Genomic DNA, 56,806 nt, shown 5'->3' with positions numbered 1-56,806 from the left:
CGACCAGCGAGATGGTCGGGATGATGGCGATCCGCAACGCGTATTTGGAAACGATCTTCCACTCCGGCAGTCCGAACGATCGTGCGGTGCGGATATGTGGCTCGTTCATGACCTCCATCATGGAAGCGCGAACCATGCGCGAGATGTAGCCGATCCAGCCCAGCGCAATCGCCAGCGCCGGCAGGATCAGCGCGCGCACCTGGCTGCCTATGTCGCCAGCTTCCCCCGCGCCGATTGCCGGGAGCCAGCGCAGTGTCACGGAAAACAGCAGCAGCGAATAGATCGCGACCACGAAAGAGGGGACGGCGATCACCGCGACCGAAAGCACGCCTATCAGATGGTCTGAGATTGTGCCGCGCTTCACGACGGCTAGGCAACCTAGAGGCACGCCGATGATGAGGGCGGTCATCAAGGCCGTCGTTCCGAGGATCAACGTGTTGGGCAGGGCCTCCAGCACCAACGTCGCGACCGGGCGGTTTGACCAGACGTCGTAGCCAAGATTGCCGGTCAGCGCGTTGCGGAAGAACTCGATGATCTGCCACCACACGGGTTGGTCGAGACCCATCCGCTCGGTCAGCAGGCGTTTCAGTTCGGGCGTTGCGCGGGGACCGAGCGCCACCGTTGCAGGGTCCCCGGGTACCAGAAACACCGCCGCATACATGGTGACCATGACGAAGACGAGGATGAGGAGACCGAGACCGATGCGCTTGACCGCGTATGTCAGCATGGTCCCCGGTCCTCCTCAGGCGAAATCGCGCCTGATGCGTCGCGGGACAGCGATCGTAATTCGCCAGGGCGTGGCGGCGATACACATGCCGCAGCTCGACATCATCCAGCCGGGATCAATCGCTCCAATCACGTCTGGGCACTTGGTTTTTATCACCTGTGCCGGCTCCCCTGTTCTTGTTGAACAAAGGTATAACAAGACCACAAGGGCGACAAGCCGCACTTCGAAAAAAGATTCCCGAAATCGATCAATGACGGCAGGAGAGAGCGTCGGGCGACCTTGGTGGCCGACGTCCCTAGCTCCTCAATGTTTCAAGGGTGCGCATTATCCCGCGCAATTCCGCCAGCCCTTTCAGCCTGCCGATACAGGAATAGCCGGGATTCACCTTCTTGCCGATGTCGTCGACGATCGCGTGGCCGTGATCGGGCCGCATCGGAATTTCCCAGTCTTCAGTCCCCGCTGCCTTGCGGCGCTTCTCTTCGGCGAGCAAGGCATCGACGACGGCAACCATGTCCGTGTCGCCTTCCAAATGTTCGGCTTCGTGGAACGAGCCGTCTGGTTCTTTCGTGACATTGCGCAGATGGGCAAAATGGATTTGCGGGCCGAAGCGCCGTGCCATTTCGGGCAGGTCGTTTCGCGGATTCGCGCCGTAGGACCCGGTGCAGAGCGTCAGTCCGTTCGAGGGCGACGGACAGGCTGCCAGAATGGCCGCGGCGTCATCCGCGTCCTTCACGATTCGCGGCAGTCCGAAAAGCGGGAAGGGCGGATCGTCCGGGTGGATCGCCATCTTCACACCAGCTTCCTCGGCCACAGGAATGATCTCGCGCAGCAAGGTGAACAGGTTTTCGCGAAAACCTTCCGGCGTCACGTCGCGATAGACGTCGAGCACGCGGCGGAACCCTTCGCGGTCGTGGACGAACTCGCGTGCAGGCACCCAGCCGATCAGGTTTGCTTCAAGCTTCGCAACGGCGCTCTCGCTCATCGCAGCGTGTCGCGTCCTGGCCGCTGCGATGCGCTCCGCCGGATGGTCAGCCTCCGCGCCTTCTCGTTTTAGAACCAGAACATCATAAGCACAAAAATCAACGATATCGAACCGCAGAGCGGTACCGCCGTGCCACATGGGATAATCGAGGTCGGTTCGCGTCCAATCGGTGATCGCCATGAAATTGTAGCAGATCGTCCGGATGCCAGCCTTCGACAGGTTGCGGATTGAGGCCTTGTAGTTGTCGATCAACTCGCGGTAACGCCCGGTTCGCGTCTTGACGTCCTCGTGGACGATCACGCTCTCGACCACGGACCAGGTCAGGCCCGCCTCCTCGACGAGCGCCTTGCGTGTGGCGATCTCTTCCGCTGGCCAGATGCGCCCGTCATTAAGGTGGTGCAGAGCTGTTACGACGCCTGTCGCTCCGGCCTGACGCACATGCGACAGGAGGACCGAATCGTCTGGGCCGAACCAGCGCCATGTCTGTTTCAATGGGATGTCCTTCCTGCTTCGAATTGGGCGAGGGTCGCTTCAACGCCTATGATGCGGAGCAGGTCGAGATGACCGGCCACCATCGCTTCAAGTGCCGGGCGGTGGAAGCTACCATCAGACAATCCGGCGAGATCGAATATAGCTTCTACGGTTTCGACGGCACTGCCGCCTGTGCGCGCGACGTCTGCGAGCTTGCTGTCGAGCGGGTCGGTGAAGTGGCCTGCCGGCAACTCCGTGCCTCGCAATTCGGCGGCGCGGATCCAGGCGGCCACGGTCAACATCAGGTGTTCGGCGCTATTTCCCGTCTCAAGTCGATCAATCGCTGAGCCAATTATGCGCTGCGGCAGTTTCTGGCTTCCGTCGTTTGCGATCTGGGCGGTACGATGCGCCAGCGCCGTGTTGTCGAAACGCTTGGTCAGCGCCGTGACGTAGCTTTCTGTGTCGAGGCCCGCATCGGCAGGCAAGGTCGTTTTCGCTTCCGACCATAGCGCCTGGACGAAGCTGCGGATCCGTGGATCGCCGAATGATTTCGCTACCGTCTCGTGGCCGGCGAGAAGCCCAAGATAGGCGATCGATGAGTGCGCGCCGTTCAGGAGGCGTAGCTTCATCTCCTCGAAAGGACCCACATCGCGCACCATCTCGACGCCGAACTTTTCCCACTGCGGCCGGCCTGCAGGGAAATTGTCCTCTATCACCCATTGGGAGAATGGTTCGGTCATGATCGGCCAAGCGTCCTCCACCCCCAGAATTGCCGAGACGCGCTGCCGGTCGGCGTCAGTGGTTGCCGGCACGATCCGATCAACCATGCTCGACGGACAGGCTACGCCTGCGACATGCTTTGCCAGCTCACGGTCGCGTATCTCTGCAAACTGCACCAGCAGCCGGTGCAGCGTCGCGCCGTTCGACGGGAGATTATCGCAGGAGAGGATCGTGAAGGGTTGCGTACCGGCGTCGCGTCGCCGCGCCAGCGCCTCGACCAGAAATCCGTGTGCGGTCTGAGGGTGTGAGGGGGCTGCCAGATCGGCCAGAATGCCGGGATGGTCGGCGTCTAGACCTCCAGCGGCATTCCGCAAATAAGCCTTCTCGGTGATCGTCAGCGTGACTATGCGGACGCGTGGGTCGGTCAGGGCGTCGAGCAATTTCGCGGGATGATGCGGCGCGACCAGCATCTGCTGGATAGAACCGATGGCCCTCAATCGCTCGCCGCCGCTGCCGCGTTCTGCCAGCGTGTAGAGGCCGTCCTGCGGATCCAGCGCATCGTAGGTCGAGGCGCTTTGCAGCGACGCACCAATGATACCCCAACTGGTTTCGCCGGCGGCAATGCAATCGTCGACATAAGCCGCCTGATGAGCCCGATGAAATGCGCCAACGCCGAGATGCACGAGGCCCGGCGTGACCGTCGTTCGGTCATAGCGGGGAACATCCACTGAGGACGGCAGCGTTCCGAGCGTCTTGTTCGATAGCCGGTCCGTCATCGCAACGTGTCCAGCGTCACCGGGTCGATGTCGGCGTAGTCGACATTGTCGCCGGCCATGGCCCAGATGAAGGCATAGTTCGACGTTCCCGCACCGGAGTGGATCGACCATGGCGGCGAGAGCGCCGCCTCCTCGTTCTTCATCACGAGGTGCCGCGTCTCGTCGGGCTCGCCGATGAAATGGAAGACGCAGGCCGTGTCGGCGAGATCGAAGTATAGATAGACCTCCATGCGGCGATCATGGGTATGAACGGGCATGGTGTTCCACACGGAGCCCTCGGCAAGCTGCGTCATGCCGACGACTAGCTGGCAGGTCTGAACGCCTTCCGGATGAATGAACTTGAACACCGAGCGTTCGTTCGACGTATTTCGGCTTCCGATATCCATGCGCTGGGCGTCGCCGATGCGGATCAGCTTTGTCGGATAGGTCTTGTGGGCCGGTGCGCTGAGCAGATAGAACTTTGCCGGCAAAGCGGCATTGCTCGACGTGAAACGGATCGATTTTGTCCCCATGCCGATATAGATCATGTCGCGCGCTTCAAGGACGTACGTCTCGCCATCGGCCTCGACCGCGCCAGGTCCACCGATGTTCACCGCAATGAGTTCGCGGCGGTCGAGGAAGTTTTTCGTGCCGGTCGGCTTGATGGCCGTCAGGTCGAGTGCGGTGTCTTCCGGCACGATGCCGCCCACGATCATGCGATCATAGTGCGTGTAGATCAGATTGACGCGTCCCGGAATGAACAGGTCACTGATATGGAAATGGCTGCGCAGCTCGTCCGTCGCCATGGCTGCGGCCGCTTGCGGGTCGACGGCATAACGGATCGTGAAATCGGTGTTCATATGGACCTCCACTAGCGTCTCCCGGGTTCGGTGCAATAGCATGCTTTTTGCACTTGGGGAGAGGCGATGTCCGGGAGGCTGCCGTGCCGGGACGTACCCGGCACTGCAGACGGGATGTTTGTCAGGCGGGGTGGAAATCGAGCGCCACACCGTTGATGCAGTAGCGCAGCCCGGTGGGCGGAGGGCCGTCCGGAAACACATGGCCCAGATGGCTGCCGCAGCGCGCACAATGCACTTCAACGCGCACCATTCCATAGCTCCGGTCCTCGGTCGTCTCGACCGATCCCGGGACAGGGTCGTTGAAGCTCGGCCAGCCGGTGCCGCTCTCGAATTTCAGCGTGGATTCGAACAACGGCTGGTCACAGCCGGCGCAACTGAAGGTACCGGCGCGCTTCTCGTACAACAATGCGCAGCTTCCTGGCCGCTCCGTGCCGTGGTTGCGCATGACCTGATATTGTTCTGGCGTCAGCCTGGCGCGCCACTCGGCGTCGGTATGGGTGACGGGATATGTCTTTGCATCCATCGGGCTTCCTCTTGGGCAGGAGTTTGCCCTGATATAGTGCCGCGCGCCGGCTGTCGCAAAGAAACGCGGCGTCGTCAGGCCGCGCTGCGTGTCTCGGCAATGACGCCGACAATGTCGTCCACGACCTTGCGGACTAGGCCCGGGTCATCGCCTTCCGCCATGACGCGGATCAGGGGTTCGGTTCCCGAGGGTCGAATGACCAGCCGGCCAGACTTGCCGAGCAGGTTCTGCGCCTCCTCTATGGCGGCCTTAACCGGCGCCTCCTCGAGCGGCTTGCCGCCGGAGAAGCGGACGTTCTTGAGAAGCTGCGGCACGGGCTCGAACTTCTTTGCCACTTCGCTCACCGGCTTGCCCTGCCTCTTCACGCAGGCAAGCACCTGCAGCGCCGAGACGAGGCCGTCGCCCGTGGTGGAGAAATCCGACAGCACGATGTGACCCGACTGTTCGCCGCCGACGTTCAGGCCGTGCGCACGCATGTGCTCGACGACATAGCGATCGCCGACTTTCGTGCGGTGCAGTTGCAGGCCGATGCCGGTGAGGAACCGTTCCAGGCCGAGGTTGGACATCACGGTCGCCACGACGCCGTCGCCGGCGAGCTTGCCCGATTGCATCCAGGCCTCGGCCACCAGGGCCATGATCTGGTCGCCGTCGATGATCGTGCCGTTCTCGTCGACGATCACGACGCGGTCTGCGTCGCCATCCAGCGCGATGCCGATGTCGGCACGCACCTCGTGCACCTTTTTCGACAGGCCGGCCGGGTGCGTCGAGCCGCACTCGTCGTTGATATTGAAGCCGTTCGGCTCGACATTGATCGGGAAGACTTCCGCGCCGAGTTCCCATAGCGCGGCGGGTGCCACCTTGTAGGCTGCGCCATTGGCGCAGTCGACGACGACCCGCAGGCCCGCGAGCGACATGGATTTCGGCAACGTGCGCTTGGCGGCTTCGATGTAGCGGTCATCACCGCCATCAATGCGCTTGGCGCGGCCGAGCGCTTCAGAATCCGCCAGCGCCATCTCGATGTTGCCGTCGAGCATGGCTTCGATGTTATTTTCGATCTCGTCCGACAACTTGAAGCCATCGGGGCCGAACAGCTTGATGCCGTTGTCATGGTAGGGGTTGTGCGAGGCGGAGATCATCACGCCCATGTCCGCGCGCAGCGAGCGGGCAAGCATTGCGACCGCAGGCGTCGGGATCGGGCCAAGAAGGAAGACATCCATGCCTGCAGCGGTCAGGCCAGCCACCATGGCGTTCTCGATCATATAGCCGGAAAGCCGCGTGTCCTTGCCGAGCACGACGCGATGGCGGTGGTTGCCGCGCTGGAACGAGAGGCCAGCGGCCATGCCGACCTTCATCGCCACTTCCGCAGTCATTGGAAATGTGTTGGCCTTCCCGCGGATGCCGTCGGTACCGAAATATTTGCCAGCCATCGTCGTCGTCCCCAAACAGCCTAGATTTCCGCGCCCTCAAAACGCGGTCTTCTGCCACAAAACAGGTCCTGCTTTGCATCACATTTGGTGAGTTTATGTTACGAAACCTTCGAAATCATTGTCGATCCAGATTGATCGCGGATTTCGAGCCGGCTTTCGGAAGGCTCTGCTGGTCTTGACGCGGTCCAGATGGCGTTTTCTACAGGCTGCCGGAGAATCAGGAGAATGCCATGCTGAAGAGTATCCCGCTGATGATCGTACCCTTCATCCTCTACAATCTGGGACTGGCGGGCTTTTTCGGCGATGGTCCCAACGGCGATCCCTGGCAGACCGAGCTGTTTTCCTTCCGCATGATGTCGGGCGGCACCTTCTCGATGACGTTAGGTATCCTCATGATCGTCATCGCGCTCTTGTTTTTCTTCGTGGAGATCGTGAAGGCGACCCGCACCTCTAATGCGTCGGTGATCGATCACCTGCTGTCGACGTTCGTCTTCGTCGCGTTCCTAGTCCAGTTCCTGTTGGTGCAGGGCGCAGCCCACCCCGTCTTCTTCGTACTGATGGTGATCGCGCTGATCGACGTCTTGGCCGGATTTTCGGTATCGCTGCGCGCCGCAGGCCGCGACATCAGCTTCAACTAAGCGGAGGTCTCCCGACGAGCGGTCAGCCCATCGAGTCGATCTTGCGCTGCATCGCTGCGATCTGCTGCTTGAGATCGGAGAGTTCGTCGGACTTTTCCGCGTCCTTGCGCACAGGTTCGGGAGACGCTGCTGTTCCTCCATTCGGGAATGGCGTGAACATGCGCATGGCGTTCTGGAACAGCTCGATGTTGCGGCGGGTCTGATCCTCCAGCGCTTTCATCGGCGTAGCCATCTGCATCATGTCCATCGGTCCCTTGCCCATGGCCGACTTCATCTGCTCGCGAAAACGTTCCTGCTCCTTGGCAAAGGCAATCATCGATTGTTCGAGGAAGCTTGGGACCACCATCTGCATCTGGTCGCCGTAGAAGGCGATCAACTGGCGCAGGAAAGGGATGGGCAGCATGTTCTGCCCGTCCTTGTTTTCCAGCTCAAAGATGATCTGGGTCAGGACCGGATGCGTGATGTCTTCACCAGACTTGGCGTCCTGGACCGTAAACTCTTCGCCGCGCTTGACCATGCCGGCGAGGTCTTCCAGCGTCACGTAGGTGCTGGTGCCCGTATTGTACAGTCGGCGGTTTGCATACTTCTTCATTACAACCGGTTCGTCCTTGGCGGGCATCGACATCCTCCCAGAAGACCGGCAGCCCCTTGCCCCCGGTAACGATTGCGCCTGAAAGATCAGGATAGGCCTAAAAGCGTCGCGATTCCAAGCGCTTTGTGCAGTGCGGAAGAGGTCTTATGCTGCGGCGCAGCCAAATCATGCTGCGCAGCATTGCTGCAGCAAAGCGCGATACTTTAGATGGGGCGTCGTATCTGATTTGACTTGGGCCATGGAAACGCGGAAGAAAGGTGCATAAATCCAGCCCTTCCTCAGCTGTTTTTCCTCTGGAGAATGCCATGTCCGCTTCCATTGTTGTCGCCGGTGCCGCCCGCACCCCGGTCGGTTCCTTCAACGGAGCTTTCGCGAACGTGCCCGCGCATGAACTCGGGGCCGTCGCCGTCAAGGAAGCGCTGGTCCGGTCAAAGGTCGAGGCGGCGGAGGTTGACGAGGTCATCCTCGGCCAAATCCTGACCGCAGCGCAGGGGCAGAACCCGGCCCGGCAGGCAGCCATGGCAGCCGGTATCCCGCAGGAGGCCACTGCCTGGGGCCTGAACCAACTCTGCGGCTCGGGCCTGAGGGCCATCGCGATCGGCATGCAGCAGATCACGTCAGGCGATGCAAAGATCATCGTCGCGGGCGGACAGGAATCCATGTCGATGGCCCCCCATGCCCAGTATCTGCGCGCCGGCGTCAAAATGGGCGACCTCAAGCTTGTCGACACCATGATCAAGGACGGCCTGACCGACGCCTTCCATGGCTATCACATGGGCATCACCGCCGAGAACGTCGCGCGCAAATGGCAACTGACCCGCGACGATCAGGACCGCTTCGCGGTCGCCTCCCAGAACAAGGCGGAAGCAGCCCAGAACGCCGGACGCTTCAAGGACGAGATCGTCCCCGTGACGATCAAGGGCCGCAAGGGCGACACGATCGTGGATCAGGATGAGTACATCAGGGCGGGCACGACGCTGGAGACCGTCGCCAAGCTGAAGCCGGCTTTCGACAAGGAAGGCACGGTCACCGCCGCCAATGCTTCCGGCATCAATGACGGCGCTGCCGCCGTCGTCCTGATGACTGAGGAAGAAGCGGCCCGTCGTGGGCTCACCCCACTGGTGCGCATCGTGTCCTGGGCAACCGCCGGCGTCGATCCGGCGATCATGGGCACCGGCCCGATCCCGGCCTCGCGCAAGGCACTGGAGAAGGCGGGCTGGTCTGTCGGCGACCTCGACCTCGTAGAGGCCAACGAGGCTTTCGCGGCGCAGGCCTGCGCCGTCAACAAGGACATGGGTTGGAACCCGGAGATCGTGAACGTCAATGGCGGCGCCATTGCCATCGGTCATCCGGTGGGCGCGTCGGGCGCGCGCGTCTTCAACACGCTGGTCTATGAGTTGAAGCGTCGCGGCGGAAAAAAGGGCTTGGCCACGCTCTGCATCGGCGGCGGTATGGGTGTCGCCATGTGCGTCGAGGCGCTGTAAGGCTAGGCAGTCAATTGTGGATGGAATAGTGGCGGCGACAACTTTTCAGCCGCTTTCCATTCACGATTTTTCCATTCACAATTGACCCCACCTAAGGGGAGGAAAACATGACACGGGTCGCACTCGTTACAGGAGGCTCGCGCGGAATTGGCGCGGCCATCTCGATCGCCTTGAAGACAGCCGGATATAAGGTCGCGGCCAATTATGCCGGCAATGAAGAGGCCGCTGCCAAGTTCAAGGCCGAGACCGGAATCCCGGTCTACAAATGGTCGGTGGCCGACTACGACGCGTGTGCGGCTGGCATCAAGCAGGTCGAAGCCGATCTCGGCCCGGTCGACGTTCTCGTCAACAATGCCGGTATCACGCGTGATGCCATGTTCCATCGGATGACGCCCCAGCAGTGGAAGGAAGTCATCGACACCAACCTTTCCGGTGTCTTCAACATGACGCATCCGTTGTGGAGCGGCATGCGCGACCGGAAGTTCGGCCGCGTGATCACGATCTCGTCGATCAACGGCCAGAAGGGCCAAGCGGGTCAGGCGAACTATTCGGCAGCCAAGGCCGGCGATATCGGCTTCACCAAGGCGCTGGCGCAGGAAGGCGCGCGCGCCGGAATCACCGTCAATGTCATCGCGCCGGGCTACATAGCGACTGAAATGGTGAAGGCCATCGACGAGAAGGTTCTGGCCGAGCGGATCATTCCTCAGATACCGGTTGGTCGGCTGGGCGAACCGGAAGAGATCGCGCGCTGTGTGGTCTTCCTCGCTTCGGACGAAGCGGGCTTCATCACAGGTTCGACGATTACGGCCAATGGCGGGCAGTATTTCGCCTGACGGGTGGTTGTCAGATGAAATAAAAAACGGCGCCTCTCGGGCGCCGTTTTTGTTTGCAGGGGTAGCCGGCATCAGTCCTTTTCGAGCACAGCCTTGTGGACGAAGCCGGCAAGCGCGGCACCGACGATTGGTGCGACCCAGAACAGCCAGAGCTGCTGCAATGCCACGCCGCCGACGAAGAGCGCCGGGCCAGTGGACCGCGCCGGATTGACCGAGGTGTTGGTCACCGGGATCGAGATCAGGTGGATGAGTGTCAGGGCGAGGCCGATGGCGATCGGCGCGAAGCCTGCCGGGACGCGTCCATGGGTCGATCCCAGAATAACGATCAGGAAGCCGAATGTAAGGACGACCTCGATCAGCAGGGCTGACCCGAGTCCGAACTTGCCGGGTGAGGCCTCGTCGTAGCCATTCGTGGCAAAACCGCCGATGCCGGCAAAATCAGCCTTGCCGCTAACGATCACATAGAGCACGGCGGATGCAGCGATGGCTGCGACGACCTGCGTTATGACGTATGGGATCAGATCCTTGGCGTCGAAGCGTCCAGCAACCATCATGCCGACCGACACGGCTGGATTGAAATGTCCGCCCGAAATGCCGCCGACCGCGTAGGCCATGGTCAACACCGTTAACCCGAAGGCCAGCGCCACGCCGGTGAAGCCGATCCCCAATTCGGGAAAGCCGGCCGCGAGGACGGCGCTGCCGCAACCGCCGAAAACGAGCCAGAATGTACCGAGAAACTCCGCTAGAAGCTTTTTAGACATCATAGTCCCTCCTGAATGTCCCGGTTTCGACGTGAACACCCGGCAAGACGCACTGGCAATCAGTAAGGCGTAGGCAAATCCGTTCCTCCTCCATTAGTCACAACTATTTTTTGAAGAAGCGGCTTGTGAGCGCCGATCCGGACATTCCGTAACTCCAGACTTACTGGAATGGCGCGGTCGAAGACATGATCAGAATTACTTCTTTTCCAGATGTCCGCCGAAGGCAAAGCGCATTGCGGAAAGCAGTTTGTCGGCGAACTCGGATTCGCCACGCGACGAGAAGCGATCGAACAGCGCGGTCGAGAGCACAGGTGCCGGAACGCCGGTGTCGATCGCAGCTTTCAGTGTCCAACGGCCTTCGCCGGAATCCGAGACCCGGCCGCCAAAATTCTTGAGCTGCGGATCCGCTGCCAATGCCCCCGCCGTGAGATCGAGCAGCCAGGAGCCGACTACCGATCCATGCCGCCAGACCTCGGCGACCGCAGGCAGGTCGATATCGAACTGATAGTATTGCGGCTGGTCGAGCGGTGTCGTCTCGGCATCGGCCGTGCGGGCCTTTTTGCCGGAGTCTGCAGCCTGGAGAATATTGAATCCCTCGGCATAAGCCGCCATCAAGCCATATTCGATGCCGTTGTGCACCATCTTGACGAAGTGGCCAGCGCCGCTCGGCCCGCAATGCAGGTAACCATATGGCGCGGTCCCGGCTGCCGCGGCTGGCTCAGTGCCCTTGTCCGCCCCCGGCGCCAGCGAAGCAAAGATCGGGTCGAGACGTTTCACGGCCTCGTCCGGGCCGCCGATCATCAGGCAGTAGCCGCGATCCAGTCCCCAGACCCCGCCTGAGGTGCCGACGTCGACGAAACTGATGCCGACCTTGGCCAGTTCAGCGCCGAGATCGACAGCGTCGCGATAGTTGGAGTTGCCGCCGTCGATGATCGTATCGCCGGATTCGAGAAGCGCCGCGACCTGATGCACGACCTTGCCGGTGATGGCCGCCGGCAGCATCAGCCAGACTGCCCTTGGTTTTGCCAGCTTGCCGACGAAATCCTCAAGCGAGGACGCACCGATGCCGCCCTCCTTCGCAAGATCGGCGACCGCGCCTGCGTTGATGTCGAAGACGACGCATTCGTGGCCATCCTTCATCAGGCGCCGCACCATGTTGGCGCCCATCCTGCCGAGTCCCATCATGCCGAGCTGCATTTTTCATGACCTCTTTTTGAGTTCCGTCTGTCGGACTCTAGTCGAAACCAGATTCTGCAGTTTGACAATGCGACCGTACGACAGGTTTTTCAGACAGAAACCGATGCAGGCTGCCCCGTCCAGCTTCGTTCGATGTCCTCGAGCGTCCGCCCTCTGGTCTCCGGGACCGTGCGATACACCCATATCCAGCCGGCCGCGCAGAAGAAGGCGAACAGCCAGAAGGTGGTCGACTTCCCAATGGCGTCGATCAGGGTCAGGAAGAACTGGCTGACGAGGAAGGCCGAGCCCCAGTTGACGGCGGTGGCGACAGCAACAGCGCGGCCGCGCACCTTGCCCGGGAAAATCTCGTTGATGACTGTCCACACCACGGGCCCGAGCGAGAAGGCGAACGAGACGATAAAGACGACGAGCGCGACGAGCGTCACAATGCCGGCGGTTCTCGGGCCATTTCCCGCGAGTTGGCCGTCGATCGACAGAAAGGCGAAGCCGACCACCAGCAACGCGAGCCCCATGCCGATCAGACCTGCGAGTAACAGCGGCCGGCGTCCGAGCTTGTCGATGAAGGCAATCGCAATAAAGGTCGCGGCGACATTGACGCCGCCGACCGCCCAGGTGGTGGCGGTCGTCTGCTGTGCCGCCGTGGAGAAACCGGCAGCCGCGAAAATCTGATTGGCGTAGTAGATGATCGCGTTGATGCCCGTGATCTGCTGGAAGATCGCAAGTCCAAGCGCGATCATCAGCGGCTTGCGCCACGCCGGGTCGAAGACCTCGCGCCATGACGCCTTGCCAGCTTCCTCGTCCAGCGTATGCTCGATCGCCTTCAGCCGTGCCGCGTTGTCCTCTTCCGGCCAGACTTTGCCCAAGACGGCGCGGGCTTCGTCACGCCGGCCCATCTTGACCAGCCAGCGTGGCGATTCCACGCCGAGCGCGCCGACCAGAACGAGCAAAACGCCGGGAACTAGCGATATGCCGAGCATCCAGCGCCAGTCGCCATCGGCAGCGAGCCCGGCGTTCACCAGATAGGCGAGGAAGATGCCGATGGTGATGGCGAGCTGATAGGCTGCCACAAAGCGTCCACGGTGTGCCGCGGGCGCGAGCTCCGATCCGTAGAGCGGTGCGGCTACTGCCGCAACACCGACACCAAAGCCGACGACAAGGCGGCCGAACACGAGGAGCGGCACATCTGGGGCCGTAGCCTGTAGCAGCGCGCCGACGACGAAAAGGGCACCTGCGATGAGCACCGCGCGGCGACGTCCGTAGTGGTCAGCAAGCCAGCCGCCGGCCAGAGATCCAACAAGCGCGCCGAGCGTTACCCAGCTCGTCACCACTTCGACCAGGATGGCGCTCAGCATGAACTGCTGCTTTATGCCGTCCAGTGCTCCGGAAATAACGCCCTGATCGTAGCCGAACAACAGTCCGGCCACCACGACGACGGCCAACACGACCAGCAACGGTCCCGTCAACGTCTCGCTTGCGGTCGACTTCGTGCTGGTGGTTTGCTGTGTGACGGACATGTCGAATACCCCCCGCTTGCCCGGCGTTCGTGCCATGGCCGGTGAGGCTTGTCCATGCCGACTCGCTAGTCAGTCGATATCGCCGAGCATGGAAAGGATTCCGGTCGTCGCCCGTCGCCCAGCGACGATCGCGCCTTCGATGTAGCCGGGAAAGGACGGCGACAGTTCCGACGAGGCGAAGAAAAGCGGGGGAGCGCCTGCGCGGATGACGCTTTCGGCGTCGCGTGCCGCCATGTCGATGATCACGTCACTATAGGCACCGCCGCTCCAGCGGTCGTCGGTCCAGTTGCGGATGGTCATGTCGAGCGGCTCGCCGGCCTCAGGTCCGAGCGCGATCACAAGCTTCGCTTTCGCGGCATCGCGGATGGCCTGCTCGCCGTACCGGCTCCACGCGACCGCAAGCGGGCCCCCGATGAAGAAGGCGAGCTGCGCATGATTGCTATCCCTGCTGCTGTCGAAGGCGAACAGTCCCGACGGCTCGCGCCACGTGACCATGCCGCTCAGGCCCTTTTCGCGCCAGAACGGCCTTGCATAGCGCGCCAGTACCTTGATCACGGCGCCGCTTTGCCACGCGCCAAGGGCTTGCGCCAACCGTGGAGGTAACGGCGGCTGATAGTCGATCCGTTGCGCCGTCATCGGCGGCACCGCGACCAGCACTGCGTCGGCTTCGTAGCAGGCTACGTCGGTCTGAACGCGAACGCCGCCGTCCGCATGTTCGATGCGGGTCGCCGGCTCGGCCAGCCTCACGGACGCGCCAAGCTCCTCGGCCAGTTGGTCGGCCAAGGACTGCATCGTTCCGGCGAGCGAATATTGCAATTCGCCGACCTCGTTGGTGATGCGCCTGTCGTTGTCGATAAGATACCAGGCCGGCATGAGCTCGAGGCTGACACACCACAGACCTTCGATCATCGTCCTGAACGCCGCCTTGACTTCGTCTGGATCATCCTGAAGGGTGAGCCAGTCCGCGACGGTCATTCCCGAAAGCGACGGGTCGTCAGGGGACAGGGAATTCATGCGCTCGCGTAACGCCGTCGAGCCGGCGCGAGCGCGCTCGGCCTCTTGGAGCGATGTCTCAGGCTGTGCGACGTAATTGCCGGAAAAGTCCGACTCGACCAGCGTGGCGCCATTGTGTCGCGCCCGCTTCATCACCTCCGGCATGTCGTCGCAGATGAACTGGCCACCGGTGTCGATGATTTCGCCCAGACCGTTCGCATAGGCCTCGACGCGACCGCCAACCCGCTCGCGCGCCTCGAGAACCGTGACGTCCGCGCCTGCCTGCCTGAGCGCCAGCGCGGCGCTCAGGCCACAGAAGCCGGCGCCGACCACGACGATTTTCGCCACGGCCGGCTCCTTCTTCCGGATCAGTAGCCGGCTTTTATCTTCTCGAATTCCTCGATCATCTTCTGCTTTAGCTCGGCCGGGACCGGCGACTGGAACAGCGTCTTGTCGACGAATTTCTCGACATCGCCGTAGCCTTGCGCCTTGACCACTTCAGGGTCGATCGTGGACATGGACTTGGCGTCGGCATGACCATAGCCCCAGTCCGACAGCAGGAAGCTGGCCACTTCCGGGGTGTTGATCGAGTTGAGGAAATCATAGGCCTTCTCGGTGCTGCCGGGCGCATCCTTCAACAGGACGTAGCCGCAGACCCATGTCGACTGGCCTTCCGCGGTGTCGCGCGTGTTCTTGATCGGCGCGCCGGCCAAAGCCGACTGCACCGCCGCGTCGTTCCACGCCCATGCGACGTCGACCTCGCCGCCGCTCAGCGCCTGAACGATATCGGTGTTGTCGGTCCAGTACAGCCGCACGTTCTTGTGCACTTCGCGCAGGAAGTCCGAAGCCTGCTTGAACTGCTCGTCCGTCATCCCCGTCCAGTCCTTCAGGCCAATGGCCAGCGAGCCCAGGGCATAGGCGTCGTCGACATTGTCGGGAAGGGAGACGCGGTCCTTGTATTTCGGATCGGCCAGAATCTTGAGCGACTTGATGTCTTCGGCCCGGACCTTCTCGCTGTTGTAGGTCAGGAGCGTGTTGCCCCAATCCCAAGGCATGAACCATGCAACGCCGCTGGCGTCCGTGGCGAGGTTCTTCATGGCCATGATGCCAGGGTTGAGGTCGTTCCAGCCGGTGATCTTCGAGGTGTCGAGCGGCTGCAGCAGGCCAGCCTCGCGCCACTTCACGACACTTTGCGAGCAGGGATGCGCGAGATCAGTCTTGAAGCCTGCGCGGATTTTCTCGAATGCCTCGTCCTCGTCGCCGAAGAAGGTGAAGGTCGGCGACTGTCCATATTTCGCGACATAGCCTGGATGGAATTCCGGCGCCTCGTAGCCGGACCAGTCGAAGATCACCAGATCCTTGTCTTCCGCCGTCGCAACGGCCGCTGCCGAACCGAGTAGTGCGGCTGCGATAGCGAGCCTGATTGCTATGCCGCTCTTCCTTGCTTTCATCATCATTCCCCTTTGGTTGTTGTTGTCATGCGGCCGTGGATGAGCGCCGGCGCGTCGCGCGAAAAATGTTTCGGAAAGACGGACACCAGAAAATCAGCTGCGGCGCGATGCGCGCTTTCCCGGGTCAGATCTTCCGTGCCCATCATCAGGCGCAGCCATAGGCCCTCCAGCATCGCCGAAAGGCCGAGGGCTGTGCCCTGCGGATCAAAGTCGTAATTGCCGTCCGCCTGTAGCCTGCTGCAGATATCGACGAAAACGTCCTGGTAGGCCTGGTCGCGGGCGCCGCAAAGCGCCTGATAGGTCGGTCGCGACTTTGCTTCACCCCAGAAAGCGCACCACGCGGCGAGCTTCCGCTTGTTGCAGATGGCGCGGTCGAAGTCCGCCGCCACCAGAACCGCGAGTTGTCGCGCCGGATCGTCACCCGCCTTCAGCAGGGCCGAACGCCAATGTGCGGCATATTCGTCGGCCATGTATTGAAGCGTGGCGACGAGCAGCTTTTCTTTGCTTTCGAAGTGAAAGTTCACGATGCCCCGGGATAGGCCGGCTCCGTCGGCGACATCGGCCATTGTCGTCTCGGCGAATCCGCGTTTGGCGAGCGAATCGATCGTCGCCTCGATAAGCTGATGGCGTCGCGTTTCCTTCGAGGCCTTCCGCCCGCGCTTCTCCGTCTCGACTGTCGGCGGCTTCAGGGTTTCGACGGTCATAGTTCACGTGTTCCAGCTACTTTGGAGGCTTCCAGCCGCGCAGATGGGTGGGGCGATGTTCGCCCGAGTTAAGCACCTTCTGCATGGCCTCCCAGGTCTTGATATTCTTGTCTACATAGGGCGCGCCGACCGCTGCCGCCACCTTGTCGTAGAGCGGTCCTTTCAACTGCTCCAGCTCTCTGCGCGCCACGTCGCGATACCAGGGGTTGCGGTCGCGCGTTTCGACATTCTTGAAGCCGGCCCCCCTCATCGCGGCCGCGTAGCGTGCCGGCGATGCCATGGCGAAGGACAGTCCTTCGGCAGCGATATAGGCCTTCATCTCCGGCGACGGCTCATTGTCGTGGCCGATCATCCAGTTCGAGGCTGCGAACACGCCGCCCGGCTTCAGAACACGGAAGATTTCCGCAAACAGCGCGTCCTTGTCCGGCACATGCAGCAACGCGTCCTTGGAGAACACCACGTCGAAACTGCCGTCTGCGAAGGGAAGGGGTCCCGGCGCCGCATGAACGAAGCTGGCGTGATCCGACAGCTTCCGCTTTCGTGCGCGCAATCGGGCGGCCACGATGACCGGCAGTTCGACATCGAATCCCGTCGCATGTGCCGCGCCATGGCCCTCGACAAGATGCAGGGCTATCCCGCCTGAGCCGCAGCCGACGTCGAGGATCGTCTTGCCCCGAAGGTCGAGCCCTTCGACCACGCGGTCCACCTCTTCGGGGCCGCCCGGCGACAGATACCCGTCGCCCCACAGCGCCTCCAGGAAGCGTATGGCCTCGTCGTCATATTCCGGCGCGGCGTCCGGCGTGTCAATCATCGATCGATTCCCAAGCGGCAAGCCCGGATCGAGCTTGCGATCATGACGTAACCCTATCCCCGCCAGAGGAAAATGCAACCTCATTTGTTGAACATTCATTCAAAATGGCTGGACAGCTTTGCCTGCTGCGTGCCAGATTTGCGGCATCCGACGGGGAATTGAACCACGATGAAGACTTGGGACGCTATCGTCATCGGCGGCGGCCATAATGGACTTGTCAACGCCTGCTACCTGCAGAGGGCGGGTCTGGACGTGCTGGTGGTCGAGAAGAACGACTGGGTGGGCGGCGCGGCCGTCAGCCGGTCGCTGACGCCCGGATTCCTCTATTCGAACTGCTCCTATGTCTGTTCGCTGTTCCGGCCCGAGATCATGCGCGACCTCGAACTGCCGCGCTTCGGGTTGCAGGTCATCGCCTATGAGGGCGGCGCGGTCTTCACACGCGATGGCGACTACCTTGCCAACTACCGCGACCACGACGCGCATCGCCGGGAGTTCGCCCGCTTCTCGAAACGCGACGCCGAGGCCTATGATCGCTACGCACGCGACGTGACGCGGCAGTGCCGTTTCATCCAGCCGCTGCTCATGCGCACCGCGCCCGACCCGACGAGCCTGAAGCCGCGCGATGTCGGTGAACTCATGTATATCGCGAAGAAATTCTACGACCTCGGACCAAGCCAGATGGCCGAGACGCTCCGCTTCTGGACAATGTCGATCTCCGAATTCCTCGACGAATATTTCGAGACCGACGTCATCAAGGCGAATTTCTCGATCTCGGGCATCATCGGCACGGCGCTGGGTCCGATGTCTCCCGGTACGGCTTACGTTCTGCTACACCATTACATGGGCGAGGTGGATGGCTCGGTCGGCGCGTGGGGCTATGCGCGCGGCGGCATGGGAGCGATTACCAAGGCGCTGTCCGAAAGTTTCCAGGCGTCCGGCGGCGCCATCCGCACCGGCGCGGAGGTGGACAAGGTTCTGGTCAAGGATGGCCGGACGACCGGCATCGTGCTCGCGGGTGGCGAAGAAATTCGCGGTAAGCTGGTCATCTCCAACGCCGACGTGAAGCGCACCTTCCTCAAGCTCGTCGAGGAAAAGGAACTGCCCAACGTCTTCCTGCGCCGTGTGAAGAACTTCAAGATCAGGGGCTCGTCCGGCAAGGTGAACATTGCTTTGGATTCCCTGCCGGAATTCCCTGCTCTGCCTAAGGACGCGCCGTCGATTCGCGGCGACCTGCATTTCACCGATTCCGTCGAACGAATGGAGCGCGCCTATGACGACTGGAAGGCGGGGCGCTGGTCGGCCGATCCGTTCCTCGACATGATGATCCCGACCACGCTCGATCCAACCATGACGCCGCCGGGCAAGCATTTCATGTCCTGCTTCGTGCAGTACTGCCCGCCCAAGGTGGAGGGGCGTGACTGGACGGACGCCGACCGCGACGCCTTCGCCGAAACGGTGATCTCGCAGATCGCGGATTATTCGCCGGGCTTCCGCGACCGCATCCTCCACATGGAGGTGCGCACGCCGCGCGAACTGGAAGCGGAAGTCGGCTTGACCGAAGGCAACATCTTCCAGGGTGAACTGACTTTCGACCAGCTTCTCTTCAACCGCCCTGTACAGGGTTATGCCCAATACCGCTCGCCGATCGGCGGCCTCTACATCTGCGGTTCCTCCACCCATCCCGGGGGAGGCGTCATGGGCGCGCCGGGCCGCAATGCCGCCGCCGAGATCCTGCGCGATCTTTCCAAGCCGACCAGACATATGAGCCCCGCCCATGACGTCATCTGATGTTCAACAGCAGGTGGCTTCGCGCTGGACCGCCAGGCATGACGTCGTCGTCATCGGCGGCGGGCACAACGGGCTTGTCTGCGCGACGCTTCTCGCCAAGTCGGGCCGCAAGGTCCTGCTTCTTGAAGCTGCTTCCGAACTCGGTGGAGGCGCCCGGACCGATGAGTTTGCGCCGGGCTTCCGCGTGTCCTCGGTGGCGCATCTGCTCAACCGGCTTCACCCGGATGTCGTCAAGGAACTGGACCTCGAAAAGCATGGATTGAAGTTCGCTCCTGCCGAGCTGGTTCCGTCGACATCTTTGTCGGCTAAGGACGGCCCACTGACCCTGACAGGCGCCTACGGTGCGGGACTCGCCGGCGCCTCGGTTTCGGAAGCGGCCGCATGGAAAGACCTGCGCGCCCAGCTCATCCGCTACGCCGGAATCCTGAAGCCCTTCCTGTCGCGTCGCCCTCCGGACCTGCGCGGAAAGATGTCGATGGCCGAGACCTTCGCGCTCGGGCAGACTGCGTTGGCGCTGAAGAAGCTCGGCAAGGAAGACATGCGCGATTTCCTGCGTGTCATCCTGATGAATGTCGCCGACCTGCTCGACGAGCAACTGACAGACAACAGGTTGAAGGGACTGCTCGCTTTCGACGCGGTGTTGGGCAGCCATCTAGGCCCGCGATCGCCGACGTCACTGCTCGGCCTTTATTATCGCCTTGCCGGCGAGATCGGCGGCGCGCCGGGCGCCCAACTCGTGCCGAAGGGCGGCATGGGCAGTGTCGTCGCCGCGATTGCGGGCGCTGCGTCCAAGGCGGGAGTAGTCCTGCGGACCGAAGCGCCGATCGTAAAGATTCGTGTCGAGGACGGACGTGCCACAGGTGTCGTTCTGGAAAACGGAGGGGAGATTGCCGCGACGACGGTCATTTCCGCAGCTGATCCCTCCACAACCTTCCTCGACCTCGTCGGCCCGCGCGAACTCGACACCGGGTTCGTGCGCAAGATCAGCAATATCCGCAACTACGGCGATGCGGCCAAGTTGCATCTGGCGCTTGAACGCCCGCCCGAATTCGCGGGTGTTGATGCCGTTGGTCTCAAGGGAAGGCTGGTCATCGCGCCCTCGACGGATCATGTGGAGCGCGCCTTCAATCCCTCCAAATATGGTGAGTTCTCGCCCGAACCCGTCCTTGAGATCACGCTTCCAAGCCTTGCCGATCCCTCGCTTGCACCGGACGGCGCCTGTGTCCTTTCGGCTGTTGTGCAGTATGCGCCTTATCGGCTGCGCGAAGGCTGGGAGAGCGGCAAGCCAAAGTTTCTCAACGCGATCATGGGCGTGCTGGAAAAGTATTCGCCGGGCATCGGCAAGACGGTCCGTCACACCGAACTGCTGACGCCTGTGGACATCGAAGCCCGCTACCGCATGCCCGGCGGCCATTGGCACCACGGCGAACTGCAGGCGGACCAGATGCTGATGTCGCGTCCGGTATTCGGCGCGGAGGGCTATGCCACGCCGATCGATGGGCTTTATCTTTGCGGCGCGGGCTCGCATCCGGGCGGCGGCGTATCGGGAGCGCCCGGGCTCAACGCAGCCCGGCGCATCATCGCCATGGAGCGCCAGTCATGACGAAGACGGCAAAGAAGACGAGCTCCCCGTACGCCGCGCGCATCGCGGCGCGCGGTCACTTCCGAACGCTGCGTCTCGATACGCCGTTTCAGCCGCGCATCGATGCGCTCATGAAGCAGAACGATTGGTATTCGTGGGCAGGCTATCGCGCGCCTGCATCGCTTTGGGACGAGGAGCTCGAATATTTCGCAATCCGCAGCCAGGCCGCGCTCTTCGACATTTCGCCGATGGTCAAATACCTGATCCAGGGGCCGGATGCCGAGGCATTCCTCAACCGCGTCACCTTGCGCGATGTCTCGAAGCTGCGCCCCGGTCGCGTCCACTACACCGCCTGGTGCGACGACGAGGGTCATGCGCTTGACGACGGCACGCTGTTCCGGCTGACCCAAGATGCTTTTCGTCTGTGCTGCCAGGAGCGGCATCTTCCATGGCTGCTCGATTCAGCCATTGGCTATGACGTGTCTGTCGTCGAGGAAACCGAGGAAATCGCCGGGCTGGCGTTGCAGGGGCCAACCTCGTTCGCCATCCTGCGCGACGCCGGCTTCGAAGGCGTCGAGCATCTCAAGATTTTCGATCTGGCCGGCTTCGACCATCAGGGGGGAACGGTCACCATCTCCCGTACCGGCTTCACCGGCGATCTTGGCTACGAGCTTTTCGTTCCGGCAAACCTTGCGCTCAGCCTCTGGGACCGGCTCATGGACGCAGGCCAAATGCGCGGTATCCGCGCCATCGGCTATACGGCGCTCAACCGTGCGCGCCTTGAGGCAGGGTTGATCGTCGCCAATGCCGATTTCACGACCGCCGAACACGCGCTCCGCGCCAATCGCGCCCGCATGCCCGACGAGATCGGGCTCGGCTTCATGGTCGATCTCAAGAAGGGCCATTTCAACGGCAGGCGCGCCATCGAGACCGCCCGCAAGGCCAGGAAGCTGGGGCATATCCTCGTTGGCTTGGAGATCGAGGGTAACATTCCCGCCGAGCACGCGATCGTCTATCACAACAAGAAGAAGGAAGTCGGACTGGTCAGCGCCGCCGGCTGGTCGCCTCTGGCCAAGCGGAACATCGCGATTGCCAGCCTGTCCCGTCCCTATGGCGATACGGTGAACGATGACCTCTGGGTGGAGATCTACGCGCTGCGCGAACTGAAGTACGAAAAGCTGATGAAGCGTGCGAAAGTCGTGGAACGCCCCTTCGTCAAGCTTGCCCGGCGCACGGCCAATCCGCCGGCGGATTTCTGAAATGGAAGGCGATGACGAAGCCCGGGAACAGTGGGAGCTCGTTACCACGCCACTCGGCGAAGCCTGGTCCGGCCGTACGCGCTACGCCGCAGCCATGTATTTCTACAAGCGCGGCGAGCTTCCGGCGGAAGTGCTAGAGGTCTATCGCCTGTGCTCTCGACTCGACAGCTACGATCCGTTGCCGATCATCAGGGATCGTGGCGTCGGAAAGGATTGGCTGAAGCGTTTGGAGACGGCGAAAAAAGGCTGATGCCATGATTGCCTCGCATCGACTTCGCGCCTCGATCTGCTAGCTATGCCGGCGGCAGGAGAACGTGTGATGCAGGGTGCCTATCGCTGGCTGAACGAACCTGACGACTGGACGGGCGACGCTTCGGCGCTTGTGTTCCGGACAGGCGACAAGACGGACTTCTGGCGTGAAACCTTCTACGGTTTCATCCGCGACAATGGCCACGCCTTCCTGCGACCTGTCTTGGGAGATTTCACCGCGTCAGCGGTGGTGCTTGGCGACTACCAGACGCTCTACGACCAGGCCGGCCTGCTCCTGCGCATCGATGAAACGCTGTGGATCAAGACCGGCATCGAGTTCACCGACGGCCTCATGCATTTCAGCGTGGTGGTGACGAACGGCGTCTCCGACTGGTCTGTCATCCCTCTGCCATACGCGAAGCCGAGCGATCCTGTTTCGGTGCGGCTCACCCGGCATGACGACGCGGTTCGCGTCCAGTTCTCGATCGGCGGATCATCGTGGCAGATGGCGCGCCTCTGCCCGTTCCCGGCAAAGGACGCCGAGGTCGGCGTGATGGCTTGTTCACCGCAGCGTGCAGGGTTTGCTGCACGCTTCCGCGACATTCAGGTCGGACCGCCGATCGCGCGCGACCTGCACGCGGAAGCGTAGGGTGGTCTATTCCGCCGCGCCGCGAAAAGCGCTAGCGCCACTTTCGAACTGGAGTTTTGCCAGTCGCGCATAAAGACCCCCCTTCGCCACGAGGCTCTGGTGCGTTCCCTCCTCGACGATGCGGCCGCCATCCATGACGAGGATCCGGTTGGCGCTGAGCACGGTTGCCAGCCGGTGCGCGATGACGATTGTGGTGCGGTCGCGCATCAGCCGTTCCAGCGCCGACTGGACCAGCGTCTCGCTGCCGGCGTCGAGCGCGGAGGTGGCTTCGTCCAGAAGCAGGATGGGCGCATTGCGCAGGATCGCGCGGGCGATCGCGATGCGCTGGCGCTGGCCGCCGGAAAGCGTGACGCCGCGTTCGCCAACCTCTGTCTCAAAGCCGCTTTCCAGCCTGTCGATGAATTCGTCGGCAAGCGCATCTTTCGCCGCCTGTTCGATCTCGGCCTTGCTCGCGCCCGGCCGTCCAAAGGCGATGTTGTCGAGAACGCTCGCCGCGAAGATGGTCACGTCCTGCGGAACGATGGCGATGCGCGAGCGAACGGCGAGCGGATCGGCTTGTCTGATGTCGACGCCGTCGATGGCGATCACGCCGCTGTCGGGGTCGTAGAAGCGAAGCAGGAGCGAGAAGATCGTGCTCTTGCCGGCACCTGAAGGTCCTACGATCGCGACCGTCTCGCCGGGTTCGATGTGGAAGCTGACATCGTGCAGCGCCGGCAGATCTGGCCGCGCGGGGTAGGCGAAGGTGACGCTGTCGAATGCCACGGCTCCCCGGCCGTCCGCAGGCAGCGGCCTCGGGTTCGCCGGCGGTGCGATGGCCGGTTGCTCAGCCAGGATTTCCGTCAGGCGCTCGGCCGCGCCAGCCGCCTGCGAGAGCTCACCCCAAACTTCCGAAAGCGCTCCCAGGGCGCCTGCAGCGAACACCGAGTAGAGCAGGAATTGCCCGAGCGCGCCGGCAGACATCGTCCCGGTCAGGACGTCCTGCGAGCCGAACCACAGAACCATGACGACCGAAGTGAAAATCGTGAAGATCGCAAAGAAGGTCAGCGCCGCTCGCGCCAGCGTGGACGAGCGCGCCGCATCGAAAGCCGCTTCCACTGACTTGGCGAAGCGCTTCGTGACAAGGCTTTCGTTGGTGAAGGACTGTAGCGTCCGGACCGCCGAGATCTGTTCGCTTGCGTAGGCCGTCGCACCGGCCAGGGTGTCCTGCGCCTGCCTTGCCTTGCGACGGACCGACCTTCCAAATGCGACGAGCGGCAACACCACGATCGGAATGGCGATGAGCACGAGGCCTGACAGTTTTGGACTTGTCACCACCATCATGCCGACCGCCCCGAGGCCTAGGATCACGTTACGCAGCGCCACTGAGGCGGTTGCGCCGACCGCGGACTTGATCTGCGTGGTGTCGGCCGCAAGCCGCGAGACGATTTCGCCCGAAAGCGAGGCGTCGAAGAAGGCGGGAGACAGCGTGGTCACGTGCGAGAACACATCGCGGCGCAGGTCCGCGACGACGCGCTCGCCGAGCGTAATGACGAAGTAGTAGCGGCAGGCCGAGGCCAGGGCGAGCAAGCCCGCGATGGCGATCAGCATGGAGAAGTAGTTGGCGACGAAGGTGGTGTCGGCGCTGGTGAAGCCATGGTCGATCATGCGGCGCACTGCGAGCGGCAGTGCCAGCGTCGTTGCTGCCGCGACCGCTAACGAGATGAGGGCTGCAATCAGAAGGACCGGGTAAAGCAGGACATACGGAAAGATGCAGCGAAGCGGCCGCAGGGCCTGTCTTGACTGGTCGGCGGCGGCGTTCGCCGTGAAAGCCATTTTCCAGCGTTTCCTTTGTCCGCACAGGGCCACTATGCCCGGCGCATCGTAGCCTTGTGATTCAATTTCGGCTGATGTATAGGCTCGCCAACCGTTTTAGAAGCCGTGGCTGGGTGATAGCTGCGGCTTTGACTTTTCAAAAGAGACGCATCGACGCAGGCTACTGGCCGACACGCGTCGGCAAAGGACGAGACGATGAAAGAGAAGATCCATCCCGACTACCACACGATCACCGTCGTGATGACCGACGGCACCAGCTACGAGACGCGTTCGACCTATGGCGCGGCTGGCGACACGCTGAACCTCGACATCGATCCGAACACGCATCCGGCATGGACCGGTGGCCAGCAGAACTTGCTCGACCGCGGTGGCCGCCTGTCGAAGTTCAAGAACCGTTACGCCGGTCTGTCGATCTGATTTTTTCAACTCTCTGGCAAAAGGGCTCCGCTGTGGCGGGGCCCTTTTGTATTTTAAGCCGTTGCATCTGGCTCACAATAAAAAGGCCGCCTTTGAGGCGGCCTTTTTATTGTTTCGATCTGGAAAGCTAGTATCAGGCAGCTTCTTCCTGCTCGGCTTCCTCGTTGTCGGCCTTGGCGCCGCGCTTTGGGCCCTTGGCAAGGTTTGCCTCGATCAGGCGAACGGCCTCAGTCTCCGACATCTTGTTGACGGCAGCGATCTCGCGAGCCATGCGGTCGAGCGCTGCTTCATAAAGCTGGCGCTCGGAATAGGACTGCTCCGGCTGGTTGTCGGCGCGATAGAGATCGCGCACCACTTCAGAGATCGAGATCAGATCGCCGGAATTGATCTTTGCGTCATATTCCTGCGCGCGGCGCGACCACATGGTGCGCTTCACGCGAGCGCGGCCCTGAACGACCTTCAGCGCCCGGTCGACGTAATCCGTCTCGGAAAGCTTGCGCATGCCGATGGAGGTCGCCTTGGCGACCGGCACCTTCAGCCGCATCTTGTCTTTCTGGAAATCGATAACAAAGAGTTCGAGCTTGTGTCCGGCTACTTCCTGCTCGTCGATGGCGACGATCTGGCCAACGCCATGCGACGGATAGACGATAAACTCGCCGGTCTTGAAACCCTGACGCTGCGCCGACTTTTTCTGCTGGGTGGTGGTTGCCATTACGCCCTGAACTCCTTAGTTGCGGTAGCCGGAAGTCCGGCAAACCTGATGCGGCTGGCTTGGAAGGCCAACCCAATGCAAAGGGCCAACGAGCGCAGTTGCGGGACAGTTCCAAACCGGCGACGCATCAATACGTCCGCCTGGCCCAGAAAACTCTGGTCCGCAGTCAGCTTGCGCCTTTCAATGATTCGGGCTTGCGCGCCTTGATTGACGTTGTGCCATTGGCATATTTGCTACACCTAGCACAAAAAGCGGCAAGAATCAACAATTTGCTGCATTAGCGAGCAAGACCGATCAGCCGTCCGAGGCGGACTGGTTAATGGGTGCTTCCCGATTTCGACGTCTCGAAGCGGCCTTCCGCAGCGGAAATCAGTCGCCGTTTCCAGGCTCCACCGAGAAGAATTTCTCAAATTTGCCCTCGACCCCGTCGAACTCCTTGGCTTCGGCCAAGGGTTCCTTCTTGACGGTCAGATTGGGCCATTTGACCGCATATTCGGTGTTGATCTCGAGCCACTTTTCCAGTCCCGGCTCGGTATCCGGCTTGATGGCGTCGGCCGGGCATTCCGGTTCGCAGACGCCGCAGTCGATGCACTCATCCGGGTGGATGACGAGCATGTTCTCGCCTTCATAGAAACAGTCCACCGGACAGACCTCCACGCAGTCCGTGTATTTGCACTTTATGCAGTTGTCCGTGACGACGTAGGTCATGCTCGACTCCGGGAATTTTCCCGTATTTACAACAGTTTTGGGTCAGTTATCCCGTTTACCTGGGGCACGCAAGGTTGACCGTTCTGCGCCCGCCCTCAAATACTAAACAGTTTTCCCGCTCCGCCTCCGTGGAGCTATTCATCGTCGGGTCGGCGGAGGCGATCTGTTTCGCGCCGCTCACGCTTGGTGGGACGGCCCGAGCCTGCCTCGCGCAACGGGGGCATGAAACTGACCGGCGCTTCCTCCTTGGCGGCAGCGGGCGGCGACAAATCCTCGAACAGTTTGCGCGCCTCCTCGGCCGGACCGCGTCGCACCCCGCCCGAAATGACCTTGTAGACGAGGATACGCCGGTCGAGCGTAATGGTGAGCATATCGCCGGGCTTCACCAGGTCGGATGCCTGTGACGTCTTGTCGCGATTGATGCGGACCCTGCCGGCGACGGCAAGCTTTGCCGCCAGCGACCGCGATTTCACCACCCGCGCAAAGAACAACCACTTGTCGATGCGCTGGCGGGTGGTACCTTCCATCTACTTCTTGAGCTGGTCGCGCAGGGCGGCGAGCTTGGCGAAGGGCGAAAGCGGATCGATCTTGGCGGGGCGCTCCTCGCGCGGGCGCTGCTGATGCGCGGGCTTCTGACCGCGTTCCTCTTCACGCCCCTGTTCGCGTTTGCCCTTGCGGAAATCGGGACGGCCTCCCTCACGCTCCGGCCGCCCCTTGGAGCGGTCGAATTTCGGCCGATTGTCGCCTTCCTTGCCGTCGCGCCGTCCCTGGAAGGGGGTGCGCCTGCCTTGATTGCGTTCGCCTACGGTCTCGCCTTCACCCTGTGGGCCGCGACCGTGTCGCGGGCGGTTGTCGTGACGACGACCACCGGCTGGCCTGTCGAAACGGCCGGGGCGCCAGAGCAGGATGGGTTTCGGCTCTTCTGCGGGTGGCTCGGCGTCACCCTCACCTTCGATGGGAGCGTGGGCAGCCGAAGGCTGCTCGGGCGGGGTGCCCTCAACCGCACCGGCGTCCGCCGCTTCGGGAGCTTCGACTTCTGAGGACGGTTCGGCAGAAACTGCGTCGAGCGCGTCGCCGGCTACCCCCTTCGTCGCCGGTGGCGACACCTCCCCCTCGACGAGGGAGGGAGCCAGCGCTTCCGCCTCAACCTCTCCTTCGGTCGAAACCCGCGCTGCGACCTCTGCGGAGCCCTCTGGAATTTCGAGCGCAGCGGTTGCGGCTTCGGACGTATTCGTGACGGCTTCCGCTTCGGCGGCCGCCTTTGCAGCCTTTTCGGCCTCAGCTTTCTCAGCCGCTTCGCGCGCCGCCTGGTCGAGCGCTTCCAGCTTGGCCTTGACGTTGGCCGCAGGCTTCGGCTCGGCGCGATAGCCGAGCCCCTTGAGGATTTCCTCCATGTCCTCGGCGTTGGCGCCTAGGATGGACATCATTGATGGCGTCACGAGGAAGTTCTGTCCGTCATAGGCGCCGTCGGGCCGCGCTCCGACGCCTACCTTCCACGCCAGAGCGGGACGGATCAGGTCTGCAAGGCGTTCGAGGATATCCACGCGCACCGCGCGGCGGCCGAGCGGGCGGAAACCGGCCAGCTTGTAGAACGTCCGGTCGAAGGTGGGGTCGACAACAACCGAGGTGCGTCCGGAAGCCAGCGCATGCACCACGTCGCCAAATCCGGGCTTGTCCTTGCCATCATTCCCGAGCGCCCATAGCAGGGTGATCAGCCCCGCTGGCGCAGGCTTGATCAGCGCTGGCACGAAGACGTGGTAAGCCCCGAAGCGCACGCCGAGACGCCGCAGCGCCGCCCGGCCGGACTGGTCGAGCGACTTCACGTCCTCCGCGATCTCGCGGCGGTTGATGAGGCCGAACTCTTCCACCAGCCTGAACGCGATGCCGCGTCCGATGCCGGTGATCTGGTCGGCCGACTTGAGGTCGACCAGTGGCTTCAGCAGTGTCTCGACTTGAAAATTGACAAATCGCTCGGCGCGCGCCGCCACCTTGTCGCGGGCGGGGCCGGTGAGCTGTTCGTCGGCGAGCAGGATGACGCGCGGCTTCAGCGGCTCGTCGCCGGCGGTGAGCGTCGCGATCGGCGCGCCGATCCAGCGCAGCACGCCGTCGGAGCCGAGTGCGATGTCGCCGTTAGCGCAGGCCGAGAAACGTTCCGCGCGTGCGTCGAATTCAGTTGCAAGCGCCTTCTGCGCGGCCGTGCGAATGGCCTTGCCGTCCTCGCCGTTGGCGCTCTGGTCGGCGGTGAACCGAAAGCCTTGCAATTCCCCGACATGGTGGCCCTCGACAAGGACCGTCCCGGACGGGCTGATTTCGGCTTCAAGCATAGTGTTTTCCCGGAGGCGGCGGACAAGGACGGAAGTCCTGCGATCAACGAAGCGTTTCGTCAACCTTTCATGCAGCGCATCCGACAATCTGTCTTCGATTTCCCTCGTCTTTTCCTGCCAGTGTGTCGGATCGGCAAGCCAGCCCGGGCGGTTGGAGACGAACGTCCATGTCCTGATCTGCGCGATGCGCTGGGACAGCGTGTCGATGTCGCCCTCAGTGGAGTCGGCGCGGCGCACCTGCTCGGCCATGTAATTCTCGTCGACGTGACCCTTGCGGGCGAGGTCGTCATACATGGATGCGATCAGGTCCGCGTGCTGTGCCGGCGCGATGCGGCGATAGTCAGGGAGAGCGCATGTTTCCCAGAGGAGCGCCACCCTTGCACGTCCGACGGCGAGGTCTCGTATCGACGGATCGCGTGTCAGATGTTCCAGCGCCTGCTGGTCGACAGCAGGCAGGGCGCGCGTCAGCCCCTCCACAGGGGCAGGCGTGTCGATCGAGCGCTTGAGGGCTTCCACGGTTGAAAAATCGAAGCCGACCGTACGCCACTGAAGGACCTTCACGGGATCGAAGTCGTGCGCCTCGATCTTGTGGACGAGTTCGTCGTCGAGCGGGTCCACCTGGCCGGTGACGCCAAACGTGCCGTCGCGCATGTGGCGCCCGGCGCGTCCTGCGATCTGACCGAGTTCGGCAGCCGACAAATCGCGAAACTGGTAGCCGTCGAACTTCCGGTTCTGCGCGAAGGCGACATGGTCGAGATCGAGATTGAGCCCCATGCCGATCGCGTCGGTGGCGACGAGGTACTCAACATCGCCCGACTGGAAGAGTTCGACTTGGGCATTGCGGGTGCGGGGAGACAATGCGCCGAGCACGACGGCTGCGCCTCCGCGCTGGCGCCGCACGAGTTCGGCAATCGCGTAGACCTCGTCGGCCGAGAAGGCGACGATCGCCGAGCGCGACGGCAGCCGGGTCAGCTTTTTCTGCCCCGCATAGGCGAGATGAGAGAGGCGAGGGCGTGTGACGACGGAGATGCCCTTCAGCAGCTTCTCCAGAATGCCGCGCATGGTCGCCGCGCCGAGCAGCAGCGTTTCCTGCCTGCCGCGCAGGTGCAGGATGCGGTCGGTGAAGATGTGCCCCCGCTCGAAGTCGCCGGCAAGCTGTACCTCGTCGATCGCGACGAAGGCGGCGTCTGTCTCGCGCGGCATGGCCTCGACCGTGCAGACTGAGTAGCGCGCGCCCGGCGGCACGATCTTCTCCTCGCCGGTGATCAGCGCCACCCTGTGCGCGCCTACCTTCTCGCAGACGCGTCCGTAAACCTCGCGGGCAAGCAGCCTCAGCGGCAGGCCGATAAGGCCGCTCTCGTGCGCCACCATGCGCTCGATGGCGAGATGGGTTTTGCCCGTATTGGTCGGGCCGAGCACCGCGGTCACATCGCGTCCGGAAAGAACCAGAGGTCCGCGCGGCGGTTCGGTCGTCTTCAGGTGGATGGGCATCGGAGGGAGGGCGGGCCTTCCTGGCTCGTATCAGTCGGTGGCCGCTTCGGTCGCGCTGGCCAAGTTTCCAGCCGCCGGAGAAAAGCAGCCGGTACAAGGCACACATAGGATTTCGGTCGCGGAAGCGAAAGCAAAAAACTGCCCGGCGTGCAGGCTTGGCGTTAAGGCTTGGAACGAGTCTGGAACGAATCAGCGACGAATCAGTGACTCCCGATGATTCAGGTTTTGTTCGCCGCTAGATGTTGATCGAGCCGCTTCGGCCTTCACCACATGCTGAATCGGAATTTCGATGCGCTGCTCGATTCCGTTCCGGTTCGGGCGAAAGGGTTAACGCGAAGAACGGGTGCGGCCCGACGAATACGCACCTCCCTCACAACATTATGAAATCGTTAATCTTTCGGACCGGGAACTTGCCCCTTCAGAGGCGGAGACGCCTAACGGCGTTAACGTTCGGGCCAAAGGCGGAACGAATCAGCGACGAATCACTGTTCGGGCTGATTTCTTAGTTTGTTCCACACAACATCTGGTGGGCTTGGTTGCGCGTGCGACTAACGTGAACAGGCTGACGCTGTTCCGCGAGGTTGAGATTCGGTAAGCCGTTAACTGTTCTGTCCCAGCCGGGGACAAGTCGGCCTAAAGACGGCTACTTAATCCGCCATCGCCACCAGCGCGTCGGGATCGTAGGCGAGACGAATCTGAGCGCCGACGGGAAGATCGTCGGCACCGAAATTGTTGGTCTCGGTCACGGAGAGCGGCTTTTCGAAGCCGGCAACCTCGACGACGAGTTGCGTGATCTCGCCAAAGTAATGCCGCTCGACCACCTTGCCTGCCACTTCGTGGCTTGCCTTGGCGTCGTCCCACAGAACACGCAGCCGCTCCGGCCTGATGCCGAGTGTTGCCTGGCCTCCTGTGGTATGGCCGTTCGCGGCGAAACCGGCAGGTTTGTCGGTCTTCACGCGACCGAAGCCCTTTGTGTCGAGCGTGATCGTGGAGCCGTTGACCACCACCACGTCACCTTTCATGAAATTCATGCCGCCAACGAAATCCGCGACCTGGCGGTTGACCGGCCGCTGGTAGATTTCCTTGGGCGAGGAGACCTGCGCGATCTTGCCTCCGAACATCACAGCGATGCGGTCGGAGAGCGCCAGCGCCTCATACTGGTCGTGAGTGACAAGGATGAAAGTGATGCCGACCGCCTGTTGCAGCCGGCGCAGCTCAACCTGCATCTGCTCCCGCAGCTTCTTGTCCAGTGCCGAAAGCGGCTCGTCGAGCAGCAGCACCTTCGGCCGCATGACCAGCGCGCGCGCCAGTGCGACACGCTGGCGCTGTCCGCCGGAAAGTTCCGTCGCGCCACGTTTGCCGAGGCCTGACAGCGATACCTGACCGAGCGCTTCCTCGACACGGCGCTTCTCTTCGTCGGCCCCGAGCTTCTGCCGTTTCAGCCCATAGGCGACGTTCTGCTCGACATTGAGATGCGGGAAGATGGCGTAGCTCTGGAACACCATGTTGGTCGGGCGGCGGTTGGCGGGAATGCCGTCCATCGCCTGCCCGTCGATATGGATCGAGCCGGTGGTCGGGTTGTCGAAGCCGGCGATCATCCTGAGCAGCGTGGTCTTGCCGCAGCCGGACGGGCCGAGCAGCGAGAAGAACTCTCCCTCGCGGATGGTCAGGTTGGCGTCGTCCAGCGCCTTGAACGAGCCGTAGCTGCGCGTGACGCCGCGAATCTCGATCATCGGTCGTGCTTCGGACTTGGTTTCGGACTTGGCTTCTGGCTGGGGCGCGGACTCAGGCATGGGCAGCCACTCCGTGGACGCGGCGCTCGGCGCGGCGGCGCAAGACTTCGGCGACGGTGAGAAGGATGAACGAGCCGACCAGCAGCAGCGTACCCAGCGCCAGCACGCTCGGCAGCTTGGCGGCGAAGCGCAACTGGCCCCAGATGTAGACCGGCAGCGTTGCGTCCGTGCCTGCGAGGAAGAAGGCCATGATGAACTCGTCAAGCGAGATTGTGAAGGATACCAGAAGCGACGAAATGATGGCCGGCGCAACCATCGGTAGTGTCACCCGCCTGAAGGTGCCGAAGGATGTCTCGCCGAGGTCGGCTGAGGCTTCCTCCAGGCTGCGGTCAAATCCCTCGAAGCCTGCATTGAGCACGGTCACGGAATAGGGGATGCAGATCAGGACGTGTCCCAGCACGACGGTGAAGAGGGACAGTTGCAGTCCGAGCGACAGCATGACGATGAGGAGCGAGACGGCGAGGATGATCTCCGGCAGCACCAGCGGCGCCATGATCAGCCCCGAGGCCGCCGTGCGGCCGGGAAAGCGGTAGCGCGTGATTGCGCGCGCCGCGCAGATGCCGAGGATGGTCGCGAGGATGGACGCCGTGACGCCGACCATCAGGCTGTTCCAAGCGGCGTCGAGGAGAGCCGGGGTCCGTGTCAGTTCCTCGTACCACTTCCATGTGAAGCCGGTCATCGGGAATTTCGGTACGTGCGAGGCGTTGACCGAGAAGATCGGCAGGAACATCACCGGCAGGTAAAGGAAGACGATATAGAGGAACGCATAGGCGGGCAGCCAGCGGGAAAGCAGGCGCTTCATCGGACGCGCCTCCCTGCCTGCCGGATGATGAAGACGACAGCCAGCGCCATGATCGTAACGACGGTCATGGTGACGACCGAAAGCGCCGAGCCAAGCGGCCAGTTGCCGCCGCGCTTGAACTGCGTCTCGATCGCCGAGGCGATCATGACGCCGTCCTTGCCGCCGACGAGCTTAGGCGTGACGTAGTCGCCCACCGTCGGGATCATGACGATCAGCAGCGCCGAAATGACGCCGGGCAGCGACAGCGGCAGTGTCACGCGCAGGAAGGAACGAACCGGCCCGTCGCCGAGGTCCCGCGCAGCCTCGATCAGCGTGCGGTCGACCTTTTCCAGCGACACGAAGATTGGCAGCACCGCGAAGGCGGCCCAGGCGTGTGTCAGCGTGATGACGACCGCCGACGTGTTGTAGAGCAGGGCGGTCGACGGCTCGTCGATGATGCCGAGCCCCATCAGGCCGGAATTCAGCACCCCGTTGTAGCCGAGGATCACTTTCCAAGACATCACCCGCAGGAGGTAGCTCGTCCAGAACGGGATGGTGATGAGGAAGAGCCACAGGCTCTTGTGGCGCCCGCCGTGGAAGGAAATGTAATAGGCGATGGGGTAGGCCAGCGAGACGGTAAAGACGCTGACCAGAAGCGACACCCAGAGCGAGCGCAGCAGGAGGTCGCGGTAGATCGGCTCGCCCAGCGCGATGCGGTATTGCTCAAGCGTGAATGTACGGTCGACGGTCAGGTAGTCCTGGGTCCAGAAACTGTAGGCGATGACAACCGCGACCGGAACGACAAGCAGTATCAGCGCGTAAAGCAGGGTTGGGCTGATAAGTGCGAGGCCCTGCGCCTGTTCGGTTTGGAGAAGAGCTTTGCCCCGCCCGCGTGCCGCGGCTGGTGTGGCGTCAGTCCCTTCCGCGGCCGCAGTCATTGCAGCGGTTCTCCGGATCGGGACATGCGATAGCGGGGCGCGGACCGAAGCGATGTCCAGCGCCAGCTACAAAGCGTTTCCGGCTGATCCAATTCGTGATTTTGCGCCGACATGCCAGTCGCGTCGTCCCAATGACCGACCGGCGGCGGAGTTCCCGTCCCACTCGCCAGCTCTCGCGCCATCTTGCTCAGAGTACGATTGAAAGCAAGCGCTATTTCTGCGATATTGATTGAACGGACATTCAATATGATGTGGAACGAGGCTGGATTTCCGGTACTTGTGCCGCAGATCAACATACGGAGAGTAAAGATGGCTGCTGTCAGGGATTTCCATGACGCCGGGGCTTTGGACGCGGCCGCTGACGCCATCGAGATGGCGAAGAACCATCTCGTGCAACCTTGGCCCTATGCCGGAGACGTGGGCGCGGAAGCGCGGACGCTGGTCACATCGGGAGATGGCATCTACCTGATCGACGGCGATGGCAAGAAGCTGATCGATGGGCCGGCCGGCATGTGGTGCATCAATGCCGGCCACCGCCGCGAGGAGCTGGCGCGCGTCATGTACACGCAGGCGATGGAGCTGTCCTACAACACGCCCTGGTACACGATGAACACGCCCTCGGCTGAGCTCTCTAAACGCATCGCAGCCTACGCGCCGGGGGACCTCAACCACGTATTCTACACGACCGGAGGTTCCTCTGCGGTGGAGACCGCGCTGCGCTTCATGCAATTCTACAACAATGTGCGCGGCCGTCCAGAAAAGAAGCTGATCCTTTCGCGCGGCGGCGCCTACCACGGCTCGACCTATCTGTCCGGTTCGTTGAACGGACGGCCGCGCGACCGCGACTGGATGGATGCGGTCGACGCGCTCGTGGTCAAGCTTTCCTCACCCGATCCGTTCCGCAGGCCGAAGGGCATGACGCTCCAGGCATTTGAGGATTTCCTCGTCGACGAGTTCCGCGATACGGTGAAGCGGGTCGGCGCAGAGAAGATCGGCGCCTTCGTTGGTGAGCCTATCCAGGCGTCGGGCGGCGTGATCGTTCCGCCGAAAAACTACCTGAAGCGGATACGCGAGATCTGTCGCGAATTTGAAATCCTCTACGTCTCTGATGAAGTGGTAACGGCGTTCGGTCGCCTCGGTCATGTCTTTGCTTCTCAGGAATTGTTCGACATCGAGCCGGACATGATCACCTTCGCCAAGGGCGTCACGTCGGGCTACTTCCCGCTCGGCGGGGTCATGCTCTCGGAGCGTCTGCTCAGGGATCTCAACCGCTCGAACCATCCGGACGCGATGTTCGGCCATGGCCTGACCTACACGAGTCATCCGATAGGCTGCGCGGTGGCGCTGGCCAACCTCGATCTGCTGGAAGGCGGATTGCTGGACCATGCTCGCGAGGTGGGCCCCTATTTTCAGGCCCGCCTCAAGACGCTGGAAGAACTGCCGCTAGTCGGCGAAGTGCGCGGCGAGGGGCTGATGGGCTGCGTCGAATGCGTCGCGGATCGTGAGAGCAACGATCCGCTGCAACTCGACAAGGACGTCGGCAAGCGAATTGACCAGCATTGCCACGAACTCGGCCTGCTGGTGCGCCCGCTCATCAACATGTGTGTGATGAGCCCGCCTCTGGTGATCACGAAGGAACAGGTGGACGACCTCGTCGGCATCCTGCGCGAAGGCATTTCGCGCACTATGGACGATCTCCGGAAAGAAGGCGTCTGGCAGGGCTAGAGAGCCGCCGATCGACGTTTTTGCAGCCTGAGCTGTGATTGCTCCTTAACAAAGCTGTGCTATCCATCGGAGAGGTCCGGGTTTCGCGGTTAATACCGCAAGGTGGCGCATGAGATATCGCTTATCGGCGACCATTGCCGTTTTGATGCTGGCGCTCACAGCGTGCACGACCATTTCCAAGCAGGAACTGAACCTGCTGGGTTCGTCCGTCACGCCCGCAAACGTCGATTTCGTCGAACTCGGCGCGTATGCCGAACGCTCGAAGACCGCCTATGCCGACGAGTCTGCCATTCGCGGCAAGTACCCGGCCACAGTCCGTGTCAGTTCGCCCGACAAGACCGAAGCGCAGTACTTTATCGAGCGCAACGACAAGGCGAAGGTTCAGTACATCGCTGTTCGTGGAACGGCGAACCGCAAGAATGTGCTGGAAGACGTGGAGATGAGGATCCGCGTCGATCTGGCGATCGCCATTCCGGTGCATGTGGGTTTCGACGACACGGCGAGGCTACTCTACGCGGACATGAAGCCGTATCTGAAATCCGGCTACAAAACCTATGTCACCGGCCATTCCCTTGGCGGCGCGATTGCCGTGCTGATCGCCATCTATCTTACCGAGGACGGCTACGATGTTTCGAAGGTGGTGACTTTCGGGCAACCGAAGTTCACGACCACCGCCGGGGTTGAAAAGCTCGGGTTCCTGAATCTGACCCGCGTCGTGGACGAAAACGACATCGTGCCGATGCTGCCGCCGACGACCATCGTCAACCGTGCTCACGGCATCTACGAACATGCAGGACCGGAGGTAATCCTGCTGGAGGGTCCGCATTACGTCTTCCTGCCTACCCACGATGCCGATCGTATCTCGCAAGGAGAACTGGGACGCTCGCTCGGACGAGCTGATCTCGCCGATCATCACATGGACAACTATCTCAAACGCATCTCGGACAAGACAGGAAAGGCAGTCGCCGTCGCCTACAACGATCGAGAGAACTACGTCGCAAAGAAGAAACTGGCGAAGAAGTAGCGGCTCAGGCCGATCCGACGCTAGGTGTGGCTCCGCAGCGCCGTATTCAGGCTCGCCATGTCCTTCTCGTCCGGCGCGGATTCCAGATTGAGAACCGGGATCATGTTGCGCAGATGGTCGTGGTGCGTACGCACGCCATACTCCAAGTCTGACAGGTAAAAGCCGCTGAAGGACTGCGACAGCATGGACTCGTTCGACCATACGGAAAGCTGGACGTCCTCGGCCATCGTGTCGCGGTCGATGCGATAGGCGAGATACCGCGCGGCGGCCTGTTCGCGGCTTTCGTCCGCGTAGCGATAAATCGCGCCGCGAAGCACCGTCTCGCCGGTCGACAGCGGGAACTCCTGGTAGAATTGCACGGTTTCCGGCGTCAGCGTGATGACGTTGTTGGGGAAGATGCCGTAGTAAATCCAGGCCTTGCGCAGATGTTCCGGCAAGCGCTGCTGCTCCGGTCCGATCTTCACATAGTTGCGCACGCTCCAGCGGCGGCCGGCATGCGGGTTGTAGGTCGCGAAGGAGCGCGACACGCCGTTGAGGAACGGCTCGTCGAAATAGGTCGCGCCGTAGAGATCCTGCAACGCGGGATGCGCCATCGCCACGTGGTAGCCTTCATTGTCCACGTCACGGACGGATTTCCAGTTGACCGGCGAAGTCTGTGTCCAGATGCCCCAGGACGGCAGCATGTTGGCGACGTCGTAGTGAGCGATCTCGGCTGCGACCGGGCTCATCAGCTCGGCGACGGACGGCTGCGGGCCGGGATGGAAGCGGATGAAGATGAAGCCCATCCAGACTTCGAGGTCGAGCTGCATCAGGCCGAACTCTTCCTTGTCGAGTTCGGGGAAGGTGCGCGGGCGCGCGGCCCCCCGCAGGGTGCCGTCAAGATTGTAGACCCAGCCGTGGAAGGGGCACACCAGCGCGTTCTTGCAGTTGCCTTGGTCCTCGGCGACGACGCGCGAACCGCGATGCCGGCAGATGTTATGGAAGCCCCGGACGACGCCGTCCTTGCCCCGCACGATCAACGCGCGCTCGCCAACCACGTCCATGGTCAGGTAGTCGCCCGGATTGGGCACGTCCGAGATGTGTCCGGCGATCTGCCAGTGATTGCGGAAAACGAATTCCTTCTCGAGTTCCAGCAATGCGGGGCTGTGATACGCCCAGCCTGGAAGACCTCGCCGATCCCAATCGTGGGGAACCGCCACATTGAGCATATGTGGGTTCATGTGACCGCTCTGAAATTGTTGAATATTCATTCAATATACGCACAATTATGCAGGATTTGCAATGCTTTACGGAAATATTCCTGTTTCCGCATCGCAGCACGAAGTCCTCTCGCCGGGAAAAAATCACGGGATTTCCGGATGTTAGCCCGGAAGGGATGAGATTGGTTTTTTCTCCGGCGAGAGACCGATTTCCGTTCACTGAAACAGGCGTTTTTCGCGTTCGACGGCCTGCGTTATGAACGATGCGGCGGCCTGTATGCGGCTCAGTGACCGGACGCTTTCGTGATAAACCAGCCAATAGGCGCGGCGTATCGGTTTGACGCCCTTTAACGGCACCAGGTTAGGGTCTTCGCGCGCTATGAAGGCGTGCAGGATGCCTATGCCCGCGCCTGACCGTACAGCCTCGACCTGGCCCAGCGCCGACGAGATCGAGAAGGTCGCATCCCAATCGGGACTGAATTCCCGCGCGTAATCGAGCGACGGGCTGAAGACGAGATCGGGCACATAGCCGACCAGTCGATGCGACTTGAGGCCTGCCGGCGTCTCCGGCAGGCCGTGCGCTTCCGCATAGGAACGCGCGGCGTAAAGGCCGAGCGAATAATCGACCAGCTTCTGGGCGACAAGGCGGCCTTCGGTGGGACGCTCCGTGGTGATGGCGATGTCGGCCTCGCGTCGGGAAAGCGAAAATGATCGGGGCACCGGTACGAGCTGGATGCGCAGGTCAGGGTGCTGCGCAGTCAACGCTCCCAGTCTCGAGGCGAGGAAAGCGACGCCGAATCCGTCCGGCGCGCCGATGCGCACGGTCCCCGAGATCGCCTCGTCGACGCCGGCCAGTTCTGTTCTGGCGGCGATCACGTCGGCTTCCATGCGCTCGGCGATTTCAAGGAAACGCTCACCGGCCGGCGTGAGTTCGCTGCCGGTCGTCAGCCGGCGAAACAGCTTCGCGCCGAGCGAGTCCTCCAGCGCCGCTATGCGGCGCGAGACGGTGGCGTGGTTGAGTCCAAGGCGCCGCGCCGCACCGAGGATTTGTCCGGCGCGTGCGACCGCGAGGAAGATGCGCACGTCGTCCCAGTTCATGCATCGAATGCCTTTGCAAAGAATGATAGCCGAAGCGTATCTGCTATACACTCTGCGCACAACGGTTGCGTATCGGCTCGCGTTGCCAAGGCCGGTGCGAAGCGGGAGAATGGGACATTCAAGAACACTCAGAGCCAGTCAGGGAGCGAGACATGATCGACTACGGCCATTTCATCGGCGGCAAGCGCGTCGCCGGCACCAGCGGACGCAAGCAGGATGTCATGCAGCCGCTCGACGGCACCGTTCGTGGCACCGTGGCGCTGGCTTCTGCTGCGGAACTGCGTGCGGCCGTGGAGAACGCCAAGGCCGCACAGGTCGGCTGGGCTGCAACCAATCCACAGCGCCGCGCCCGCGTGCTGATGAAGTTCCTCGATCTCGTTCACAAGGAATATGATGAGCTCGCCGAAATCCTGGCGCGCGAGCACGGCAAGACCGTTGCCGACGCCAAGGGCGACATCCAGCGCGGCCTCGAAGTGGTCGAGTTCTGCATCGGTGCGCCGCACCTCATGAAGGGCGAGTTCACCGACGGCGCTGGCCCGGGCATCGACGTCTACTCCATGCGCCAGCCGCTCGGCGTCGTTGCGGGCATCACGCCGTTCAATTTCCCGGCGATGATCCCGCTCTGGAAGATCGCGCCTGCGATCGCCGTCGGCAATGCTTTCATCCTGAAGCCGTCCGAGCGTGACCCGGGCGTGCCGATCCGTATCGCCGAACTCTTCGTCGAGGCCGGCCTGCCCGCCGGCGTGCTCAATGTCGTCAACGGCGACAAGGAAGTGGTGGACGCGATCCTCGACGATCCGGACATCAAGGCCATCGGCTTCGTCGGCTCGACCCCGATCGCTCAGTACATCTATGCGCGCGGCTGCAGCAACGGAAAGCGAGTCCAGTGCTTTGGCGGCGCCAAGAACCACATGATCGTCATGCCTGACGCCGACATGGACCAGACGGTCGATGCGCTGGTCGGTGCGGGCTACGGTTCGGCCGGCGAGCGCTGCATGGCCATCTCCGTCGCGGTTCCGGTCGGCAATGATACGGCCAACCGGCTGATGGAAAAGCTGATCCCGCGCGTCGAAAGCCTCAAGGTTGGCCCCTCTACCGACAGCTCCGCAGATTTCGGCCCGCTGGTGACCTCCCAGGCACTAGAGCGCGTGAAGGGCTATGTCGATGCCGGCATCAAGGAAGGCGCCAAGCTCGTCGTCGACGGCCGCGGCTTCAAGATGCAGGGCTATGAGAATGGCTACTACATGGGCGGCTGTCTGTTCGACGAGGTGACGCCCGAGATGAAGATCTACAAGGAAGAGATTTTCGGGCCCGTTCTCTCGGTGGTGCGTGCGCCGACCTACGAATATGCGCTCAAGATCACCAACGAACACGAGATGGGCAACGGCGTCGCCATCTTCACCCGCGACGGTGATGCGGCGCGCGACTTCGCGTCTCGCGTTCAGGTCGGCATGGTCGGCGTCAACGTTCCGATCCCCGTGCCGATCGCCTACTACACCTTCGGTGGCTGGAAGGCGTCGTCCTTCGGCGACCTCAACCAGCACGGCCCGGACGCCTTCCGCTTCTACACCAAGACCAAGACCGTGACGTCGCGTTGGCCGTCCGGCGTAAAGGACGGTGCGGAGTTTGTCATCCCGACGATGAACTGAGGTGCATGTGCACCAATTCTGACTGGAGGCCCGGCGCGGTTAGCGTTGGGCCTTTTTGTTCCATCACGTTGGTCACATCCCATTACATTTTCGTGATGGAACGGCGAGCCTGGGCTTTTCCTTGATTTCGCACACCGGTGCCCTAGCGCCGATGCTATACGGAGATGCCAACATGACCCGCGAGATGGTGCTTCTGCCCGCCTTTCTCACCAGCATGCTGATGGTGACGACGTCGCCAGCCCCGGCGCTTGAGTTTTGCGCCGACCGTGCAGTGATGGTGAAATCACTCTCTGAAGAATATCGCGAGGCTCCGACTGCGATCGGTCAAGTGAGTGGCGACGCTGTGATCGAGGTCTTTGTTTCGGACAAGGGTACTTGGACGATCTTGGCCACTCGTACTGACGGCCAGAGTTGCGTCCTGTCGGCTGGCGAGAACTGGGAGCTGAACGTCGCAGCTCTCGGTGATGGCGCGTAGGTGGCGGCTTAGGTCCAACGCCGCGCAACCGCTTCTGCGTGCGCGCGCAGCAGGGTCATGAGCCGGTCTGCCTCCTGGTCGGCCGCCGTTTCGTCGCCGTGGAGAATCGCCTGGATCAGCAGCACATGCTGACCGGCGGCCTCGGCAAGGCTGGTTTCCGTCCGGTACCGATACCAGAAACGCCGGCTGTGGGTCTGTAGCGATGCGGCGCAGCGCGCGGCGAAAGGATTTTCGGCGGCCAGCGCGAGAGCCTCATCCATTGCCTTGTCAGCTTCGAGATAGGCCAGCACGTCGTTTGCCACGACTGCGTCCTGCATGCCGATAGCGGCAACATGAAAACGGCCCGCCGCCTCGCTCGTGACATATCGCGCAGCAGACCGCGCAAGCACGAGTTCCAGCCCCCACCGCGCGTCTATCACGCGGACCCAGTCTCCTGGATGAAGCGATGCAATGGCGAGGCCGGCGCGCGGCCGCACTTCCAGCAGGCCCTCTAGCGCCAGACGCTGGATGGCCTCGCGAACCGGTGTGCGCCCGAGACCGATGCGCTCGATCAGCGACCCTTCGGTGGCGACACTGCCCGGGGCCAGTTCGAGCGTGACGATCATCCGCTCCAGTGCCCGGTAGGCTCTGGCGGTAGCCGGTTCGCCACCTGACTCTCCCCCACTTTGTGATCTGTTCAACACGGCTCCGCCTCTCTGATATATTTCTCGCATATCACGCTGGAATCCATATTGACAGGTCTTTTGGAGAAAGATATATCAGTGATATATCAGATGGAGGTTGCCATGTGGGCCGGTGTTTTTCCAGCAGTCACGACCAAGTTTACCGAAGACGACCGCCTTGACCATGCGGAGATGGAGCGCTGCTTCGCACTTCAGATGGAGGCGGGTTGCGACGGCCTCATCGTCGCCGGCTCGCTCGGCGAGGGGCCCATGCTCAGCCAGGACGAAAAGATCGACGTGCTGAAGACAGCGCAGAGGGTTTCCGGCCGCAAGCCGGTTCTGCTGACCGTCAACGAGCCCGGCACGCGTGAAGCCGCCGAGATGGCGAAACGGGCCGCAGCGGCCGGCGCAAGCGGCCTGATGGTCGTACCTTCGCCGATCTACCATACTAATCCAGAGGAAACGGTTGCCGCGCTCTCCGCAGTCGCGAAGGCCGGCGACCTGCCGATCATGATCTACTCGAACCGGTTGGCCTATCGCGTCGATGTCACCATTGCCGACATGGAAAGGCTGGCGGGAGACGAGCGCTTCGTGGCGATCAAGGAATCGTCAGACGACATCCGCCGCTCGACCGACATCATCAATGCCTTCGGCGATCGATTCGATCTGTTCACCGGCGTCGACAATCTTGCCTTCGAGGCGCTGTCGGTCGGTGCGATCGGATGGGTCGCCGGTCTGGTCGTGGCTTTCCCGAAGGAAACGGTCGCGATTTACCAGCTGATGAATCAGGGTCGTCGGAACGAAGCTCTGGCGATCTACCGCTGGTTCCGCCCGCTGCTCGACCTCGACGTCTCGACCTATCTGGTCCAGAATCTCAAGCTCGTCGAAGCGCTGGTCATCGGCACCAACGACCGTGTTCGCATGCCACGTCAACCGCTGTCGGGTGAGCGTCGTGCGGCGGTCGTGAAGATCGTCGACGAAGCTCTGGCGGCGCGGCCTGATCTTTCTCGACTTTCGCTGCCGAAGGCTGCATAGCAAAACGGACTGCTTCTGCCGCGAGCGCGCATGCCGCCCCACCATCTGGCTCAACTAGGCTCTTTTCCCGCGTCAAAATATGGCGCGGGGGATGTCGCCATCGTCGGTGCCGGTATCGTCGGGATATGCGCAGCCGCGCTTCTCTCGGAGGCAGGCTACAGCGTAACGGTCTACGACCGGACGGGCGTCTGCGAAGCGACAAGTTCCGGCAACGCGTCGGCATTCGCTTTCTCCGACGTTCTGCCGCTGGCCCACAAAGGCATGATGAAGAACCTGCCTCGGTGGCTGGCCGATCCGCTCGGCCCGCTATCCATTCGCCCGTCCTATCTGCCGAAGCTTCTGCCTTGGCTCTGGCGTTTCTGGCGTGCCAGTTCGCCAAGGCATTTCGAGGCCAGCCTGGCGGCGCAGGCCGCCATGATGAAGCTTGCAGAGCCGGAATGGATGGAATTGCTCGACCGTTCCGGTACGCGGCACATGCTGCGGGAGGACGGTTCGCTGGAGCTCTACGGAAGCGAAGCCGAGTTCCTTGCATCGCTGCCAGGCTGGCAGGCGCGCGACCGCTACGCAATTCCATATCGCCACATCGAGGGCGAGGAACTCGCAGCGTTGCAGCCCGGTCTTTCGTCACAATTCCACAAGGCCACCTTTTTACCCGGCTGGAAAACCTCCATCGACCCGAAGCTGCTCGGCAAGGCTGTCTGGGCCTATGCCGAAACGATCGGCGCGCGGTTCAAGCGCGCCGAAGTGACCGGCGTGGAAGCGAGCCAGAATGGCGTCACGCTTCGGTTTGCCGATGGCGCCACCGCGCGGGCGGGCAAAGTTCTGATCGCGGCCGGTGCGTGGTCGCATCGTCTGGCGGCGCAGCTCGGCGACAGAATCCCGCTGGAGACCGAGCGGGGTTACAACACCACGCTCCCAGTCGATGCGTTCAACGTCAAACGGCAGCTGGTCTTTCCAGGCCACGGTTTCGTCATCACGCCGCTCTCCACCGGCCTGAGGGTCGGCGGAGCGGTGGAACTTGCGGGCCTCGAACTACCACCGAATTACGCGCGCTCGAAGGCAATGCTCGAAAAGGCAAAACGCTTCCTGCCCGGCCTCAAGACCGAGGGCGGTCGCGAATGGATGGGATACCGCCCGTCGTTGCCGGATTCGCTGCCCGTCATCGGCCGTTCGCGCGCGCCCAACGTGCTGTACGCCTTCGGACATGGCCATCTGGGCAAGACACAGGCGGCCGCCACGGCCCGCCTGATCCGGAACCTGTTTTCCGGCGAAGCGCCGGCGATCGACATCTCACCCTTCAGCCCTCAGCGTTTCTAGGGGACCCTCATGGCCCGGCATACCTTCACCTGCATCGATGGTCATACCTGCGGCAATCCGGTTCGTCTTGTCGCCGGCGGCGGACCGCTGCTGCAAGGCTCCACGATGATGGAGCGGCGCGCGCATTTCCTCGCCGAATATGACTGGATCCGCACCGGGCTTATGTTCGAGCCGCGTGGGCATGATGTCATGTCGGGTTCGATCCTCTATCCGCCGACACGGCCGGACTGCGATATCGCCATCCTCTTCATCGAGACGTCCGGCTGCCTGCCGATGTGCGGGCACGGCACCATCGGCACGGTCACGATGGCGATCGAGAACGGGCTTGTGAAACCGAAGACCCCGGGTGTGCTGCGCCTCGATACGCCCGCGGGTCTCGTTATCGCGGAATATCGGCAGGAGGGGGAGTATGTCGAGGAAGTCCGCATCACCAACGTGCCGTCCTTCCTTTATGCCGAGGGGCTGACCGTCAAGTGTCCCGATCTCGGGGAGCTCAAGGTCGACGTTGCCTATGGTGGCAACTTCTACGCCATCGTCGAACCTCAGCAGAACTACGCCGACATGGCCGACTACACTGCCGGACAGCTGATTGCCTGGAGCCCGGTTGTGCGCCAGCGGCTGAACGAGAAGTACACATTCGTGCATCCCGCAAACCCGGACATTAACCGGCTTTCCCACATGCTCTGGACCGGCAAGCCTACGCATCATGAGGCGGATGCGCGCAATGCCGTCTTCTACGGCGACAAGGCGATCGACCGCTCCCCGTGCGGCACCGGCACGTCGGCGCGCATGGCGCAATTGCACGGCCAGGGCCGGCTGAAGACCGGCGACAGCTTCGTGCACGAGTCGATCATCGGCTCCCTGTTCAGGGGGCGGGTGGAAAGAGAGACCAGCGTCGCCGACAAGCCGGCTATCATTCCCTCCATCGGTGGCTGGGCGCGGCAGACCGGCTTCAACACCATCTTCATCGACGACCGCGATCCGTTCGCACACGGTTTTATCGTCACATAAAGTCTCTTCCATCTGGTCCCCAGAGAAGGGCCGACCAAAAGGATGACCGCAAATTCCTGCGGCCAAACACGGCGTTCGTCGAACAAGTTTCGATTTTCGGGCTTGCGTAACGCTGATTAGTCAAAGACATTGCCTTGTGCCAATGTTAGCGTCCGCGATGGTCCAGGGCAGGGTCGGAGAGTGCGAGGGGTCTAGATAGCGTGCCGCAACGGTAGGCCGTATCGCGAAGAATTGACGTTGCAATCCAGGCTCGAAACTTTAGGACTAGGGGAAATCAAGAAAGGAAGGCGTCCGGCAGGACGACTTTCCCGGGGAGCCGTTTATAGATGGAATATTTTATCCAGCAGCTTGTTAACGGGCTGACGCTGGGATCGATCTATGGCCTGATCGCGATCGGCTATACGATGGTCTACGGCATCATCGGAATGATCAACTTCGCCCATGGCGATATATTCATGATCGGCGCCTTCATCGCGTTGATCGTCTTCCTCTTTCTGGTCAGCGTCTTCGCCTCGGTCACAGTGGTGCTGTTCCTGCTGATCATGATGATCGTCTCGATGCTGTTGACCAGCCTCTACAGCTGGACCATCGAAAAGGTTGCCTACCGGCCGTTGCGCGGCTCGTTCCGCCTGGCGCCGCTGATCACCGCCATCGGCATGTCGATCGCGCTGTCGAATTTCGTGCAGGTCACTCAGGGTCCGCGCAACAAGCCGATCCCGCCGATGATCTCCACCGTCTACAACATCTTTGGGGTTTCCATTTCGGCCAAGCAGATCGTCATCGTTGTCGTCACGGTCCTCCTGCTGACAATCTTCTGGTACCTGGTGAACAAGACCGCCCTCGGCCGTGCGCAAAGGGCATGCGAGCAGGATCGCAAGATGGCCGCGCTTCTCGGAATCGACGTCGACCGCACCATCTCGATCACCTTCATCATGGGCGCATCGCTCGCTGCAGTCGCCGGTACGCTGTACCTGATGTACTACGGCGTCGTGTCATTCTCGGACGGCTTCATCCCCGGCGTTAAAGCGTTCACGGCGGCAGTGCTCGGGGGCATCGGCTCCATTCCGGGAGCCGTGCTTGGAGGATTGCTCATCGGCTTCATCGAAGGCATGTGGTCAGCCTACTTCTCGATCGATTACAAGGACGTCGCGGCGTTCTCGATCCTTGCCATCGTGCTGATCTTCCTGCCCTCCGGCATCCTTGGCCGACCAGAAGTCGAAAAGGTCTGACGCCATGGCTGTCGAAACCGTCTCCGCGGACACCGCGCCCCGTTGGCCGATTCAATCGGCAGTGCGCGAAGCGCTCTATGCGGGCCTGATCTCGTTCGGCCTCTTCGTCCTGTTCATCGGCGTCAAGACCGACCAGAACATGCGCAACGAGTTGATCCTCGTGCCGCGGTTTGGCCTGCTTGCCATCGTCGTCGCGCTGGTGATGATCGGGCGCTTCCTCTACGTCGCGTTCGGCGCGCCCATGCTGGCGCGGGGCGATACTGCGAAGTTGCGCAACAGCATAATCATCGGCCTTGCCGCGATATTCCTCGGCTTCATCGCTTATGCGCGACCTGATCTCAGCGGTCTGGTAGGCCTGTTCACCAACTGGAAGACATGGCTGATCATTGCCATCGTCGCCGTGGCGATTATCATCGACCGTCGCCGGCCATATCTCAAAAAGAACTTCTCGACCGTCGCGATCATCCTGCTCATCCTGTTCCCGATCTTTTCGCTCTTCACCGCCGGCCTGCAGGGCTCGCTGAAATGGGTCGACAATTTCGGCATTCAGATCCTGATCTACGTGATGCTGGCCTGGGGCCTGAACATCGTCGTCGGTCTGGCTGGGCTACTCGACCTCGGTTACGTCGCCTTCTACGCGGTTGGCGCGTACTCCTACGCGCTGCTCGGCACGGAGTTCGGCTGGTCGTTCTGGATCCTGCTGCCGGCCGCCGGCATCATGGCAGCCTTCTGGGGCATCATCCTCGGCTTTCCGGTGCTGCGCCTGCGCGGTGACTATCTCGCCATCGTCACGTTGGCCTTCGGCGAGATCATCCGCCTTGTGCTGATCAACTGGCGCGAGGTGACAAACGGCACGGCCGGCATTTCCGGTATCCCGAAGGTCACCTTCTTCGGTTTCGCCACCTTCAACGTTTCCGACGAGAACTATTTCGGCAAGGTCTTCGACATCGGCACCTCCGGCGTCTACTACAAGATCTTCCTCTACTATCTGATCCTGGCGCTGGCGCTGCTGACCGCTTTCGTGACAATCCGGCTGCGCCGTATGCCGATCGGCCGCGCGTGGGAGGCGCTGCGCGAGGACGAGATCGCCTGCCGCTCGCTCGGCATCAACACCACCAACACCAAGCTCACCGCCTTTGCCATCGGCGCGATGTTCGGCGGTTTCGCCGGATCGTTCTTCGCCGCGCGCCAGGGTTTCGTCAGTCCCGAATCCTTCGTCTTCCTCGAGTCGGCGATCATTCTCGCCATCGTGGTTCTGGGCGGCATGGGTTCGCTGGTCGGCATCGCTGTTGCCGCCGCCGTCATGATCGGCGGCACGGAAATCCTGCGCGAGCTTCAGTTCCTGAAGCAGGTCTTTGGCGAGAGCTTCACGCCTGAGCTCTACCGCATGTTGCTGTTTGGTCTTGCCATGGTCGTGGTCATGCTGTGGAAGCCGCGCGGCTTCGTCGGCAGCCGCGAGCCGACCGCCTACCTACACGAACGCAAGGCGATCGACAGTTCCTTCACCAAGGAAGGGCACGGCTGATGAACGCGCAGACCGCCATGACCGGCCCGATCCTCAAGGTCGAGCATCTTTCCATGAAATTCGGCGGGCTGGTCGCCATCGGCGACCTGTCCTTCGAAGCAAGGCGCGGCGAGATCACCGCACTGATCGGTCCCAACGGCGCCGGCAAGACGACCGTGTTCAACTGCATCACGGGTTTCTACAAGCCGTCCGAGGGCATGATCACGCTGACCACCCGTGGCGGCGACCAGTACCTGCTTGAGCGTCTGCCCGACTTCCAGATACCCGCGAAGGCAAGGGTCGCGCGCACGTTCCAGAATATCCGCCTGTTCTCCGGCATGACTGTCCTAGAGAACCTGCTTGTCGCCCAGCACAACAAGCTGATGGTAGCCTCGGGCTATACCCTCCTTGGCCTGCTCGGCATCGGCAACTATCGCAAGGCGTCGGCGGAATCGATCGATCTGGCGAAGTCCTGGCTGGAGAGGGCCGATCTCATCGATCGCGCCGACGATCCCGCGGGTGACCTGCCTTATGGCGCTCAGCGCCGTCTCGAGATCGCGCGTGCCATGTGCACCGGACCGGAGCTGCTTTGCCTTGACGAGCCCGCCGCGGGCCTCAACCCGCGCGAGTCGCTGGCGCTGAACGACCTGCTGAACGGCATCAAGGCGACTGGGACCTCGATCCTGCTGATCGAGCACGACATGTCGGTCGTGATGAAGATTTCCGACCATGTCGTGGTGCTGGAATATGGCCGCAAGATTTCCGACGGCGATCCGGTTTCGGTGAAGAGCGATCCGCGCGTCATCGCCGCCTACCTCGGCGTCGATGACAGCGAGGTCGATAACGTCCTTTCGGATACGGCCGGCGAACAGGTCATCGAGGAACTGGACGGCGAACCGGACCGGACGCATGGACCCGCCGATTCGGCGTCGATGCTGGCGGGCCCGATTGTCGACACCGTTGGTCATAGCGAGGACGAGGGCGAGGTCGTCAAGGTCGATCCAGGCGCATCAAAGGCGGAGCAATACGAGCACCATCTCGCGCTGTCCAACGCGCTTACCGCGCCCAAAGGCGGCAAGCCTGACAAACTGACCCTCATAAAGGGCATAGGGCCGGTCAACGAAAAGAAGCTGCACGACCACGGCATCTTCCATTTCGACCAGATCGCGACTTGGACGGAAGCCGACGTGAAGGCCGCGGAAGCCTATCTCGACTTTGACGGGCGCATCGCCCGCGAGGACTGGATCGGACAGGCGAAGGCGCTTGCCGCCAAGAGCGGAGGGGCTGAGTGATGGCCGCGCAACCCCTGCTCAAAGTCGAAGGCGTCGAGACTTATTACGGCAACATCCGCGCGTTGAACGGTGTTTCGATCGATGTGGAGGAAGGCGAGATCGTCACCCTGATCGGGGCGAACGGCGCCGGCAAGTCGACGCTGATGATGACGATCTTTGGCACGCCGCGCGCACGCGCCGGTACGATCACCTTTGCCGGCACCGACATCACCAATCTGCCCACGCACGAGATCGCGCGGCTGCGCATCGCGCAATCGCCGGAGGGGCGACGCATTTTCCCGCGCATGACGGTGATGGAAAACCTGCAGATGGGCGCGGGGCTCGACAAGCTCAAATATTTCGACGAGGACGTCGAGAAAGTCTTCAGCCTGTTCCCGCGCCTCAAGGAGCGCATCGCCCAGCGTGGCGGTACGCTGTCGGGAGGCGAGCAGCAGATGCTGTCGATCGCGCGTGCGCTGATGGCGCGGCCGAAACTGTTGCTCCTTGACGAGCCGTCGCTCGGGCTGGCGCCGCTGATCGTGAAGCAGATTTTCGATGCCGTGAAGGAGCTGAACCGGACGCAGGGCCTGACGGTGTTCCTTGTCGAGCAAAACGCGTTCGGTGCCCTGAAGCTGGCCCACAGGGGCTACGTCATGGTCAACGGCAACGTCACCATGAGCGGCAGTGGCCAGGAACTGCTCGCCAATCCCGAGGTGCGCGCCGCGTATCTCGAGGGCGGTGGGCATTGAAGGCGGAGACGTAGCATGCACGGCATCCTCTACGAAGAAGAGTCGGTCTGGCAGTTCCTGTTCATCACCTGCATGCTTGGCGGCTGGGCTGCATGGATGACAGGCCGCGCCTGCGCGCAGACATGGCGTCCGGTGTCCAGCCTCGTCGTCTTCCTGCTCCTGCTCGGCATTGCCGTGCGCTTCATTCACCACGCGCTGTTCGACGGGACCATGTTCGCGCCGCAGTTCTACGTCGTCGACACGATCATCCTAATGGCGTTCGGCATCATCGGCTTCAGATACACGCGGACCAACCAGATGGTCACGCAATACCACTGGCTCTACGAGCGCGCCTCGCTGCTGAGTTGGAAGGCGAAGGCCGCATCCTGAGCGCGTCGCTCCGGGAAACGGTTTTGCGCGAAACGGCGCACGATGCGTCTGAAACGGCGTGACAAGCGCCGGAAAATGAGCAAACTAGCTTTTCTGCGATAGGGTGGGCATCGCATGAAAGTTTCTTTCTCGCCCACTCGGTTTAACGGGAGTCATCAATGAAGAAATCACTGTTGTCCGCAGTTGCACTGTCGGCCATGGTTGTATTCAGCGGCAGCGCGTGGGCGGAAGTGCTGATCGGCGTCGCCGGTCCGATCACCGGCGCGAACGCTGCTTTCGGAGCACAGCTCCAGCGCGGCGCCGAACAGGCCGCCGCCGACATCAACGCCGCTGGCGGCATCAATGGCGAGCAGATCAAGGTCGTCATCGGTGACGACGCTGCCGATCCGAAGCAGGCCATTTCGGTCGCCAACAAGTTTGTCGCCGACGGCGTCAAGTTTGTGGTCGGCCACTTCAACTCGGGCGCTTCGATCCCGGCTTCGGAAGTCTATGTCGAAAACGGCATCATGCAGATCTCGCCGGCTTCGACCAACCCGGTCTTCACCGACCGCGGCCTGTGGAACACGTTCCGCACCTGCGGCCGTGACGACCAGCAGGGTGCGGTTGCCGGCGCCTACATCGCAGAGAACTTCAAGGACGCCAAGGTCGCGATCATCCACGACAAGACTCCTTACGGCCAGGGCCTCGCTGACGAGACCAAGAAGGCTCTCAACGCCGCTGGCGTGACGGAAGTCATCTATGAAGGCGTGAACGTCGGCGACAAGGACTTCTCGGCGCTGATCGCCAAGATGAAGGACGCCGGCACGACCCTGATCTATTGGGGTGGCCTGCACACCGAAGCCGGCCTGATCATCCGCCAGTCGGCTGACCAGGGCCTGAAGGCTCCGCTGTTCTCGGGCGACGGCATCGTCTCCGACGAACTGGCCGCGATCGCAGGCGACGCGGTGATCGGCACGCTGAACACCTTCGCTCCGGACCCACGCCTGAACCCGGCGGCAAAGGACCTCGTCGAGAAGTTCCGCGCTGCCGGCTTCGAGCCGGAAGCCTATACTCTCTACGCCTACGCTGCGGTGCAGGTGATCGCGGAAGCCGCCAAGAAGGCCGGCGACCTCGACCCGCAGAAGGTCGCGGAAGCCGCCAAGTCGGGTGGTCCTTTCGCGACGGCGCTTGGTGAACTCTCCTTCGACAGCAAGGGCGACATCACCAAGGCCGACTACGTGGTCTATGAGTGGAAGAAGGGCGACGACGGCAAGATCAGCTACTTCATGCGCTGATCTTTCCGGGCCTACCGGATTGACGAAGCCCGGCGGGAAACCGCCGGGCTTTTTCTTTGTCTCAAACTCACGTTTCCGGATAGAGGCCTGGTCAGTAAAGAGGTGCCTCAGCGCAGATGCTTAATTTGTTTGCACTGCAGCATTTTCCCGGTAAACATTCGTCGTTTACGTCCCTTTGGCCCTTCGGAGCGTGTTCGTGCCAATTACCAAGATACTCGTTGCCAACCGTTCCGAAATCGCCATCCGGGTCTTTCGCGCCGCGAACGAACTCGGGTTGAAGACGGTCGCGATCTGGGCCGAGGAAGACAAATATTCGCTTCACCGCTTCAAGGCGGACGAGAGCTATCAGGTCGGACGCGGCCCGCACCTCGACAAGGACATGGGGCCGATCGAGAGCTACCTTTCCATCGAGGAAGTACTACGGGTTGCAAAGCTGTCAGGCGCCGACGCCATCCATCCCGGTTATGGCCTGCTGTCGGAAAGCCCGGAGTTCGCCGACGCCTGCTCGGCGGCCGGCATCACCTTCATCGGTCCCAAGCCGGAGACGATGCGCCGGCTCGGCAACAAGGTCGCGGCGCGCAACCTCGCCATCGAAGTTGGCGTGCCTGTCATCCCCGCGACGGACCCGCTGCCCGACGACATGGAAGCGGTGAAGAAGCTGGCAGCCGAGGTCGGCTATCCCGTCATGCTCAAGGCGTCCTGGGGCGGCGGCGGTCGCGGCATGCGGGCCATTCGCAACGAGGCGGACCTCGTGCGCGAGGTGACCGAAGGCAAACGGGAGGCGAAGGCGGCCTTCGGCAAGGACGAGGTTTACCTCGAAAAGCTGATCGAGCGCGCGCGCCATGTCGAGGTGCAGGTCCTCGGCGACACGCACGGCAACGCGGTTCATCTCTTCGAGCGCGACTGCTCGATCCAGCGCCGTAACCAGAAGGTCGTGGAACGTGCGCCCGCGCCCTATCTGAGCCAGGAGTTGCGCGACGAACTCTGCGGCTATGCGCTGAAACTCGCCAAGGACACGGCCTATATAGGTGCTGGAACGGTCGAGTTCCTGCAGGACGCCGACACCGGCAAGTTCTACTTCATCGAGGTCAACCCGCGCATCCAGGTCGAGCACACGGTCACCGAGCAGGTGACGGGTATCGATATCGTCAAGGCGCAGATTCATATCCTCGACGGCTTCGCGATAGGAACGCCCGAATCCGGGGTTCCCGCGCAGGCGGACATCAAGCTCAACGGCCACGCTCTGCAGTGCCGCATCACAACCGAGGATCCCGAGCAGAACTTCATTCCGGATTACGGCCGCATCACCGCCTATCGCGGCGCGACGGGCTTCGGCATCCGGCTCGACGGCGGCACCGCCTATTCGGGCGCGGTCATCACGCGCTTCTACGATCCGCTGTTGGAGAAGGTGACCGCCTGGGCGCCGACCCCACAGGAGGCGATCGCGCGCATGAACCGCGCGCTCCGCGAATTCCGCATCCGCGGCGTCGCGACCAACCTCACCTTCCTGGAAGCGATCATCAACCACCCCTCGTTCAGGGATAATTCCTACACGACGCGCTTCATCGACTCGACGCCCGAACTCTTCGCGCAGGTGAAGCGGCAGGATCGCGCTACCAAGCTGCTCAACTATCTGGCGGACGTCAGCGTGAACGGCCACCCGGAAACCAGGGGCCGGCCCTCGCCAAACCCGGATGCGGCAGAGCCGGTCGTGCCCTATCTCAATGGCGCGATACCGGCGGGCTCCAAGCAGCGCTTCGATGAGCTTGGTCCCAAGAAATTCGCCGCTTGGATGCGCGCGGAAAAGCAGGTGCTCGTCACCGACACCACGATGCGCGACGGCCACCAGTCGCTGCTCGCAACACGCATGCGCACCTATGACATCGCCCGCATCGCAGGCGTCTACGCGCGTTCGCTGCCGCAGCTTCTGTCGCTCGAATGCTGGGGCGGCGCGACGTTCGACGTCTCGATGCGCTTCCTGACGGAAGACCCGTGGGAGCGTCTGTCGCTGGTGCGCGAGGCCGCGCCCAACCTGTTGCTGCAGATGTTGCTGAGGGGCGCCAACGGCGTCGGCTACACCAACTATCCCGACAATGTCGTCCAGCATTTCGTCAAGCAGGCGGCTGCGGGCGGCATCGACCTTTTCCGTGTGTTCGACTGCCTGAATTGGGTGGAGAACATGCGCGTCGCCATGGACGCCGTCGTCGCTGAGGGAAAGCTCTGTGAGGCGGCAATGTGCTACACCGGCGACCTGCTCGATCCCGAGCGCGCCAAGTACGATCTCAAATACTATGTCGGCCTTGCCAAGGAACTGGAGAAGGCAGGCGCGCACATTATCGCGGTGAAGGACATGGCGGGCCTGCTGAAGCCGGCAGCAGCGCGCGTGCTGTTCAAGGCGCTGCGCGAGGAAACCGATCTGCCCATCCACTTCCACACGCACGACACCTCCGGTCTGTCGGCTGCGACCGTGCTGGCGGCAGTGGAGTCCGGCGTTGACGCAGTCGATGCCGCGATGGACTCCTTCTCGGGCAACACGTCGCAGCCGTGCCTGGGGTCGCTGGTCGAGGCGCTGAAGGGCAGCGAGCGCGATCCCGCTCTCGACTCCAGCGCGATCCGCAAGATTTCGTTCTACTGGGAAGCCGTGCGCAACCAGTATGCCGCCTTCGAGAGCGACCTGAAAGGGCCTGCCTCGGAAGTCTATCTGCACGAGATGCCGGGCGGGCAGTTTACCAACCTGAAGGAGCAGGCGCGTTCGCTGGGGTTGGAGACGCGCTGGCACGAGGTGGCGCAGGCTTATCACGACGTCAACCTGATGTTCGGCGACATCGTCAAGGTGACGCCGTCCTCCAAGGTCGTGGGCGACATGGCCCTGATGATGGTGAGCCAGGATCTGACCGTCGCCGATGTCGAGAACCCGGCGAAGGACATTGCCTTCCCGGACTCGGTGGTGTCGATGCTGCGCGGTGATCTCGGCCAATCCCCCGGCGGCTGGCCCGGCGCCTTGCAGAAGAAGGCACTGAAGGGGGCCGAGCCAATCACCGTGCGGCCAGGATCGCTGCTCAAGCCCGCGGACCTCGCGGCCAGCCGCAAGGAGGTCGAGGAAAAACTCGGCCGTCCGCTTTCCGAATACGAATTCGCCTCCTGGCTCATGTATCCGAAGGTCTTTTCGGACTTCGCCGCCGCGCAGGACAACTATGGTCCGGTCAGCGTGCTGCCGACCCCGACCTATTTCTATGGCATGAAGACGGAAGACGAGATCTTCGTCGATATCGAGAAAGGCAAGACGCTGGTGGTGCGCTGCCTCGCGTTTGGCGATACCGACGACAAGGGCATGGTGACGGTCTTCTTCGAGATCAACGGCCAGCCGCGCCGCGTCAAGGTGCCGAACCGCACCGCCGGCGCCTCGGCGGGCGCTGCCCGGCGCAAGGCGGAAGCCGGAGACGAGAGCCATGTCGGCGCACCGATGCCGGGCGTAGTCTCCACCCTTGCCGTGTCGGCCGGGCAGTCCGTCAAGGCGGGCGACGTCCTTCTCTCCATCGAGGCGATGAAGATGGAGACTGCGCTGCATGCAGAGCGAGACGGCACCGTGGTCGAGGTTCTGGTGAAAGCCGGCGACCAGATCGACGCGAAAGACCTTCTGGTGGTCCTGACATAACTTCTGAAGGAAGCTTGGCCCACAAGCTTTCTTCCCTCATCCGATTGACACGCGGGCGAACCGATTTAATGCAGGGCGTTTCCGGAGGATACCGCCCATGGACGCAAGCAATGCAGCCGCCGTCGCAGTTCGCGGCCGCTGGGCTGTTGCGGCCATCTTCTTCATGAACGGGTTTGTCATGGGCGGATGGGCGCCGCAGATTCCGGTCCTTCTCACGCGACTGGCCATCACCGAATTCACGCTCGGTCTTCTCCTGCTCCTGTTCGGGGCAGGCGCAGTCAGCGCAATGATCGGCGCCGGTCACCTGATCCCGAAGTACGGGTCGAGGATTGTCACGATCTGCTTCGCCATCTCGTGCTGCTTCGGCCTACTGCTGGTCGCGCTGGCACCCGGCGTAGCGACCGCAGCTGTGGCCATGTATGTCTTTGGCGGCACGTTCGGAGCCACAGATGTGTCCATGAACGCCAATGCCGTTACCGTCGAGAAAAAACTCGGCCGGCCAATCATGTCCTCCTCGCATGGGTTCTGGAGCCTTGGAGGTTTCGTCGGCGGCAGCACCGGGGGTCTCATGATCCTGTATTGGGGTCATCTGTGGCACGCGGTGGTGGTGACCGCTATAGCGCTGGCAATCACCGTCGTGGCAATGCGGCATCTGGTGGCTGACGTGCCGCTGGCGCAGGAGCACAGGAAATTCACCCTGCCGCGCGCACCCGCCGTCTACATCGTCGGCATCATGGCGTTGCTCTGCATGAATTCGGAAGGCGCGGTGCTGGATTGGGGCGCACTCTATCTGAAGCAGGAACTGGGCAGCGACATTGCGACGGCAGGACTTGCCTTCGGCGTCTTTGCTGGGGCCATGGCGATCATGCGCTTCCTGGGCGACGTCGTCCGAGGCCGGCTCGGAGCGGTGACGACATTCCGGATTTCCTGCCTTGTGGGAGCAACTGGGATACTGGTGGCGGGACTTTCACCATGGCCATGGCTGGCGATCGCAGCGTTCGGCGTGTCGGGGCTGGGCCTCGCCAACACCGTTCCTATCCTTTTCTCCGCAGCCGGCAACCAGCCTGACACCAGCCCGGGGGCTGGTGTCAGCGTTGTCACGACGATGGGCTATTCGGGAATTTTGGTCGCTCCGTCCCTGATCGGCTTTGTTGGTGAGCGTACCGGCTTTTCGCCGATCTTCATCGCAATAGCTTTCCCTCTTTTCGCGGTGTTCCTCGCCTCGAATATCACCCGCACCGCCGATTTTTCGCCAGTCGAAAGCGATCCCATACTGCCGATCTGAACGCTGGCAAGCCGTCCTGCCTAAATCCTTCCCATCAGCAGCAGGATCAGCAGGACGACGAGGATGACGCCGACAATGCCTGACGGCCCGTAGCCCCACGACCGGGAATGCGGCCAAGCGGGAATGGCGCCCAGCAGGATCAGAATGAGGATGATTATGAGGATGGTCGTCAGAGTCATGGTCGTCCCTCGCAGGTCGTTGCTTCGACGACACAATGCGCAAGGACGCCGGCTTGTTCCTTCGCCGCGAACTCTTCGATATTAACCGTTTGGACGTTGCTTATTCCGCTGCCGCCTTTGGCAGGGCGGCCGTCGCCTCGTTGGCGGCCG

General features: G+C 62.2%; 51 protein-coding genes (2 of these 51 running past the window's edge). 24 read left to right on the top strand and 27 right to left on the bottom strand.

Annotated features, from left to right (window positions below; all coding sequences use genetic code 11):
* From ABMA32_RS15070 to glmM, 6 genes are all read right to left on the bottom strand, one after another.
* Nucleotides 1-727: the 5' portion of an ABC transporter permease gene (locus ABMA32_RS15070; RefSeq protein WP_349014559.1), read on the bottom strand. 224 nt of this gene lie to the left of the window's left edge; the window shows 727 of its 951 coding nt (coding positions 1-727); the start codon lies at nucleotides 725-727; its stop codon lies off the left edge, out of view.
* A gap of 295 nt (nucleotides 728-1,022) precedes the next feature.
* On the bottom strand, nucleotides 1,023-2,201 hold the full coding sequence (gene uxuA, locus ABMA32_RS15065; RefSeq protein WP_349014558.1) for a mannonate dehydratase: 1,179 nt from the start codon (nucleotides 2,199-2,201) through the stop codon (nucleotides 1,023-1,025).
* Nucleotides 2,198-3,676: a mannitol dehydrogenase family protein gene (locus ABMA32_RS15060; RefSeq protein WP_349014557.1), complete on the bottom strand. Its 1,479-nt coding sequence runs from the start codon at nucleotides 3,674-3,676 to the stop codon at nucleotides 2,198-2,200. The genes uxuA and ABMA32_RS15060 overlap by 4 nt, the downstream gene beginning before the upstream one ends.
* Nucleotides 3,673-4,515, bottom strand: coding sequence for a 5-dehydro-4-deoxy-D-glucuronate isomerase (gene kduI / locus ABMA32_RS15055; protein WP_349014556.1), 843 nt, complete (start codon nucleotides 4,513-4,515; stop codon nucleotides 3,673-3,675). The genes ABMA32_RS15060 and kduI overlap by 4 nt, the downstream gene beginning before the upstream one ends.
* Nucleotides 4,516-4,636: 121 nt before the next feature.
* Nucleotides 4,637-5,038, bottom strand: a complete 402-nt coding sequence (gene msrB, locus ABMA32_RS15050) for a peptide-methionine (R)-S-oxide reductase MsrB (RefSeq protein ID WP_349014555.1) — start codon at nucleotides 5,036-5,038, stop codon at nucleotides 4,637-4,639.
* 74 nt (nucleotides 5,039-5,112) lie between these two features.
* Complete coding sequence (glmM, locus tag ABMA32_RS15045) at nucleotides 5,113-6,465, bottom strand: phosphoglucosamine mutase (RefSeq protein ID WP_349014554.1); 1,353 nt, start codon at nucleotides 6,463-6,465, stop codon at nucleotides 5,113-5,115.
* Nucleotides 6,466-6,695: 230 nt separating this feature from the next.
* Here glmM and ABMA32_RS15040 point away from each other — a divergent pair, with 230 nt between their 5' ends.
* Entirely contained in the window at nucleotides 6,696-7,103 is a 408-nt protein-coding gene (locus tag ABMA32_RS15040; RefSeq protein WP_349014553.1) for a hypothetical protein, read from the top strand.
* Between the two features lie 22 nt (nucleotides 7,104-7,125).
* Here ABMA32_RS15040 and phaR read toward each other — a convergent pair whose 3' ends face one another.
* Nucleotides 7,126-7,722: a polyhydroxyalkanoate synthesis repressor PhaR gene (gene phaR / locus ABMA32_RS15035; protein WP_349014552.1), complete on the bottom strand. Its 597-nt coding sequence runs from the start codon at nucleotides 7,720-7,722 to the stop codon at nucleotides 7,126-7,128.
* Nucleotides 7,723-8,000: 278 nt separating this feature from the next.
* On the opposite strand from phaR, the gene ABMA32_RS15030 reads away from it, so the two are divergent.
* Both ABMA32_RS15030 and phbB read left to right on the top strand, forming a co-directional pair.
* Entirely contained in the window at nucleotides 8,001-9,179 is a 1,179-nt protein-coding gene (locus ABMA32_RS15030; protein ID WP_349014551.1) for an acetyl-CoA C-acetyltransferase, read from the top strand.
* Between the two features lie 107 nt (nucleotides 9,180-9,286).
* A complete protein-coding gene (gene phbB / locus ABMA32_RS15025) occupies nucleotides 9,287-10,012 on the top strand; it encodes a beta-ketoacyl-ACP reductase (RefSeq protein ID WP_349014550.1) in 726 nt (241 codons plus the stop codon).
* A 71-nt stretch (nucleotides 10,013-10,083) separates the two neighbouring features.
* Here phbB and aqpZ read toward each other — a convergent pair whose 3' ends face one another.
* The 7 genes from aqpZ to ABMA32_RS14990 form a co-directional block, all read right to left on the bottom strand.
* Nucleotides 10,084-10,773, bottom strand: coding sequence for an aquaporin Z (aqpZ, locus tag ABMA32_RS15020; RefSeq protein ID WP_349014755.1), 690 nt, complete (start codon nucleotides 10,771-10,773; stop codon nucleotides 10,084-10,086).
* A gap of 195 nt (nucleotides 10,774-10,968) precedes the next feature.
* A complete protein-coding gene (gene gnd / locus ABMA32_RS15015) occupies nucleotides 10,969-11,970 on the bottom strand; it encodes a phosphogluconate dehydrogenase (NAD(+)-dependent, decarboxylating) (protein WP_349014549.1) in 1,002 nt (333 codons plus the stop codon).
* 89 nt (nucleotides 11,971-12,059) lie between these two features.
* Entirely contained in the window at nucleotides 12,060-13,484 is a 1,425-nt protein-coding gene (locus tag ABMA32_RS15010) for a sugar porter family MFS transporter (RefSeq protein ID WP_349014548.1), read from the bottom strand.
* Nucleotides 13,485-13,553: 69 nt separating this feature from the next.
* The gene (locus ABMA32_RS15005) at nucleotides 13,554-14,825 is read right to left on the bottom strand and encodes a flavin monoamine oxidase family protein (RefSeq protein ID WP_349014547.1); all 1,272 of its coding nucleotides are present in this window, start codon (nucleotides 14,823-14,825) and stop codon (nucleotides 13,554-13,556) included.
* A 20-nt stretch (nucleotides 14,826-14,845) separates the two neighbouring features.
* Nucleotides 14,846-15,928 (bottom strand): extracellular solute-binding protein, encoded by a 1,083-nt coding sequence (locus ABMA32_RS15000; protein ID WP_349014754.1) that lies wholly within the window; start codon nucleotides 15,926-15,928, stop codon nucleotides 14,846-14,848.
* A 2-nt stretch (nucleotides 15,929-15,930) separates the two neighbouring features.
* A complete protein-coding gene (locus ABMA32_RS14995) occupies nucleotides 15,931-16,632 on the bottom strand; it encodes a TetR family transcriptional regulator C-terminal domain-containing protein (protein ID WP_349014546.1) in 702 nt (233 codons plus the stop codon).
* A 16-nt stretch (nucleotides 16,633-16,648) separates the two neighbouring features.
* Nucleotides 16,649-17,443, bottom strand: coding sequence for a methyltransferase domain-containing protein (locus ABMA32_RS14990; protein ID WP_349014545.1), 795 nt, complete (start codon nucleotides 17,441-17,443; stop codon nucleotides 16,649-16,651).
* Nucleotides 17,444-17,611: 168 nt separating this feature from the next.
* On the opposite strand from ABMA32_RS14990, the gene ABMA32_RS14985 reads away from it, so the two are divergent.
* The 5 genes from ABMA32_RS14985 (at nucleotide 17,612) to ABMA32_RS14965 (ending at nucleotide 22,970) form a co-directional block, all read left to right on the top strand.
* On the top strand, nucleotides 17,612-19,231 hold the full coding sequence (locus ABMA32_RS14985; RefSeq protein ID WP_349014544.1) for a phytoene desaturase family protein: 1,620 nt from the start codon (nucleotides 17,612-17,614) through the stop codon (nucleotides 19,229-19,231).
* A complete protein-coding gene (locus ABMA32_RS14980) occupies nucleotides 19,218-20,834 on the top strand; it encodes a phytoene desaturase family protein (RefSeq protein ID WP_349014543.1) in 1,617 nt (538 codons plus the stop codon). The genes ABMA32_RS14985 and ABMA32_RS14980 overlap by 14 nt, the downstream gene beginning before the upstream one ends.
* Entirely contained in the window at nucleotides 20,831-22,072 is a 1,242-nt protein-coding gene (locus ABMA32_RS14975) for an aminomethyl transferase family protein (RefSeq protein WP_349014542.1), read from the top strand. The genes ABMA32_RS14980 and ABMA32_RS14975 overlap by 4 nt, the downstream gene beginning before the upstream one ends.
* A gap of 1 nt (nucleotide 22,073) precedes the next feature.
* Entirely contained in the window at nucleotides 22,074-22,322 is a 249-nt protein-coding gene (locus tag ABMA32_RS14970) for a hypothetical protein (protein ID WP_349014541.1), read from the top strand.
* A 69-nt stretch (nucleotides 22,323-22,391) separates the two neighbouring features.
* A complete protein-coding gene (locus ABMA32_RS14965; protein WP_349014540.1) occupies nucleotides 22,392-22,970 on the top strand; it encodes a DUF1349 domain-containing protein in 579 nt (192 codons plus the stop codon).
* Between the two features lie 6 nt (nucleotides 22,971-22,976).
* On the opposite strand, the gene ABMA32_RS14960 is transcribed toward ABMA32_RS14965, so the two are convergent.
* Nucleotides 22,977-24,782, bottom strand: coding sequence for an ABC transporter transmembrane domain-containing protein (locus ABMA32_RS14960; protein ID WP_349014539.1), 1,806 nt, complete (start codon nucleotides 24,780-24,782; stop codon nucleotides 22,977-22,979).
* A 195-nt stretch (nucleotides 24,783-24,977) separates the two neighbouring features.
* On the opposite strand from ABMA32_RS14960, the gene rpmE reads away from it, so the two are divergent.
* Nucleotides 24,978-25,199 carry a 50S ribosomal protein L31 gene (gene rpmE / locus ABMA32_RS14955; protein WP_292768964.1) on the top strand — a complete coding sequence of 74 codons (222 nt, stop codon included), beginning with the start codon at nucleotides 24,978-24,980 and terminating at the stop codon, nucleotides 25,197-25,199.
* A 133-nt stretch (nucleotides 25,200-25,332) separates the two neighbouring features.
* On the opposite strand, the gene ABMA32_RS14950 is transcribed toward rpmE, so the two are convergent.
* From ABMA32_RS14950 to ABMA32_RS14920, 7 genes are all read right to left on the bottom strand, one after another.
* Nucleotides 25,333-25,911: a CarD family transcriptional regulator gene (locus ABMA32_RS14950; RefSeq protein WP_292768962.1), complete on the bottom strand. Its 579-nt coding sequence runs from the start codon at nucleotides 25,909-25,911 to the stop codon at nucleotides 25,333-25,335.
* A 369-nt stretch (nucleotides 25,912-26,280) separates the two neighbouring features.
* Nucleotides 26,281-26,619, bottom strand: coding sequence for a ferredoxin FdxA (fdxA, locus tag ABMA32_RS14945; protein WP_349014538.1), 339 nt, complete (start codon nucleotides 26,617-26,619; stop codon nucleotides 26,281-26,283).
* 134 nt (nucleotides 26,620-26,753) lie between these two features.
* The gene (locus tag ABMA32_RS14940; protein WP_349014537.1) at nucleotides 26,754-27,146 is read right to left on the bottom strand and encodes an RNA-binding S4 domain-containing protein; all 393 of its coding nucleotides are present in this window, start codon (nucleotides 27,144-27,146) and stop codon (nucleotides 26,754-26,756) included.
* The gene (locus ABMA32_RS14935; protein ID WP_349014536.1) at nucleotides 27,147-30,434 is read right to left on the bottom strand and encodes a helicase-related protein; all 3,288 of its coding nucleotides are present in this window, start codon (nucleotides 30,432-30,434) and stop codon (nucleotides 27,147-27,149) included.
* A 647-nt stretch (nucleotides 30,435-31,081) separates the two neighbouring features.
* Nucleotides 31,082-32,167: an ABC transporter ATP-binding protein gene (locus ABMA32_RS14930; RefSeq protein ID WP_349014753.1), complete on the bottom strand. Its 1,086-nt coding sequence runs from the start codon at nucleotides 32,165-32,167 to the stop codon at nucleotides 31,082-31,084.
* Between the two features lie 52 nt (nucleotides 32,168-32,219).
* Nucleotides 32,220-33,029, bottom strand: coding sequence for an ABC transporter permease (locus tag ABMA32_RS14925; RefSeq protein ID WP_349014535.1), 810 nt, complete (start codon nucleotides 33,027-33,029; stop codon nucleotides 32,220-32,222).
* On the bottom strand, nucleotides 33,026-33,946 hold the full coding sequence (locus tag ABMA32_RS14920; RefSeq protein ID WP_349014534.1) for an ABC transporter permease: 921 nt from the start codon (nucleotides 33,944-33,946) through the stop codon (nucleotides 33,026-33,028). The genes ABMA32_RS14925 and ABMA32_RS14920 overlap by 4 nt, the downstream gene beginning before the upstream one ends.
* 309 nt (nucleotides 33,947-34,255) lie before the next feature.
* Here ABMA32_RS14920 and ABMA32_RS14915 point away from each other — a divergent pair, with 309 nt between their 5' ends.
* Together ABMA32_RS14915 and ABMA32_RS14910 are read left to right on the top strand one after the other, a co-directional pair.
* Entirely contained in the window at nucleotides 34,256-35,671 is a 1,416-nt protein-coding gene (locus ABMA32_RS14915) for an aminotransferase (protein ID WP_349014532.1), read from the top strand.
* A gap of 109 nt (nucleotides 35,672-35,780) precedes the next feature.
* On the top strand, nucleotides 35,781-36,695 hold the full coding sequence (locus ABMA32_RS14910) for a lipase family protein (RefSeq protein WP_349014531.1): 915 nt from the start codon (nucleotides 35,781-35,783) through the stop codon (nucleotides 36,693-36,695).
* Nucleotides 36,696-36,715: 20 nt separating this feature from the next.
* Here the strand turns inward: ABMA32_RS14910 and ABMA32_RS14905 are convergent, their stop codons facing one another.
* Nucleotides 36,716-37,915 (bottom strand): aromatic ring-hydroxylating oxygenase subunit alpha, encoded by a 1,200-nt coding sequence (locus ABMA32_RS14905; RefSeq protein WP_349014530.1) that lies wholly within the window; start codon nucleotides 37,913-37,915, stop codon nucleotides 36,716-36,718.
* Nucleotides 37,916-38,110: 195 nt separating this feature from the next.
* Entirely contained in the window at nucleotides 38,111-38,992 is an 882-nt protein-coding gene (locus ABMA32_RS14900; protein ID WP_349014529.1) for a LysR family transcriptional regulator, read from the bottom strand.
* Nucleotides 38,993-39,144: 152 nt separating this feature from the next.
* Here ABMA32_RS14900 and ABMA32_RS14895 point away from each other — a divergent pair, with 152 nt between their 5' ends.
* Both ABMA32_RS14895 and ABMA32_RS14890 read left to right on the top strand, forming a co-directional pair.
* Nucleotides 39,145-40,641 carry a CoA-acylating methylmalonate-semialdehyde dehydrogenase gene (locus tag ABMA32_RS14895; RefSeq protein ID WP_349014528.1) on the top strand — a complete coding sequence of 499 codons (1,497 nt, stop codon included), beginning with the start codon at nucleotides 39,145-39,147 and terminating at the stop codon, nucleotides 40,639-40,641.
* A gap of 172 nt (nucleotides 40,642-40,813) precedes the next feature.
* Complete coding sequence (locus ABMA32_RS14890) at nucleotides 40,814-41,116, top strand: hypothetical protein (RefSeq protein ID WP_349014527.1); 303 nt, start codon at nucleotides 40,814-40,816, stop codon at nucleotides 41,114-41,116.
* An 8-nt stretch (nucleotides 41,117-41,124) separates the two neighbouring features.
* On the opposite strand, the gene ABMA32_RS14885 is transcribed toward ABMA32_RS14890, so the two are convergent.
* Nucleotides 41,125-41,829 (bottom strand): GntR family transcriptional regulator, encoded by a 705-nt coding sequence (locus tag ABMA32_RS14885; protein WP_425475529.1) that lies wholly within the window; start codon nucleotides 41,827-41,829, stop codon nucleotides 41,125-41,127.
* A 72-nt stretch (nucleotides 41,830-41,901) separates the two neighbouring features.
* Between ABMA32_RS14885 and ABMA32_RS14880 the strand changes: the two genes are divergently transcribed.
* From ABMA32_RS14880 to ABMA32_RS14830, 11 genes are all read left to right on the top strand, one after another.
* Nucleotides 41,902-42,813: a dihydrodipicolinate synthase family protein gene (locus tag ABMA32_RS14880; RefSeq protein WP_349014525.1), complete on the top strand. Its 912-nt coding sequence runs from the start codon at nucleotides 41,902-41,904 to the stop codon at nucleotides 42,811-42,813.
* A 30-nt stretch (nucleotides 42,814-42,843) separates the two neighbouring features.
* The gene (locus ABMA32_RS14875; RefSeq protein ID WP_349014524.1) at nucleotides 42,844-44,130 is read left to right on the top strand and encodes an NAD(P)/FAD-dependent oxidoreductase; all 1,287 of its coding nucleotides are present in this window, start codon (nucleotides 42,844-42,846) and stop codon (nucleotides 44,128-44,130) included.
* Between the two features lie 9 nt (nucleotides 44,131-44,139).
* Nucleotides 44,140-45,141 (top strand): 4-hydroxyproline epimerase, encoded by a 1,002-nt coding sequence (locus ABMA32_RS14870; protein ID WP_349014523.1) that lies wholly within the window; start codon nucleotides 44,140-44,142, stop codon nucleotides 45,139-45,141.
* 326 nt (nucleotides 45,142-45,467) lie between these two features.
* The gene (locus ABMA32_RS14865) at nucleotides 45,468-46,370 is read left to right on the top strand and encodes a branched-chain amino acid ABC transporter permease (RefSeq protein ID WP_349014522.1); all 903 of its coding nucleotides are present in this window, start codon (nucleotides 45,468-45,470) and stop codon (nucleotides 46,368-46,370) included.
* Between the two features lie 4 nt (nucleotides 46,371-46,374).
* Nucleotides 46,375-47,895, top strand: coding sequence for a high-affinity branched-chain amino acid ABC transporter permease LivM (livM, locus tag ABMA32_RS14860; protein WP_349014521.1), 1,521 nt, complete (start codon nucleotides 46,375-46,377; stop codon nucleotides 47,893-47,895).
* The gene (locus tag ABMA32_RS14855; RefSeq protein WP_349014520.1) at nucleotides 47,895-49,166 is read left to right on the top strand and encodes an ATP-binding cassette domain-containing protein; all 1,272 of its coding nucleotides are present in this window, start codon (nucleotides 47,895-47,897) and stop codon (nucleotides 49,164-49,166) included. The genes livM and ABMA32_RS14855 overlap by 1 nt, the downstream gene beginning before the upstream one ends.
* On the top strand, nucleotides 49,166-49,894 hold the full coding sequence (locus tag ABMA32_RS14850; RefSeq protein ID WP_349014519.1) for an ABC transporter ATP-binding protein: 729 nt from the start codon (nucleotides 49,166-49,168) through the stop codon (nucleotides 49,892-49,894). Before ABMA32_RS14855 ends, ABMA32_RS14850 begins: the two co-directional genes overlap by 1 nt.
* A 15-nt stretch (nucleotides 49,895-49,909) precedes the next feature.
* On the top strand, nucleotides 49,910-50,263 hold the full coding sequence (locus tag ABMA32_RS14845; RefSeq protein ID WP_349014518.1) for a DUF6867 family protein: 354 nt from the start codon (nucleotides 49,910-49,912) through the stop codon (nucleotides 50,261-50,263).
* Nucleotides 50,264-50,421: 158 nt separating this feature from the next.
* Complete coding sequence (locus tag ABMA32_RS14840) at nucleotides 50,422-51,537, top strand: branched-chain amino acid ABC transporter substrate-binding protein (protein ID WP_349014517.1); 1,116 nt, start codon at nucleotides 50,422-50,424, stop codon at nucleotides 51,535-51,537.
* A 196-nt stretch (nucleotides 51,538-51,733) separates the two neighbouring features.
* Nucleotides 51,734-55,192 (top strand): pyruvate carboxylase, encoded by a 3,459-nt coding sequence (gene pyc / locus ABMA32_RS14835; RefSeq protein ID WP_349014516.1) that lies wholly within the window; start codon nucleotides 51,734-51,736, stop codon nucleotides 55,190-55,192.
* A gap of 97 nt (nucleotides 55,193-55,289) precedes the next feature.
* Nucleotides 55,290-56,477 (top strand): MFS transporter, encoded by a 1,188-nt coding sequence (locus tag ABMA32_RS14830; RefSeq protein ID WP_349014515.1) that lies wholly within the window; start codon nucleotides 55,290-55,292, stop codon nucleotides 56,475-56,477.
* A gap of 20 nt (nucleotides 56,478-56,497) precedes the next feature.
* Here ABMA32_RS14830 and ABMA32_RS14825 read toward each other — a convergent pair whose 3' ends face one another.
* Nucleotides 56,498-56,656 (bottom strand): DUF3309 family protein, encoded by a 159-nt coding sequence (locus ABMA32_RS14825; protein WP_349014514.1) that lies wholly within the window; start codon nucleotides 56,654-56,656, stop codon nucleotides 56,498-56,500.
* Between the two features lie 100 nt (nucleotides 56,657-56,756).
* Nucleotides 56,757-56,806, bottom strand: partial view of an efflux RND transporter permease subunit gene (locus ABMA32_RS14820; protein WP_349014513.1) — the 3' portion only. 3,121 nt of this gene lie beyond the right edge of the window; the window shows 50 of its 3,171 coding nt (coding positions 3,122-3,171); its start codon lies beyond the right edge, outside the window; the stop codon is at nucleotides 56,757-56,759.

It is taken from the genome of Mesorhizobium quangtriensis, assembly GCF_040081925.1.
GTDB lineage: Bacteria > Pseudomonadota > Alphaproteobacteria > Rhizobiales > Rhizobiaceae > Mesorhizobium_K > Mesorhizobium_K quangtriensis.
This window is presented reverse-complemented; position numbering and strand designations above follow the sequence as displayed.

Excerpts from the sequence above, each read along its gene's own strand:
- ABMA32_RS15060 (WP_349014557.1), bottom strand. The coding sequence starts at position 3,676 with ATGACGGACCGGCTATCGAACAAGACGCTCGGAACGCTGCCGTCCTCA.
- kduI (WP_349014556.1), bottom strand. The coding sequence starts at position 4,515 with ATGAACACCGATTTCACGATCCGTTATGCCGTCGACCCGCAAGCGGCC.
- msrB (WP_349014555.1), bottom strand. The coding sequence starts at position 5,038 with ATGGATGCAAAGACATATCCCGTCACCCATACCGACGCCGAGTGGCGC.
- glmM (WP_349014554.1), bottom strand. The coding sequence starts at position 6,465 with ATGGCTGGCAAATATTTCGGTACCGACGGCATCCGCGGGAAGGCCAAC.
- ABMA32_RS15040 (WP_349014553.1), top strand. The coding sequence starts at position 6,696 with ATGCTGAAGAGTATCCCGCTGATGATCGTACCCTTCATCCTCTACAAT.
- phaR (WP_349014552.1), bottom strand. The coding sequence starts at position 7,722 with ATGCCCGCCAAGGACGAACCGGTTGTAATGAAGAAGTATGCAAACCGC.
- ABMA32_RS15030 (WP_349014551.1), top strand. The coding sequence starts at position 8,001 with ATGTCCGCTTCCATTGTTGTCGCCGGTGCCGCCCGCACCCCGGTCGGT.
- phbB (WP_349014550.1), top strand. The coding sequence starts at position 9,287 with ATGACACGGGTCGCACTCGTTACAGGAGGCTCGCGCGGAATTGGCGCG.
- aqpZ (WP_349014755.1), bottom strand. The coding sequence starts at position 10,773 with ATGTCTAAAAAGCTTCTAGCGGAGTTTCTCGGTACATTCTGGCTCGTT.
- gnd (WP_349014549.1), bottom strand. The coding sequence starts at position 11,970 with ATGCAGCTCGGCATGATGGGACTCGGCAGGATGGGCGCCAACATGGTG.
- ABMA32_RS15010 (WP_349014548.1), bottom strand. The coding sequence starts at position 13,484 with ATGTCCGTCACACAGCAAACCACCAGCACGAAGTCGACCGCAAGCGAG.
- ABMA32_RS15000 (WP_349014754.1), bottom strand. The coding sequence starts at position 15,928 with ATGAAAGCAAGGAAGAGCGGCATAGCAATCAGGCTCGCTATCGCAGCC.
- ABMA32_RS14995 (WP_349014546.1), bottom strand. The coding sequence starts at position 16,632 with ATGACCGTCGAAACCCTGAAGCCGCCGACAGTCGAGACGGAGAAGCGC.
- ABMA32_RS14990 (WP_349014545.1), bottom strand. The coding sequence starts at position 17,443 with ATGATTGACACGCCGGACGCCGCGCCGGAATATGACGACGAGGCCATA.
- ABMA32_RS14985 (WP_349014544.1), top strand. The coding sequence starts at position 17,612 with ATGAAGACTTGGGACGCTATCGTCATCGGCGGCGGCCATAATGGACTT.
- ABMA32_RS14980 (WP_349014543.1), top strand. The coding sequence starts at position 19,218 with ATGACGTCATCTGATGTTCAACAGCAGGTGGCTTCGCGCTGGACCGCC.
- ABMA32_RS14975 (WP_349014542.1), top strand. The coding sequence starts at position 20,831 with ATGACGAAGACGGCAAAGAAGACGAGCTCCCCGTACGCCGCGCGCATC.
- ABMA32_RS14970 (WP_349014541.1), top strand. The coding sequence starts at position 22,074 with ATGGAAGGCGATGACGAAGCCCGGGAACAGTGGGAGCTCGTTACCACG.
- ABMA32_RS14965 (WP_349014540.1), top strand. The coding sequence starts at position 22,392 with ATGCAGGGTGCCTATCGCTGGCTGAACGAACCTGACGACTGGACGGGC.
- ABMA32_RS14960 (WP_349014539.1), bottom strand. The coding sequence starts at position 24,782 with ATGGCTTTCACGGCGAACGCCGCCGCCGACCAGTCAAGACAGGCCCTG.
- rpmE (WP_292768964.1), top strand. The coding sequence starts at position 24,978 with ATGAAAGAGAAGATCCATCCCGACTACCACACGATCACCGTCGTGATG.
- ABMA32_RS14950 (WP_292768962.1), bottom strand. The coding sequence starts at position 25,911 with ATGGCAACCACCACCCAGCAGAAAAAGTCGGCGCAGCGTCAGGGTTTC.
- fdxA (WP_349014538.1), bottom strand. The coding sequence starts at position 26,619 with ATGACCTACGTCGTCACGGACAACTGCATAAAGTGCAAATACACGGAC.
- ABMA32_RS14940 (WP_349014537.1), bottom strand. The coding sequence starts at position 27,146 with ATGGAAGGTACCACCCGCCAGCGCATCGACAAGTGGTTGTTCTTTGCG.
- ABMA32_RS14935 (WP_349014536.1), bottom strand. The coding sequence starts at position 30,434 with ATGCCCATCCACCTGAAGACGACCGAACCGCCGCGCGGACCTCTGGTT.
- ABMA32_RS14930 (WP_349014753.1), bottom strand. The coding sequence starts at position 32,167 with ATGATCGAGATTCGCGGCGTCACGCGCAGCTACGGCTCGTTCAAGGCG.
- ABMA32_RS14925 (WP_349014535.1), bottom strand. The coding sequence starts at position 33,029 with ATGAAGCGCCTGCTTTCCCGCTGGCTGCCCGCCTATGCGTTCCTCTAT.
- ABMA32_RS14920 (WP_349014534.1), bottom strand. The coding sequence starts at position 33,946 with ATGACTGCGGCCGCGGAAGGGACTGACGCCACACCAGCCGCGGCACGC.
- ABMA32_RS14915 (WP_349014532.1), top strand. The coding sequence starts at position 34,256 with ATGGCTGCTGTCAGGGATTTCCATGACGCCGGGGCTTTGGACGCGGCC.
- ABMA32_RS14910 (WP_349014531.1), top strand. The coding sequence starts at position 35,781 with ATGAGATATCGCTTATCGGCGACCATTGCCGTTTTGATGCTGGCGCTC.
- ABMA32_RS14905 (WP_349014530.1), bottom strand. The coding sequence starts at position 37,915 with ATGAACCCACATATGCTCAATGTGGCGGTTCCCCACGATTGGGATCGG.
- ABMA32_RS14900 (WP_349014529.1), bottom strand. The coding sequence starts at position 38,992 with ATGAACTGGGACGACGTGCGCATCTTCCTCGCGGTCGCACGCGCCGGA.
- ABMA32_RS14895 (WP_349014528.1), top strand. The coding sequence starts at position 39,145 with ATGATCGACTACGGCCATTTCATCGGCGGCAAGCGCGTCGCCGGCACC.
- ABMA32_RS14890 (WP_349014527.1), top strand. The coding sequence starts at position 40,814 with ATGACCCGCGAGATGGTGCTTCTGCCCGCCTTTCTCACCAGCATGCTG.
- ABMA32_RS14885 (WP_425475529.1), bottom strand. The coding sequence starts at position 41,829 with ATGCGAGAAATATATCAGAGAGGCGGAGCCGTGTTGAACAGATCACAA.
- ABMA32_RS14880 (WP_349014525.1), top strand. The coding sequence starts at position 41,902 with ATGTGGGCCGGTGTTTTTCCAGCAGTCACGACCAAGTTTACCGAAGAC.
- ABMA32_RS14875 (WP_349014524.1), top strand. The coding sequence starts at position 42,844 with ATGCCGCCCCACCATCTGGCTCAACTAGGCTCTTTTCCCGCGTCAAAA.
- ABMA32_RS14870 (WP_349014523.1), top strand. The coding sequence starts at position 44,140 with ATGGCCCGGCATACCTTCACCTGCATCGATGGTCATACCTGCGGCAAT.
- ABMA32_RS14865 (WP_349014522.1), top strand. The coding sequence starts at position 45,468 with ATGGAATATTTTATCCAGCAGCTTGTTAACGGGCTGACGCTGGGATCG.
- livM (WP_349014521.1), top strand. The coding sequence starts at position 46,375 with ATGGCTGTCGAAACCGTCTCCGCGGACACCGCGCCCCGTTGGCCGATT.
- ABMA32_RS14855 (WP_349014520.1), top strand. The coding sequence starts at position 47,895 with ATGAACGCGCAGACCGCCATGACCGGCCCGATCCTCAAGGTCGAGCAT.
- ABMA32_RS14850 (WP_349014519.1), top strand. The coding sequence starts at position 49,166 with ATGGCCGCGCAACCCCTGCTCAAAGTCGAAGGCGTCGAGACTTATTAC.
- ABMA32_RS14845 (WP_349014518.1), top strand. The coding sequence starts at position 49,910 with ATGCACGGCATCCTCTACGAAGAAGAGTCGGTCTGGCAGTTCCTGTTC.
- ABMA32_RS14840 (WP_349014517.1), top strand. The coding sequence starts at position 50,422 with ATGAAGAAATCACTGTTGTCCGCAGTTGCACTGTCGGCCATGGTTGTA.
- ABMA32_RS14830 (WP_349014515.1), top strand. The coding sequence starts at position 55,290 with ATGGACGCAAGCAATGCAGCCGCCGTCGCAGTTCGCGGCCGCTGGGCT.
- ABMA32_RS14825 (WP_349014514.1), bottom strand. The coding sequence starts at position 56,656 with ATGACTCTGACGACCATCCTCATAATCATCCTCATTCTGATCCTGCTG.